A 49122-nucleotide genomic window follows, 5' to 3' on the forward strand; every position below is an offset into this window, starting at 1 on the left:
AAACCCGGCAGTAAATAATGTATTGAATATTACGTGGTCCGTGCTCAGAATATCCGTTCAACCTTATTGTGACAATGGTTAATTGTGACATTGACCTGAATTACGCTTTCATAAAAACATATTAACCAAATAAATATTTTTAATGGATATTTAAATTAAAGGATATATTCATGCAGTCAATAACACCTCCATTAATTGCCGTTATTGGTAGCGATGGTTCAGGCAAGTCAACGGTGTGTGAACATCTTATTACCGTTGTCGAAAAATATGGTGCTGCCGAAAGAGTTCATTTAGGAAAACAGGCCGGAAATGTCGGTCGTGCAGTGACAAAATTACCTTTGATGGGAAAATCCTTACATAAAACAATTGAACGAAATCAGGTGAAAACAGCAAAAAAATTGCCTGGACCAGTTCCGGCGCTGGTAATTACAGCGTTTGTCGCCCGTCGCTTACTGCGCTTTCGTCATATGCTTGCCTGTCGTCGTCGCGGGTTAATTGTTCTAACCGACCGTTATCCTCAGGACCAAATTCCTGGCGCTTACGATGGTACGGTGTTCCCACCTAACGTTGAAGGTGGTCGTTTTGTCTCATGGCTGGCAAGCCAGGAACGTAAAGCGTTTCACTGGATGGCGAGCCATAAGCCTGATCTGGTCATCAAACTCAATGTTGATCTTGAAGTTGCCTGTGCACGTAAACCCGACCATAAACGGGAATCGCTGGCGAGGAAGATTGCCATAACGCCACAGTTAACCTTTGGTGGTGCACAACTGGTTGATATCGATGCCAATCAGCCACTGGAACAGGTGTTGGTTGATGCAGAAAAAGCGATTACGGATTTTATGACCGCACGTGGTTATCACTAGTCAAAAATGGAAATGCCCGATCGCCAGGACCGGGCATTTTCAGGAAGGTTAAATCAACTGCAATGCTATCCAGTACAGCCCACCAGAAAGAAAAATTGCCGCCGGTAAAGTAAACACCCACGCCATCAGGATGCTGGTTACCGTTTTACGCTGTAACCCACCGCCGTCCACCACCATCGTCCCTGCTACCGCAGACGAGAGGACGTGTGTTGTGGAGACAGGCATCCCAATATAACTGGCAAGGCCGATAGACACTGCCGCCGTCATTTGTGCCGCCATGCCTTGCGCATACGTCATGCCGCGCTTACCAATCTTCTCACCGATGGTCATCGCTACACGACGCCAGCCAATCATGGTGCCAATGCCGAGCGCCAGTGCTACCGCCATGATGATCCACACCGGAGCGTACTCAATGGTGCTTAACATATCGCTGCGCAGTTTTTTCAGCAGGTTCTGGTCTTCTTTACTGACGCCTGGCAGTTTCGCCAGCTTCGCGGAGGTATCAGAGATGCACAGCATAATGCGGCGCAGCTGGCTGCGCTGACTCACGCTTAACGGCTCGTAACTTTCCATATTGCCTGGCAGCATCGTTTTAACGCGCGCAATCGCATCAAAGGTATTTGCCGGATGACAGTGAAACTCTGTTACTTGCGTGCCATCAGTCGATGCTGCAGGCAATGGAGGTTCCATCGCAATCAACTTCTGCGGCAGTTCAGGATGCTGTTGCAGGTAGTGTTCGAAGTTGGTAACGGCATCGCGGGTACGGGTAATTTCATAGCCGGACGCATTCATATTGACGACGAAGCCAGCAGGGGCAATCCCCACCAGTACCAGCATTACCAGGCCGATCCCTTTCTGCCCGTCGTTCGCGCCGTGCGAAAACGCCACGCCCGCAGCGGAAACAATCAGCGCAATACGCGTCCAGAATGGCGGTTTACGTTTGCCCTTTTTCTTTTTGCGATCTTCCGGAATGCGGTGAATACGGTCACGCTTTTTCGTCCCACTCCAGAAACGGCGCAGCAGGAAAATCAGACTACCCGCAATGACCAGGCCGACGATAGGGGAAACAATCAGCGAGGAGAAAATTTTGGTTACTTCACGCAGGTTTAACGCATCCATCACCGATGAGCCGGTTAACAGCGCGTTGGTTAAACCGATGCCGATAATCGCACCAATCAAGGTGTGCGAACTGAAGGCCGGTAAACCAAAGAACCACGTTCCCAGGTTCCAGATAATCGCCGCCAGCAGCATGGAAAAGACCATCGCCAGACCGTGAGTTGACCCCATATTCAGCAACAAATCGGTTGGTAACATATGGACAATGGCATAGGCAACGCTAAGTCCGCCCAATAACACGCCAAAAAAGTTAAAAAATGCCGCCATCACCACAGCAAGTTGTGGCTGCATGGCACGAGTATAAATAACGGTTGCCACCGCATTCGCCGTGTCATGAAAACCATTGATTGCTTCGTAGAACAACACAAATGCCAGAGCAAGTAATAACAAAAGCCCCGTATATATATCAAGGCCAACAAATAAATTTAGCATATATTAGATTACGCCATTTTGAATTTACGAACGGACGCATTATCAGTGACTTTAACGGCATGGGCAAAGTGAAATATCATTTTTTAACGATAAAAAGAGTGTTATTTCTTGTGTATCAGACAATAAGCATTCATTCAAAACCTTTAGAAATAATCAAAACACAGGTATTCCACTGGTTAATATATTCACATATGAAATGAATAAATATTGGAATATATAAATATTGGAATATATAAATATTGAATATTTTGATTAATCCCCGTACTAATTATTCTTCATAATCAGTACGGGGTTGCTACAACATGTATTACTTTTTCACCACAATTAACGGTTCAATATCACTCTCTTTTTTGATGACCAGTGATTCATCACCGCGCAAACACGTCCCACCGTAGTTGCCGCCAACGGTGAAGGTACATACCTGAATGTATTTACCGTCCACTTTCGGCAAACACCACAGTTGCTGATAGATGTTTTTCTGCTCGGCAAATTTACCGCTGGTTTTGTCCAGCACCTCTTCATGATGGCTGACCAGGTCGATATTGCTACCACAGCGACCGGCGATCGGTTTCACTGCGTAACCTGTTTTCACCAATTCATCATTAACAGTGAAATCGGTATCCAGCAGGTAACGATGGTGCGGGAACAGCGACCAGAGGATCGGCAGAATCGCTTTGTTGCCGGGGATCACCGTCCACAGCGGCTCAAAGACCAGCACTTCCGGGCGCAGCAATACGTCGATAAGACGCACTTCGTTTTGCGGATGACCGGTACGGATTGGCACCGCAGCAAACTCACGGTCGCTAACTTCACGAATCTGATCAAACGCGGTTTCCCACGCCCAGGTTTTCCACACGCAGTTAACCAGTCGCCCTTCCCCATCAATCAGTTGCCCGGCAGCATCCCAGCCCAGTTCATCCAGCCCGCGCAAGATACGCGTTTCAAAGCCCGCCTGGTGCAGCGCCTGCTCCATAAACTGCGCGTGATAGTTTTCCTCGATATCTTTGTCCTGCATGATATGGACAAACGGACGTGCACGACTGTGTTTCCAGGCACCAGCCAGTTCGTTAATCAGCCCTTCCGCCGGATTGAAGCCGTTGCCTTTATAGCCCTGCTCCGCCCAACGTTCGAGGATCAAGCCCGCTTCGGTATGACAGGAGGCGGAGTCGGCGTTGTATTCGTAAACCTTCAGGCCACGCTCATCCATGCAGAAATCCATACGACCAGTGATCATATGGTGACGGCGACGCTGCCAGGAGAGACGCAAACGTGGCCAGAGGATTTTCGGAATGTCGAACAGCGCCAGCAGGTTGTCATCTTTCAGCACCTTGTCGGTTGCGTGAAGATACATCAGATGCAGCTCGTTGGTGGCTTTAATTAGCTCCTGCTCGGCACTCTCGGTAATGGTGTAGTAATGATACGGATCCTGATTGATCACCTGACCGTTGGCCTGCACATAGGCGTTTTGTAGCGGATCTTTTTCATCCAGCCATTTACCGTCAAACTGGCCTTTGTTTTCCAGACGCGCTCCACTGATTTTCAGCAGCTCGCCTGCAATTTCCGGCTGCGGTAAGCTGTATTCAGTATCTTCCGTCTGGATCATCCAGCCCAGAATGGTGGTGTCATCAAAAGTGTCTTTAAGGGTATAGCAGCCGTTTTCGACCACCATCTCCAGCTCGCGCGTCCACTGTTGCCCTTGCGGCAACGGGGAATGAATCACGTTCTGTTCCGCAATACGGACTTTGTTGCCATGCAATTGGGTAATGATGGCGACATGGCCAGTGTCTTTAAATTCACCGCCTTTATCCCAGATAAGAAGCGCACCCGCGACCGGCGCACGCGGCGAGCCGTTAGGAAATGCCTGCAATGGCAGGATGTTGTCATTAACCACTTCTCGCAGGAAGCGCAGCGAGAAAATCTCCCACGCCATACCCACGTCAGTAAAGACCACACCGTAATTCAGAAAGAGAAAACGGCGAGCAAATTCAACGCATTGCCACTTGTGGCCCATATATTCGTCGTCGATATAGCTACGGAATACGGCGTCATCTTCGTATTCCTGCGGATCGAGAGAACTGTAATCTGAAGAGTAGATTGCTACCCCACCTGGGGCGTAGCCCAATAATGTCCCGAACGGGGCATCCTGGCTGGTCGTTCCTTTGCTCATCACTTTACCTTTAACAATACAACCTAAGCAGTTGGCGTAATTGTTGTGCTCTGATTACCTGCTCAGCGACATTAACCGGACAGAGGTCAGACTAATCATACACCTCATCGCAGCGGCTGGCGCAAAGGGTTAAAAAATTCACATTCTGTACAGCAAGTGACCTGCTACACTGCTTCAACACTACCACTCAGAAGGCAACTCACTATGACAGACAATACTTATCAGCCCGCGAAAGTCTGGACGTGGGATAAATCCGCTGGCGGCGCGTTCGCCAATATCAATCGCCCGTTTTCTGGTCCGACGCATGAAAAAACGCTGCCCGTTGGCAAACATCCATTGCAACTTTATTCGCTGGGAACGCCGAACGGTCAGAAAGTAACGATTATGCTTGAGGAGCTACTGGCGCTGGGCGTTACTGGTGCAGAATACGACGCCTGGCTGATTCGTATTGGCGATGGCGATCAATTCTCCAGCGGCTTTGTCGAAGTGAACCCAAACTCGAAGATCCCGGCGCTGCGCGATCATACGCATAATCCGCCGATCTGCGTGTTTGAATCTGGTTCGATCCTGCTTTATCTGGCGGAGAAATTTGGCTACTTCCTGCCGCAGGATCTGGCAAAACGGACTGAAACGTTGAACTGGCTGTTCTGGTTACAGGGTGCCGCGCCGTTCCTCGGCGGTGGTTTTGGTCACTTTTACCATTACGCGCCGGTGAAAATTGAGTACGCCATCAACCGCTTTACCATGGAAGCCAAGCGCCTGCTCGACGTGCTGGATAAGCAACTGGCGCAGCATAAGTTTGTTGTGGGCGATGAGTACACCATTGCGGATATGGCGATTTGGCCGTGGTTTGGCAACGTGGTGCTCGGCGGCGTGTATGATGCCGCAGAGTTTCTGGATGCGGGAAGTTATAAACATGTGCAACGCTGGACGAAAGAAGTGGGCGAACGTCCGGCAGTGAAACGTGGGCGTATTGTTAACCGCACCAACGGGCCGCTGAACGAGCAGTTGCATGAGCGCCATGACGCCAGTGATTTTGAGACAAATACAGAAGATAAGCGTCAGGGGTAAGGGTTGGTGTTCGTCGCAGCAAGCCATCCAGGCCGGATAAGGCGTTCACGCCGCATCCGGCAATCGTGCACAATGCCTGATGCGACGCTGCCGCGTCTTATCAGGCCTACAAAAGCTAATCATCACGCGCTGGTAATGTCGTAATCCATTTGGCGCAGTGCGTCTAATGTGGCTTTGGCTTCATCTTCGTCGATGATGCTCATGGCAAATCCGACGTGTACCAGCACCCACTGGCCCAGCAGATCGGCAGGGTTACCTTCGCAAATCAGGGCGATATTCACGTCGCGCTTGATACCACATACTTCAACCTGCGCAAGCTGGTGAATATCTTCACCGACAGCCAGCACCTGGCCTGGAACGCCAATACACATTGTTAACTCCGGTTATTTCGATTGCCGGACAAACGCGAAAAAGAACCTTTAGCGGGTGTTCCCTCTCACCCTAACCCTCTCCCCGGAGGGGCCAGGGGACCGTCCGTGCGCTTTTTAGGCGTTGTCCTCAGTCTTATTCAACTTCAATACTTTTGACGATCAGCGAATCGCCGGTATCGACACGCAACCGCTCGCCGTGACAGAGCGGACACTGCGCATCGTGCTGATGAATCTCCACCACCTGGCTGCAATCCCAGCACCAGGCTTGGGCGGGTTTATAGACGATATGTAAATCGCACCCTTGCGCCACCGTTCCGTGGCAGACAATTTCAAAACTAAAACGGACGGCGCTCTCCTCAACGCAGGAGAGCGCGCCAATTTCCAGCCACACGGCGGTGACGCGCTTAACATCGTGCTGCTCCGCCTGCCGTTGGATAATTTCAACGGCGCTCTGGCAAAGCGACAACTCATGCATTTTCGCCCCTCCTGCGGCCAAACAGCAGGGCGCGACGCCCTGCGTGTGGTACATCCGGATTGGTGACTGGCAACGAAAGGATCATTCGTGCGCAGTCATCCGTCAGGCGTTGGCCTTCTTCAATCGACATGCTGTGTGAAAGCGGCGACATCAGCGAACAGGAGAGGTATTGCGAAACACCGTCCAGTTCGCCAACGGTAAAGGTCATGGTGCCATACGGCAGTTGCAGACCAATTTTTTCACTCACTTTGCGCAGCGGCCAGAGTTGATCCGGGCCGGGGAAGATAACTGCACTCAGCATCCACGGGGTGATCACACACCCCGTCCACTGACCTTCGAACAGCGTAAAATCAGAAACATACACCGGCATTGAAGGATGCAGAAAAGAGAGATCGTGCATCGAACGCCGGGCAATTTCTTCAAACGCTGCCTGTACTTGCGCCTTCGGGGAGGTCTGGAAACCTGCTATCTCTTCAGTCATGAATCGCCTCCCGTGGGATGGCTTCCACGCCTGATTCGCGCAGCGCAGCCAGAACCTGCTCAAGCGCAGGTTCAATCATTGCTTCAACCGTCGGCGTTAAGCCGATGTGTGGCTCCAGCGATTCCGGGATCACGCCGACCAGGGTCAGCTTTTTCGGAAACTCACCGGTGAAGCGCAGGGCCGACAATACGTCGGCCAGGCCAAGCTGATGCGGAGAGATTTTGTTGGTAAACAACGCCGGAACTTCTTCATCCCGCAGGATCATCATCGTTCCCGGCGTGTTCTTTTTCGACACAATGGCATCCGCAATAATCAGATGATCGCGATTTGCCATGTCGCCAAGCAGCTCCATTCCCGCCGTGCCGCCATCGAGGATCTCAACATAATCCGGCAGAATGTATCGTTGCTCTAACGCTTCGACAATCCGCACGCCGATGGCTTCATCGGTCAGCAAAATATTGCCGACCCCTAAGACTAAAATACGCATTACAGAACCTTCACTGAAACCACTTCGTTGCCGTCGGCATCCACTACGTGTACCGCACAGGCCATGCACGGGTCGAAGGAGTGAATGGTACGCACCACTTCCAGCGGTTTATTCGGATCGGCAACCGGTGTACCCACCAGCGACTGCTCGTAAGGACCGACGTCATCATTGAAGTTACGCGGACCAGAGTTCCAGGTTGATGGAACAACCGCCTGGTAGTTGCTGATGATACCGTCTTTAATAACCATCCAGTGAGAGAGCATACCGCGCGGCGCTTCGAGGAAGCCAACACCTTTGAACTCACCCGTTGCCGGAATGTTCGGCTTCACAAAGGTGGTGTGATCGCCTTTGCCGATATTGGTGATCAGTGCACTGTATTGGTTTTGCAGGATATCCTGCAATTCACAGCAGTGAACGGTACGACCAATAATACGGCCCAGCGTGGAGTGCAGCTGTGCCACTTCCAGCGTGTTGCCAGTCAGTTTCTGATAAATCGCAACGATTTCATTCAGTTTGTTCTGGGTAGATTCGCGACCTGCCGCCAGTTTCACCAGCATATTAGCCAGCGGACCCACTTCTACCGTTTTGCCGTAGAAAGTCGGTGATTTCACCCAGGAATATTTCCCGTCGTCAGACCAACCATCATAAGCCGGAATGGTGGTACCTTCCCACGGCGCCTGTGGCGCTTCGTCTTTATACCAGGAGTGCTTCGCGCTTTCCTGAATGCCTTTGATCAGGTATTCATCGGAATGAGAAGTGATCGGACGATACGAGGACAGATCCGCATTCTCAATGTAGCCGCCCGGGAACAGGAAGCTGCCGTTTTTGCTGTCGGTCGGGAATTCCGGCACGCTCAGGTAGTTCACCGCACCTTTACCGCGCGTCAGCCATTCCGGGTAGAACGCGGCGATAACCGCGGTATCAACCTTATAAACCTGCTCAACAAAGTCGCTCAGTTTGTCGATGAAAGACTTGATGTACATCAGGCGCTCAAGGTTCAACACGCCCAACCCGTCGAGGTTGATTGGGTTCGCGACACCACCCACTGCCAGGTTCTGAATGTGCGGCGTTTTACCGCCCAGCAGCGCCACGACGCGGTTAGCGTCACGCTGGCACTCCAGCGCCTGCAGGTAGTGCGCTACCGCAATCAGGTTCACTTCCGGCGGCAGTTTCATCGCCGGGTGACCCCAGTAGCCATTGGCGAAAATACCCAACTGACCGCTGGCAACCAGATCTTTGATCTTGTTCTGAACTTTAGTGAACTCTTCCGGACTGTTCAGATGCCAGGTCGAAACGCCTTTCAGCATTTCGGAGGCTTTGGTTGGGTCAGCTTGCAGTGCAGAAGTGATGTCCACCCAGTCCAGCGCCGAAAGCTGATAGAAATGAACGATATGGTCATGCGTGGTGTGCGCAGCCAGAATGATGTTACGGATGTATTGCGCGTTAACCGGAACGTCGATATTCAGCGCACTTTCTGCCGCACGAACGGAAGACAGCGCGTGAGTGGTAGTACATACGCCACAGATACGTTGCACAATCATCCATGCATCGCGCGGATCGCGGTTTTTCACGATCTCTTCCATGCCGCGCCACATGGTACCGGAAGCCCATGCTTTCGAAACGACGCCATTTTCGATTTCGCAATCGATGCGTAAATGCCCCTCAATACGGGTTACCGGATCAATAGTAATTCTCTGGCTCATGCTTTGCTCGCCTCATGACGATTATGATCGTTTTGTTTTAAAGGAGGAAGTATCGGCAGTAGACGAATGAGTACGATGTAAGCGCAAATCTCAATAGCCACAAAACCAATAGAAATCAACAGTTCTTCCCAGGTCGGGAAGTAGGCGTAACCGCCGCCCGGGTTGAATGCCACCAACGAATAGGTCAGACGCCAGGTTGCACAACCTAACAGTGCGCTCAGTGCTGACAGGAACAGCATGCGGGAATCATTACGCAGCTTCGCCACACGCAGAACGACCAGCGGGAAGAGCATCAGCAGGACTTCAATCCAGAACATCAAGGAGTAGAAGTCACCGGCAAACGCTAACGACAGCTTGTCGCGATAGATAAGCTCGCCAAAGCGCAGCCCGATGAAAATCGCCAGCAACACACTGATGGTGTTGGTCAGCTTGACGAACAGGCTCTTTTCATCCGGACCGTTGCCACGCAGACCCGCCTGCACCAGTGAACCTTCAAAGATGACAATCGAGAAGCCCATGATGAACGCCGTCAGCAGCGAGAACAGCGGCAACATTTCATAGCTCTGCCAGAGCGGATGCACCTTGTAGCCCGCCGAGATCATCAGCGACCCCATTGAAGACTGGTGCATGGTCGGCAGCAGCGCACCGAGCGCGATGATGAAGAACATCACCTTGTTCAGACGTTGTAGCGACACCTTCCAGCTCAGACGTTCAAACAGTGCCGGAGCAAACTCCAGAGCCATCACGCCGATGTAGATAGTCATACAGACCGCCGTCTCGAACAGTACCGAGTTCACGTTGAAGTGACCCGGAATGTAGAAGTACGGCAGGTTCCAGTAGCGACCCACGTCGATAGTGATCGACAAGCCACCCAGTGAGTAACCAAACAGACTCGCCAACAGCGCCGGACGCACCAGCGGATGGTATTGCCCACGGTTAAAGACGTATACCGCCCACGCCAGCGCCCAGCCGCCACAGGCAAAGCCGGTGCCAATCAGCAGGTCAAACGCGATCCACACGCCCCACGGGAAGCCGCCGTTCAGGTCAGAGACAGAGCCCAGACCGAACACCAGACGCTTCACAATCAGGAGCATACAGATGACGATTAACGGTCCAAAAATCATGACCGGTTTACTGATGATTTTGCCGCCCAGCGGTTGTGGATCATGACTCATGATCGTCTCCTCCGTCGTGATGGTCGTTTTTGGTGTTGCGACGAACCAGCACGGTTAAGCCCGCCAGCACAGCCAGTGGTAGCATCATGCCTTTATACAGGGTGTGTTGAATATTTTCGGAACGCGCACCGGTAGAAAGATCGTCCAGTTTCGGCAGGTCGAGATTTTCATAAGGCACACCCGTCAGTACCAGAACCTGAGTACCGCCGCCCTCTTTCTCGCCGTACAGATGCGGATAATATTTCGGCACCGTATGCAGGTAAGTGTCGCCAGATTTCAGCGTCTGACGCGGATAGTGGTATTCGCTGCCAGGCTTCAGCGCCAGACGTTTTTTCGCCTCCGCCATCAGCTCTTCACGCGTACCGAAAATCACCGCGCCCGCCGGGCACACTTCTACGCAGCCAGGCAGACCGCCTTTATCGAGACGTTCCACACCTTTCTGGTTGCACAGCTCGCACTTATGCAGCGCACCAAACGGGTTGTTGTAGTCGTACTTCGGCACGTTGTACGGACAGGCGACCATGCAGTAACGGCAACCGGTGCACACGTCTTTGTCGTAATGGACAATGCCGGTTTTCGGATCTTTTTTCAGTGCAGAGACCGGGCACACAGAGACACAGTTCGGATCGACGCAGTGCATACACTGTTTCTTAATGTACGCGTAGCCGTTCTCCTCCTGGTCTTTGTTGACCCCTGTGCCGCTGGTCCACACCTGAATGATGTTATTGGTATACGGCGACAGTTTGTCGTTGTTCGACCAGGTCTGTTCCCCTTGCGGGTTACGTTCAGGGAAGTTGATATCCTGACACTTGGTGACGCAAGCCTGGCAGCCTACGCACAAGGTCGAGTCGTACAACATCCCCAGCGATCCCGGAATTGGCGGGCGGTTTTCAGCAGCCGCATGACTGACAGACGGCAGCGCGCCCGTCAGCAATGCCCCGCAGGAGGCTGCTTTAATAAAATTACGTCTGTTCACGGTTATTCTCCCCGTGAGTCAGAGTTATCTTTCTTTTGCTGACGACCCAGTTCACGCACCGCCATCACGCTGACACCGGCAACCAGCCCAACCACACCGCCGAGCAAACCAATAGCGCCTGCAGAGACGTTGCCGCCCTCTTTAGCGTTAACATCCGGTTTCTGTGAACGCGGAGTCTGATTTTCGACGTTGGCAAGCTGATGGATGCCTTTATGGAAGCCGATACCTTTTTCGTTACAGCCATAGCACGGGTGACCAATCGCCACCGGCCACACACCGCCAACATCGCAGAATTGCAGCGTTGAGCAGTTGCCGTAAGTTTCTGGCCCTTTACAGCCGAGGTGGTACAGGCACCAGCCTTCGCGGTGGCCTTCATCACCGAACTCTTTGGCAAAACGACCAGCATCGAAGTGCGGGCGACGTTCGCAGTGTTCGTGAATCAGACGGCCATAGGCGAAGGTCGGACGGTTTTTGTCATCCAGTTTCGGCGGTTTGCCGTAAGTGATGATGTGCGCAACGGTCGCGAGGAAGTTGTGCGGGTTCGGCGGGCAGCCCGGAATATTGATAACGGTTTTGCCTGGCAGAACTTCTTGCAAGCTGACTGCGCCAGTTGGGTTAACTCCAGCTGCGGCAACACCGCCCCACGCGGAGCAGGAACCAATAGCGATAATGGCTGCTGCGCCTTCCGCCGCTTTGCGGATGTGATCCACAATCGGCTCACCGGCAACCATGCAATAAATACCGTTATCTTTTAATGGGATGGAACCATCCACCACTAACACATACTGCCCTTTGTACTTCTCGAGAGCGTTATGTTTGTTCTCTTCGACCTGATGACCGAAGGCGGCGGAAAGCACTTCGTGATATTCCAGAGAGATAGTCTCCAGCACGAGGTTTTCTACCGTTGGATGCGTTGCACGAAGCAGAGATTCCGTACAACCGGTGCACTCCTGCGCGCCAATCCAGATAACTGGCGGACGCTGCGGGTTAGTAACCGATTCGGCCATCTCTGCAGCGGCTTTGCTACTTAACCCCATGGTGGCGGCTAATGCTGCACAAAGCTTCATGAAATCACGACGGTTAATGCCGTGAGAATGGATGAGGGTGTTATCTCCAGTCATTTATAGTTATTCCGTTGCGAAGACCTGGCATATATTTTGCCTCAATCGCAAAATCAATAATGCGATCGATGCGCCATTTACCACACATTCATTATGGTTATCGATATCATGATACTGCGGCGGGGCGCTAAAACGAAGGGAAGAAGCATTAGTGTAATTAATTAAAGCAAGATAATACGTATGTTTGATCAATTTTCGAGGCGATAACCGGCCATAAAAAAGCGCAACGTAGAACAGGAATTATTCTCACGAAAGAAATCCATTACCATCTCTTTATCCAGTCCATAGCGGCGCGTCAGAATACCCGCTTCCCAGGCGCTAAGCTGGCGATCTCCGGTCTTTTCGTACATCCGGTGTGAGTAGCCTAATACAAAACCGCGTTTATAATCGGCACAGAATTTTGTCACATTAACCGCACTGTCGGCATGCGTTGCTTTTAATCCCGCCATTAAGCCTTTACCAAAATGGTTATTCATCGTTCACCTCATTCGCTATATATCGCCATATATAACGATATTTTAGGCAAAGAACGACTTTTGCGCACGCTATTTTTTCATACTTGTTTAAGACGTAATCCCGTAAGAGATAAACCTATCAGGAGAGATATTTATCGAACCATTTCAGTGTCCTTTGCCAGGCAAGATCGGCGGCAGATTTGTCATAACGGGGCGTGGAATCATTATGGAATCCGTGATTAACCCCCGGATAGATATAAGCCTCATAAACCTTATTATTGTCTTTCAACGCCGCCTCGTAAGGAGGCCAGCCCTCATTGATTCGGGTGTCCAGTTCCGCGAAGTGGAGTAGTAAAGGCGCTTCAATCTTCGCCACATCGGCAGTGGGTGCCTGACGACCATAAAACGGCACCGCGCAGGCCAGTTCCGGATACGCGACAGCCGCCGCGTTCGATACGCCACCGCCATAGCAAAATCCGGTAATACCCACTTTACCTGTCGCTTGCGGATAGCGTTGCATAAACTCAATTGCGGCAAAGAAATCATTCATCAGTTTGGTTGGATCAACCTGCTGTTGCAGCTCACGACCTTTATCATCATTTCCCGGATAACCTCCAACGGAACTTAATCCGTCAGGTGCCAGGGCGATATACCCCGCCTTCGCCACTCGCCGTGCCACATCTTCGATATACGGATTCAGTCCACGATTCTCATGCACCACCCCCACGGCTGGCGTTTTGCCGCTCATTTTTGCGGGTTTCACCAGATAACCCCGTACCTCGCCGTGACCATTTGGCGAAGGATACGTGATGTACTCAGCAACAATCTCCGGGTCGGTAAACTCTACCTGAGTCGCCAGCGCATAATTTGGCTTGAGCAAATCAAACAACGCTAATGCCGTCATCCCGCCCACCGCATACTTCGCCGCAAGGTTGAGGAACTCACGTTTCGAAATTTTCCCGTGAGCGTAATAGTCGTAGTAATCCAACAACTCTTGTGGGAAATCTTTGGCGGTTAAACGCGGCATCGTTGCATTCCTCAACTGGTGTTTTTTTAAGCAAAGCATAAGCGCGTGTTTTTGCCCAGTTTTTCGTCACTCTGTGAGCCAGACTACGGGATACGCGCTGGCGAATCGCTAAACTAGAAACATTGTTTCGAAATTGAACGGTGGAAAGGAGAGGTCATGGTCTGGTTAGCGAATCCCGAACGTTACGGGCAGATGCAGTACCGCTATTGCGGAAAAAGTGGTTTACGCCTGCCCGCGTTATCGCTCGGTTTATGGCACAATTTCGGTCACGTTAACGCGCTGGAATCACAGCGTGCAATCCTGCGTAAAGCGTTTGATTTAGGCATTACGCACTTTGATTTAGCCAACAATTACGGGCCGCCTCCAGGAAGCGCAGAAGAGAACTTTGGTCGCCTGCTGCGCGAGGATTTTGCTGCTTATCGCGATGAACTGATTATCTCTACCAAGGCTGGCTACGATATGTGGCCCGGCCCGTACGGCTCTGGCGGTTCACGTAAATACCTGCTCGCCAGCCTCGACCAAAGCCTGAAGCGTATGGGGCTTGAGTATGTCGATATCTTTTACTCTCATCGCGTCGATGAAAATACGCCGATGGAAGAAACCGCCTCTGCGCTGGCTCATGCGGTACAAAGCAGTAAGGCGCTGTATGTCGGGATCTCCTCTTACTCGCCAGAGCGGACGCAAAAAATGGTCGAGTTGCTGCACGAGTGGAAAATTCCGCTTTTAATTCATCAACCTTCGTACAATTTACTGAACCGCTGGGTGGATAAAAGCGGCCTGCTGGATACCCTGCAAAATAACGGCGTGGGCTGTATTGCCTTTACTCCTCTGGCTCAGGGATTGCTGACCGGAAAATATCTCAACGGCATTCCGCAAGATTCACGGATGCATCGTGAAGGGAATAAAGTTCGTGGTCTGACGCCGAAAATGCTTACCGAAGCCAACCTCAACAGCCTGCGCTTATTGAATGAAATGGCACAGCAGCGTGGACAATCAATGGCACAAATGGCGTTAAGCTGGTTGCTGAAAGATGATCGCGTGACGTCGGTATTGATTGGTGCCAGCCGCGCGGAGCAACTAGAGGAGAACGTGCAGGCGCTGAATAATCTGACATTTAGCACCGAGGAGCTGGCGCAGATTGATCAGCATATCGCCGATGGCGAGCTGAATCTGTGGCAGGCGTCGTCCGATAAATGACCTGTTAATAACGGGCGCGCGAACCGCGCCCGAATCAGATCAGTGATTATGACGAGTCAGTCGGTCAAGATAGCCCATCACAAATGCAGAAAGCACAAACGTCAGATGGATAATGACGTACCACATCAGTTTGTTATCCGGGACATTTTTCGCATCCATAAAGACGCGCAGTAAGTGAATGGAAGAAATTGCCACAATCGACGCTGCTACTTTGTTTTTCAGCGACGTTGCGTCCATTTTCCCCAGCCAGTTCAGCTTCTCTTTGTTCTCGGAGATATCCAGCTGTGAGACGAAATTCTCATAACCGGAAAACATCACCATCACCAGCAAACCGCCAACCAGCGTCATATCCACCAGCGACAGCAACACGAGGATCAAATCTGATTCCGCCATCGAGAAGATATTCGGCAGTACGTGAATAATCTCCTGGAAGAACTTCAGCGCCAGGGCAACTAACGCCAGCGAAAGGCCAAAGTACACGGGGGCAAGCAACCAGCGAGAAGCATACATTGCATTTTCAAGAAAACGTTCCATACATTCCTGTCGTGTAGTTAAAACGGGCAACAGTATATCGCAATTGAGTAAACAGCACGCAACAGCAAATCAACATATACGTTAAACCTTTGTCGCATAATTCTGAGGTTTAGGGATCTTCCTGGTTCCCTTATCAACGCATCGAGAGCGTCTACCCTTAAAGGACGTTGAACCTGAAGGGAGAAAAACGATGTCTCATTTAAAATGACCCGACCACGCAGTATTACACTGGTGAATATCCCAAACAGAAACAACCGACGCCAGGCATCCAGGCGAAGATGACACCGATACCGGATTGCGGCGAGAAAACCTATGTTGGTAGCGGTCGCCTGAAAGATCGTAAAGCACTGGTGACAGGGGGCGATTCCGGAATAGGTCGCGCTGCCGCCATCGCTTACGCGCGTGAAGGGGCTGACGTGGCGATCAGTTATCTTCCCGTGGAAGAAGAAGACGCTCAGGATGTGAAAAAGATCATTGAAGAATGCGGACGCAAAGCCGTTCTGCTGCCAGGCGATTTAAGCGATGAGAAATTCGCCCGTTCGCTGGTTCACGAAGCGCACAAGGCGTTAGGCGGGCTGGATATTATGGCGCTGGTCGCCGGGAAACAGGTTGCCATTCCGGATATTGCAGACCTCACCAGCGAACAGTTTCAAAAGACCTTTGCCATTAACGTTTTCGCGCTGTTCTGGCTAACCCAGGAAGCGATCCCCCTGCTACCGAAAGGTGCAAGTATCATCACCACTTCGTCAATCCAGGCATACCAGCCAAGTCCGCATTTACTGGACTATGCGGCTACGAAGGCGGCGATTCTGAACTACAGCCGTGGCCTGGCAAAACAGGTCGCGGAGAAAGGTATTCGGGTGAATATTGTCGCGCCAGGCCCTATCTGGACGGCACTGCAAATTTCCGGCGGACAAACGCAGGATAAGATCCCGCAGTTTGGTCAGAAAACGCCGATGAAGCGTGCGGGGCAACCGGCGGAACTGGCCCCTGTATATGTTTATCTGGCAAGTCAGGAGTCGAGCTACGTCACCGCAGAAGTGCACGGCGTGTGCGGCGGCGAGCATTTAGGTTAAAAAAATGCCCGGTTGTGAAAAGCAACCGGGCATCATTGTGAATTCACTCTTACCTGATGTGGCGAAAACGCCTTATCCGCCTACAAACGCATGAAGATTCAACATGTTGCAATAGATTTTGTAGGCCTGATGAGCGTAGCGCATCAGGCAATTCTACTTTACTTCGCTTTGGCGGTTTCTTCGCCGACCAGACCTATCTTCAGGTAACCCGCCTGATGCAGCGTATCCATTACCTTCATCAACGTCTCGTAATCGACGGTTTTGTCCGCTCGGAAGAAGATGGTGGTGTCTTTCTTGCCTTCGGTTAACGCATTCAACGCCGTAATCATTATTTCATCGGTGACCGGATCGTTACCGATAAACATCGAGTTGTCTGCCTTCACCGACAGATAAACCGGTTTTTCCGGGCGCGGCTGCGGCGTGCTGGTAGAAGCAGGCAAGTTCACCTTCACATCTACCGTCGCTAACGGTGCCGCCACCATAAAGATAATCAGCAGAACCAACATCACGTCGATAAACGGCGTCACGTTGATATCATGCATTTCGCCGTTATCGTCGAGGTTTTCGTTAAGATGCATTGCCATCGGACATTATCCTGCGCGTAATTTTTGTGCGACACGAACCGGATGCGCAGCGGCGCTGGCTTCCAGATCCAGGTCACGGCTTTGCAGCAACAATACCTGCGCTGCAACATCACCCAGCATCGCTTTAAAGCCGCCAATCTGGCGTGCAAATACGTTATAGATAACGACCGCAGGAATCGCTGCCACGAGGCCGATTGCCGTTGCTAACAGAGCTTCTGCGATACCCGGCGCAACGACTGCCAGGTTAGTGGTCTGCGTTTGCGCGATACCAATAAAGCTGTTCATGATGCCCCAGACCGTACCAAACAGACCAACGAACGGAGAAATCGCGCCGATGGTTGCCAGATAGCCGTTACCGCGGCCCATTTGACGACCCACTGCGGCGACCCGACGCTCCAGACGGAAGCTGGTACGTTCTTTAATACCTTCGTTATCGTCGCTGCCTTCTGACAGTTCCAGCTCATTCTGCGCTTCATTGAGCAAATGCAGGCTTAAGCTTTTGCTACCAAAATCAGCGGCGATATCGTTGGCTTGGTTTAAGGAACGTGCTTCAGCCAGCAGTTGCTGCTCGCGCTTAAGGCGACGCTTCTGATTGAAGAACTCTACGCTCTTACTGAAGAAGATTGCCCAGGTGACTACGGAGGCCAAAATAAGCCCAATCATCACGCACTTAACGACAATATCGGCGTGCTGATACATACCCCAGACGGAAAGGTCCGTCTGCATTAAATTATTACCCACTGTGTATCTCCAGGACGCAAGTCACAAAATCTGCGCATAATAATATCAAAACGACGTCGAATTGATAGTCGTTCTCATTACTATTTGCATACTGCCGTACCTTTGCTTTCTTTTCCTTGCGTTTACGCAGTAAAAAAGTCACCAGCACGCCATTTGCGAAAATTTTCTGCTTTATGCCAATTCTTCAGGATGCGCCCGCGAATATTCATGCTAGTTTAGACATCCAGACGTATAAAAACAGGAATCCCGACATGGCGGACAAAAAGCTTGATACTCAACTGGTGAATGCAGGACGCAGCAAAAAATACACTCTTGGCGCGGTAAATAGCGTGATTCAGCGCGCTTCTTCGCTGGTATTTGAGAGTATGGAAGCCAAAAAGCACGCGACGCGCAATCGCGCCAATGGCGAGTTGTTCTATGGACGGCGCGGAACGTTAACCCATTTTTCCTTACAACAAGCGATGTGTGAACTGGAAGGTGGCGCAGGCTGCGCGCTATTTCCCTGCGGGGCGGCAGCGGTTGCTAATTCGATTCTTGCTTTTGTCGAACAGGGCGATCATGTGTTGATGACCAACACCGCCTATGAACCGAGTCAGGATTTCTGTAGCAAAATCCTCAGCAAACTGGGCGTAACGACATCGTGGTTTGATCCGCTGATTGGTGCCGATATCGTTAAGCATCTGCAGCCAAACACTAAAATCGTGTTTCTGGAATCGCCGGGTTCCATCACTATGGAAGTCCACGACGTTCCGGCGATTGTTGCCGCCGTGCGCAGTGTGGTGCCGGATGCCATCATTATGATCGACAACACCTGGGCAGCCGGTGTGCTGTTTAAGGCGCTGGATTTTGGCATCGATGTTTCTATTCAGGCCGCCACCAAATATCTGGTTGGGCATTCAGATGCGATGATTGGCACTGCCGTGTGCAATGCCCGTTGCTGGGAGCAGCTACGGGAAAATGCCTATCTGATGGGCCAGATGGTCGATGCCGATACCGCCTATATAACCAGCCGTGGCCTGCGCACATTAGGTGTGCGTTTGCGTCAACATCATGAAAGCAGTCTGAAAGTGGCCGAATGGCTGGCAGAACATCCGCAAGTTGCGCGAGTTAACCACCCTGCCCTGCCTGGCAGTAAAGGACACGAATTCTGGAAACGAGACTTTACAGGCAGCAGCGGGCTATTTTCCTTTGTGCTTAAGAAAAAACTCAATGATGAAGAGCTGGCGAACTATCTGGATAACTTCAGTTTATTCAGCATGGCCTACTCGTGGGGCGGGTATGAATCGTTGATCCTGGCAAATCAACCAGAACATATCGCCGCCATTCGCCCACAAGGCGAGATCGATTTTAGCGGGACCTTGATTCGCCTGCATATTGGTCTGGAAGATGTCGACGATCTGATTGCCGATCTGGACGCCGGTTTTGCACGGATTGTATAACATTGCCACTTTTGGACAATTTTGCAGACATTTTATTGTGAAAAGTCTTAAATTGTTGCGTCCGGGATCAAGGCGTCCCGGACGATTCAGGAGTACAATAGGCAGATAAAGGCTTAAACGCTGTTCCACAGGAAAGTCCATGGCTGTTATTCAAGATATCATCGCTGCGCTCTGGCAACACGACTTTGCCGCGCTGGCGGATCCTCATATTGTTAGCGTTGTTTACTTTGTCATGTTTGCCACGCTGTTTTTAGAAAACGGCCTGCTGCCCGCCTCATTTTTGCCAGGCGACAGCTTGTTGATACTGGCAGGCGCATTGATTGCCCAAGGGGTTATGGATTTTCTGCCTACGATTGCGATTCTGACCGCCGCAGCAAGTCTGGGCTGCTGGCTAAGTTATATTCAGGGGCGCTGGTTAGGGAATACCAAAACGGTGAAAGGCTGGCTGGCACAGCTTCCTGCTAAATATCACCAGCGCGCCACCTGCATGTTTGACCGCCATGGTCTGCTGGCGCTGCTGGCTGGACGTTTTCTTGCATTTGTCCGTACGCTGCTGCCAACCATGGCGGGAATTTCCGGTCTGCCAAACCGCCGTTTCCAGTTTTTCAACTGGTTAAGTGGATTGCTGTGGGTCAGCGTGGTAACCAGTTTTGGCTATGCCTTAAGTATGATTCCGTTCGTTAAACGCCATGAAGATCAGGTAATGACGTTCCTGATGATCCTGCCAATTGCCTTGTTAACCGCTGGCTTGTTAGGCACGCTGTTTGTGGTGATTAAAAAAAAATACTGTAACGCCTGACGATTTTCCCCGTTCCCGGCAGCTGTACCGGGAACGTATTTAATTCCCCTGCATCGCCCGCATTCTTGCCGCATCTTCCCCCGGCGTCACACCGAAGTAACGTTTAAACTCACGGCTAAATTGCGATGCGCTTTCATAGCCGACGCGCATCGCTGCTGCGCTGGCCTTCATGCCGTCATGGATGATCATCATCCGCGCCTTATGCAGACGGTAATTCTTCAAATACTGCAACGGCGAGGTGCTGGTGACAGACTTAAAATTATGGTGGAACGCCGATACGCTCATGTTGGCTTCTGCCGCCAGTTGCTCGACGCTCAGGTTTTCGGTGTATTTATTCTCAATTCGTTTCAGCACGCGGCTAATCAGACTGAAGTGAGTCTGGCGACTGACCAGCGCCAGTAACGCGCCGCCGCAAGGTCCGGTCAGCACGTAGTACAGAATTTCGCGGATGATCTGTTTGCCGAGAATACGCGCATCCAGTGGTCGCTCCATCACGTCGAGTAACCGCTCCGCCGCGCATAAAATCTCTTCTGATAACGTGGCGGAGTTAATCCCGCTGGCTGCCATCGACGGCTGGAAATGCTCATCTTCGCCAATGTCCATCAACAGTTCCTGTAACTGCAAAATATCGACATTGAGACGCAACCCTGCCAGCGGCACCTCTGACGTGGCATAGGTTTCGCACTCAAACGGCAACGGCACCGTCAGCAGCAGGTATTCATTGGCATCATAACGAAACACGCGTTCATTGATATAACCGATTTTATGCCCGGAAAAGAGAATTATGATGCCAGGCTCGTACATCACCGGTGTACGTGCGAAAGGCGTCTCGCCATACAACAAACGCACATCGGGCAACAGTTCTGACAAACTATTTTCTTTATTTTTCAGTTTATTAACTTTATCCGCCAGCAAGCGACAAATCTCTTCACGTTTCATATCGCGTAATTTCTTAGGAATAATGCGGCAATTTGATTGTGCGCAATTTTGTAGCATTTCTCCAGCACTCTGGAGAAATAGGCAAGACATTGGCAGAAATGAGCATTGAGAGCCAGGGCGCTGGCGATCACAATGAAAAACATCAGGCAGATCGTTCTCTGCCCTCATATTGGCCCAGCAAAGGGAGCAAGTAATGAACAACTTTAATCTGCACACCCCAACCCGCATTCTGTTTGGTAAAGGCGCAATCGCTGGTTTACGCGAACAAATTCCTCACGATGCTCGCGTATTGATTACCTACGGTGGCGGCAGCGTGAAAAAAACCGGCGTTCTCGATCAAGTTCTGGATGCCCTGAAAGGCATGGACGTGCTGGAATTTGGCGGTATTGAGCCAAACCCGGCTTATGAAACGCTGATGAACGCCGTGAAACTGGTTCGCGAACAGAAAGTGACTTTCCTGCTGGCGGTTGGCGGCGGTTCTGTACTGGACGGCACCAAATTTATCGCCGCAGCGGCTAACTATCCGGAAAATATCGATCCGTGGCACATTCTGCAAACGGGCGGTAAAGAGATTAAAAGCGCCATCCCGATGGGCTGTGTGCTGACGCTGCCAGCAACCGGTTCAGAATCCAACGCAGGCGCGGTGATCTCCCGTAAAACCACAGGCGACAAGCAGGCGTTCCATTCTGCACATGTTCAGCCGGTATTTGCCGTGCTCGATCCGGTTTATACCTACACCCTGCCGCCGCGTCAGGTGGCTAACGGCGTAGTGGACGCCTTTGTACACACCGTGGAACAGTATGTTACCAAACCGGTTGATGCCAAAATTCAGGACCGTTTCGCAGAAGGCATTTTGCTGACGCTAATCGAAGATGGTCCGAAAGCCCTGAAAGAGCCAGAAAACTACGATGTGCGCGCCAACGTCATGTGGGCGGCGACTCAGGCGCTGAACGGTTTGATTGGCGCTGGCGTACCGCAGGACTGGGCAACGCATATGCTGGGCCACGAACTGACTGCGATGCACGGTCTGGATCACGCGCAAACACTGGCTATCGTCCTGCCTGCACTGTGGAATGAAAAACGCGAGACCAAGCGCGCTAAGCTGCTGCAATATGCTGAACGCGTCTGGAACATCACTGAAGGTTTCGACGATGAGCGTATTGACGCCGCGATTGCCGCAACCCGCAATTTCTTTGAGCAATTAGGCGTGCCGACCCACCTCTCCGACTACGGTCTGGACGGTAGCTCCATCCCGGCTTTGCTGAAAAAACTGGAAGAGCACGGCATGACCCAACTGGGCGAAAATCATGACATTACGTTGGATGTCAGCCGCCGTATATACGAAGCCGCCCGCTAAGCTTTTTACGCCTCAAACTTTCGTTTTCGGGCATTTCGTCCAGACTTAAGTTCACAACACCTCACCGGAGCCTGCTCCGGTGAGTTCATATAAAGGAGGAACGTATGGCTAATCCAACCGTTATTAAGCTACAGGATGGCAATGTCATGCCCCAGCTGGGACTGGGCGTCTGGCAAGCAAGTAATGAGGAAGTAATCACCGCCATTCAAAAAGCGTTAGAAGTGGGTTATCGCTCGATTGATACCGCCGCGGCCTACAAGAACGAAGAAGGTGTCGGCAAAGCCCTGAAAAATGCCTCAGTCAACAGAGAAGAACTGTTCATCACCACTAAGCTGTGGAACGACGACCACAAGCGCCCCCGCGAAGCCCTGCTCGACAGCCTGAAAAAACTCCAGCTTGATTATATCGACCTCTACTTAATGCACTGGCCCGTTCCCGCTATCGACCATTATGTCGAAGCATGGAAAGGCATGATCGAATTGCAAAAAGAGGGATTAATCAAAAGCATCGGCGTGTGCAACTTCCAGATCCATCACCTGCAACGCCTGATTGATGAAACTGGCGTGACGCCTGTGATAAACCAGATCGAACTTCATCCGCTGATGCAACAACGCCAGCTACACGCCTGGAACGCGACACACAAAATCCAGACCGAATCCTGGAGCCCATTAGCGCAAGGAGGGAAAGGCGTTTTCGATCAGAAAGTCATTCGCGATCTGGCAGATAAATACGGCAAAACCCCGGCGCAGATTGTTATCCGCTGGCATCTGGATAGCGGCCTGGTGGTGATCCCGAAATCGGTCACACCTTCACGTATTGCCGAAAACTTTGATGTCTGGGATTTCCGTCTCGACAAAGACGAACTCGGCAAAATTGCAAAACTCGATCAGGGCAAGCGTCTCGGTCCCGATCCTGACCAGTTCGGCGGCTAACGTGCAAATTCTCCCGGTGGCGGTAATGTTCCGCTACCGGACTTTTCAGAAATCATTTATTCCCCTCGCGTCCCGCCCGTTGTTACTCTTCCTTGTTCAGGAATGCCAAATATAAGGACATCATCATGCAGAGCCGGAAGCTCTTAAAAGAACAACTCATCTATATCCGGGATAAACGCAACGGAGAGGTGAAAAACAGATGAAAATAATACTTCTGTTTTTAGCAGCCCTGGCAAGTTTTACCGTACACGCGCAGCCTCCTTCACAGACCGTAGAACAAACAGTCCGGCAGATTTATCAGAACTATAAATCAGATGCCAGTACGCCTTATTTCGGTGAAACCGGAGAGCGGGCGATAACTTCAGCGCGTATTCAACAGGCGCTTACCCTGAACGACAATCTTACACTACCGGGCAATATTGGCTGGCTGGATTATGATCCGGTTTGTGATTGTCAGGATTTTGGCGATCTGGTGTTAGAAAGCGTAGCGATAACCCAAACTGACGTCGATCATGCCGATGCCGTTGTGCGCTTTCGTATCTTTAAAGATGATAAAGAAAAGACCACACAGACACTGAAAATGGTGGCGGAAAATGGTCGTTGGGTCATTGATGATATTGTCAGCAATCATGGCAGCGTCTTACAAGCAGTTAATAGCGAGAATGAAAAAACGCTGGCCGCTTTAGCTTCGTTGCAGAAAGAACAGCCAGAATCCTTTGTTGCTGAACTCTTTGAACATATTGCTGATTATAGCTGGCCGTGGACGTGGGTGGTTTCCGACTCTTACCGCCAGGCGGTTAATGCCTTCTATAAAACCACCTTCAAGACGGCCAATAATCCCGATGAAGATATGCAAATAGAACGGCAATTTATTTACGACAATCCGATCTGTTTTGGCGAAGAGTCGCTATTTTCACGCGTTGATGAAATTCGAGTCCTGGAGAAAACCGCCGATTCCGCCCGCATTCATGTTCGTTTTACGCTGACCAATGGCAACAATGAAGAGCAAGAGCTGGTTTTACAGCGGCGCGAAGGTAAGTGGGAAATCGCTGATTTTATCCGCCCGAACAGCAGCAGCCTACTTAAGCAGATTGAGGCAAAAACCGCCGCCAGATTAAAGCAATGAGCTGAATTAAATAACAATTAGCCGGAACAATAAATAAAAGGGAACACTATATGAAAACGATTTTCACCGTGGGAGCTGTTGTTCTGGCAACCTGCTTGCTCAGTGGCTGCGTCAATGAGCAAAAGGTCAATCAACTGGCGAGCAATGTACAAACATTAAATGCCAAAATCGCCCGGCTTGAGCAGGATATGAAAGCACTACGCCCACAAATCTATGCTGCCAAATCCGAAGCTAACAGAGCCAATACGCGTCTTGATGCACAGGACTATTTTGATTGCCTGCGCTGCTTGCGTATGTACGCAGAATGATAAAAAAATCCCCGGCAGCATGTCAGTTGCCGGGGATTTTTTTTAACGTCCAACCGCCGCTTTAGGGCGTTTCTTCGCACCAGCATTCACCGGACGAGATTGCGTAGACGACGCTTTTTTTGCCGTAGCAGGCGTCTGACGCTGAGTCGCCATCGGCGTATGTTTAGTCAACGCCGGACGGGTATTGCGGTTCTGGCGACGAGCTTCACGCATCTCTTCAATGGTTGGCGCAGGCACTAAGCAATCGCGACGGCTGCCAATCAGATGCTTTTTGCCCATCGCTTCCAGCGCCTAGCGGATTAACGGCCAGTTTGCCGGATCGTGGTAACGCAACAACGCTTTATGCAAACGACGCTGTTTGTCGCCCTTCGGTACGAAGACGTCTTCGCTCTTATAACCAATCTTCGCCAGCGGGTTTTTCCCGGTGTAATACATGGTGGTTGAGTTCGCCAGCGGCGATGGGTAGAAGTTCTGTACCTGGTCGAGACGGAAACGATGCTTTTTCAGCCACAGCGCCAAATTCACCATATCTTCATCACGCGTACCGGGGTGCGCAGAGATGAAATACGGGATCAGATACTGCTCTTTACCTGCCTGTTTCGAGTAGGTATCGAACAGCTCTTTAAAGCGGTCATAGCTGCCCATGCCCGGCTTCATCATCTTCGACAACGGCCCTTCTTCGGTATGTTCCGGAGCAATCTTCAGATAACCGCCGACGTGATGGGTCGCCAACTCTTTGATATAGCGCGGATCTTCCACGGCGATGTCATAACGTACGCCTGAGGCGATGAGGATTTTTTTAATGCCTTTCAGATCACGCGCACGGCGATAGAGGTTGATCGTCGGTTTGTGGTTAGTGTCCATGTGCGGACAAATATCCGGATAAACGCACGACAAACGGCGACAAGTTTGTTCAGCGCGTGGCGATTTGCAGCGCAACATATACATGTTGGCAGTTGGCCCACCGAGATCGGAAATCACGCCCGTAAAACCTGGAACGGTGTCGCGGATCGCTTCGATCTCATTAATGATCGAATCTTCCGAACGGCTCTGAATAATGCGCCCTTCGTGCTCGGTAATAGAACAGAAAGAACAGCCGCCAAAGCAGCCGCGCATAATGTTGACCGAAAAACGGATCATTTCGTAAGCCGGAATACGGGCATTGCCATAGGCCGGATGTGGCACGCGCTTGTACGGCAGCGCAAAAACGCTGTCCATCTCTTCGGTAGAAAGCGGGATAGCAGGCGGGTTGATCCACACATAGCGGTCACCGTGTTTTTGCATCAATGCGCGGGCGCAGCCTGGGTTGGTTTCGTGGTGCAGAATGCGCGAAGCATGGGCGTACAGCACTTTATCGCCCTTCACTTTCTCGAAAGAAGGCAGTAATACGTAGGTTTTTTCCCACGGTTTCTGGCGCGGTGGCTGCACGATTACAGCTTTCGCTTCCTGCTTTTTCGGCGCAACAGGTTTGTTATCCGCACACGGCAAATCTTCGCCATACGGATGCGGGATTGGGTCGATTTTCCCTGGGGTATCAAGACGGGTGGAATCCACACCGCTCCAGCCAGGCAGCGCCTCTTTTACGATAATTGCGGTATTACGCACATCGCGGATTTCACTAATCGGCTCGCCCATCGCCAGACGATGCGCTACTTCCACCAGCGGACGTTCACCGTTACCAAACATCAGCATGTCGGCTTTCGAATCTACCAGAACGGAACGGCGCACGGTATCGGACCAGTAATCATAATGCGCGGTACGGCGCAGGCTAGCCTCAATACCGCCGAGGATCACCGGCACATCTTTCCACGCCTCTTTACAACGCTGGGTATAAACCAGCGTGGCGCGATCCGGTCGCTTACCCGCGACATTATCTGGCGTGTAGGCATCATCATGACGTAAACGGCGATCGGCGGTATAGCGGTTGATCATCGAATCCATGTTGCCAGCAGTAACACCAAAAAACAGATTCGGTTTACCCAGACGCATAAAGTCGTCTTTGCTGCTCCAGTCCGGCTGGGCGATGATCCCGACGCGAAAGCCCTGCGCTTCCAGCATACGACCGCAAATCGCCATCCCGAAGCTTGGGTGATCGACATACGCGTCGCCAGTAACCAAAATGATGTCGCAGCTATCCCAGCCAAGTTGATCCATCTCTTCACGAGACATCGGCAAAAACGGTGCCGGTCCAAAACAGGCGGCCCAGTACTGCGGCCAGGAGAACAGGTCGCGATCCGGTTGGATCAGGGAGATAGAGCTCATTTTGCTTCCAGAAATGATAAAAAAATAATCAAAGGCCGGGGATTATAAGCCGGAACGAAAGAGAAATCGAAAGGTATTCCATACTCGCCCTCCTCGGGCGAGTATGAAGATTACGGTACCGGATTGACCAACAGTTGCCCAATCGAGCCACGGTCCGCCATTTCCAGCGTCTGACTGTTGAAGTAGAACGGGAAGTGCGCCCAGGAAGGCTGACCGAAATAAACAAGCAGCTCCACTTGTCCGTCAACCCAAACGGTATCTTTCCAGCCTCTGTCTTCCGGGAACGGCATCGCGCCATTCACGTTACGGATCTGGAACATTACGCCTTCAATATGGAACGCTTGCGGCTCGTCCGCGCGTACCGTCCAGCGTTCCCACGTTCCTTGCTGCGCGGTGACATCAATACGGTTGACGTCCCACAGCTGTCCATTAATACCCGGGTCATCCCCCAGACTGATATCGCGACTGCGAATTGGCGAACCAGCCATGATTTCAGTTGGCAGCAAGCGCATCGGAAGACTGTCTGTGACCAGCGGCAGAAGGCCGGTTGGGCGCAGCGTTAGCACCAAGGTAGAAACCAGAATACTGGATGGCTCAAAGAAGCCGCGAATACGATCAACAATGCTCGCCGCTTCGCCACAGGTGATCGACACTTCATCGCCGTTGCTCATATCCACCAGAATCTCGCGGCGCTCGCCCGGTGCCAGCGAAAGTTGCTTCACCGATACAGGAGCAGGCAGGAATCCCTGATCGCCAGAAATCACATGTAACGGGCGACCATCGCTCATCTGTAGTTGATAGCGACGAGAGTTCGACGCGTTCAGCAGTCGCAAGCGCACCCAGCCACGCGAGACTTCAACGTACGGGCTTTGTACACCGTTAACCAGCAGCGTATCACCAACAAAGCCGCCGCTTCCCGGTTCGTTGTATTCTGGCGTACCAAAGTTATCCAGCCGTTTATCCTGGATAATGACCGGAAAATCATCCACACCATAATGGTTGGGGATAGGCAGCGACTTGCTGACTTCATCTTCCACCAGCCACATTCCGGCAAGGCCGTTATAGACCTGCTGAGCCGTGCGGTTGGGAGTATTGGCGTGATACCACAGAGTAGCTGCGTTCTGGCGAATAGGCAGTACGGGTGCCCAGTCAGCGTTTGGCGACATCATCCGTGCCGGACCGCCCATCAGCGGGCCTGGTACCTGTAGCCCGGCCACCGTCATTGAGACATTTTCTGTCAGGCGGTTGCTGTAAATAAGCTTAACATCGTCGCCCTTCCAGACGCGGATAGTCGGCCCCAGGTAACGACCATTGATTCCCCAGACCGACGCGCGTGTCCCTGGCGTAAATGACCAGTGCGCACGTTGTACAGTCATAAACAGCGGTTGCCCACGGCGAGATTCAAGTAGCGGCGGAACGGGTAGCGGTTGCTGTTGCCCGGCTGCGCTGGCCTTCAGGGGAACAGCGCCTGCACAAAGTGCAATCCCCGATGCCTGAATGAACTGACGCCGACTGAGTGACATATTTGCTCCATGTAAAACTGGCTAAAGTAATACCGTGCAGGAAAGTGTTCCCCGCAAAAATACAGATTGCCGACTTAAACTTTTCCGGCGGCTTCGCGTTCTGCGACTTCTTTATCGAGCTCGGCGATTTTTTGTTCCATTATCGAACGACAATGGGCAGCCAGCTCACGAACCTGATCTTTGCCATACTGACTGACGTCAATTGGCGGCAGCATTTCGACAATCACCAGACCGTTGTGCAGTCGATTAAGATTAATCTTATTCGAAGTTGTAGAGACGCACACGGGAATAATCGGGACGCCCGCCGCAATTGCCGCGTGAAATGCTCCAGTCTTGAACGGTAGCAGGCCGCGACCACGGCTGCGGGTTCCTTCCGGGAACATCCAGATGGAAATACGGCGTTTTTTGAAATGATTCACGACTTCCGCAATGGTGCCGTGAGCTTTAGTGCGATTGTTTCTGTCGATCAATAAGTTGCCGGTTAACCAGTACAACTGCCCGAAGAAGGGGATCCACAGCAAGCTCTTTTTACCTACCGTCACCGTCGGCGGTTGCACAATGTTCGATGCTGTCACCATGTCATAGTTGTTCTGGTGGTTAGCGATATAGATAGCATTGCCGTAGCTTTCAGCATCTGCAGGTTTGCGGCACTCAACTTTCAGGCCGAACAGTGGCGCAAGACGGCCAAACATATGCCCAAAGGTGGCCACATGTTTCGGGTTACGCGGGCTGAAAAGGCAGTAAATGGAGCCGAATACACAGACTAAGATGCTGTAAATCACGGTAATAATAAGACGAAAGATATATAGCATAACACCCTCTGAAGGTCTGAGAGACTGGCATTGTACGTCACCTGAAATCAGGTTAGGGCATTGTTAAAAGCCGCTCTCTGGAAAAGCGTATTGTTAATCGCAACGCATGAATAAACAACGGTTTCAAGGGAATTTTTATCGTTTCCGGGGGTTGAATACGCTGCCGGATGACGACTTAACGTTTCATCCGGCGTTCCTTGCTAGCGGGAGGAAACAGCGCCCTCCCCGGCATATTACTCTTCGCTATCACCGCTGCTGGCACGGCGAGGAGAGTCGATCTCAACACGATCGATACGCTGCAAACCGCGCATCAACGTACCGCGGCGTCCACGTTCGCCAGTGACTTTCTGTAGCTCTTCCGGACGCAGTTTAATTTTGCGTTTCCCAACATGAATGGTCAGCGTGCTTTGCGGCGGCAGAACGTACAGTTGCGCCAGACCATCCTCGCCACGCGCGGCTTCTGCCGATGGAATGTTGATAATCTTATTGCCTTTGCCCTTCGACAGCTGCGGCAGATCGCTTACCGGGAACATCAACATACGGCCTGCCTGAGTGATTGCCAGCAGCATATCGGAAGCATCTTCAATCACCACCGGCGGCATAACATGGGCATTTTCCGGTAAGGTGATCAAAGCCTTACCCGCACGGTTACGCGCCACCAGATCGTTAAAGGTGCAGACGAAACCGTAACCCGCATCGGAAGCCATCAGCAGTTTCTGATCGTCGCTTTCCATCAGCATATGGTCAACGGTCGCCCCAGGCGGCAACGTTAATTTGCCGGTGAGTGGTTCGCCCTGACCACGCGCCGACGGCAGCGTAATCGGGTCGATGGCATAGCTACGACCGGTGGAATCAACAAACACTACCGGTTGGTTACTCTTACCTTTCACCGCCGCTTTGAAGCTATCACCCGCTTTATAATTCAGGCCCGGCGCGTCGATATCATGGCCTTTAGCGCTGCGTACCCAGCCCATCTGCGACAGCACAATGGTGACAGGTTCAGACGGCAGCATGTCGTGCTCGCTCATCGCTTTCGCTTCTTCGCGTTCCTGCAACGGCGAACGACGATCGTCACCGTAGGCTTGCGCGTCTGCCTGCAGTTCTTTCTTCAGCAGGTTATTCATTTTACGCTCGGAAGCCAAAATGCCCTGCAACTGGTCGCGCTCTTTTTCCAGCTCACTCTGCTCACCGCGAATCTTCATCTCTTCCAGTTTGGCAAGATGACGCAGTTTCAGTTCGAGGATCGCTTCCGCCTGGGTTTCCGTAAGGCCAAACCGCGACATCAGCGCCGGTTTCGGTTCATCTTCGTTACGAATGATCTCAATCACTTCGTCGATGTTGAGAAACGCCACCAGCAAACCTTCCAGGATATGCAGGCGCTTGAGGACTTTCTCCAGACGATAGTTCAGTCGGCGGCGCACGGTATCGCGACGGAACACCAGCCATTCGGAGAGGATTTCCAACAGGTTTTTCACCGCCGGACGACCATCCAGACCGATCATATTGAGGTTAATGCGATAGCTCTTTTCCAGATCGGTGGTAGCGAAGAGGTGGTTCATCACCTGATCCATATCCACGCGGTTGGAACGCGGCACAATCACCAGACGGGTCGGGTTCTCGTGGTCAGATTCATCGCGCAGATCGTCAACCATCGGCAGCTTTTTGTTGCGCATTTGCGCAGCAATTTGCTCCAGTACGCGCGCACCTGAAACCTGATGCGGTAATGCGCTGATAACCACCGCGCCATCTTCTTTCTTCCACACCGCGCGCATACGCACTGAACCACGTCCGTTCTCGTAGATTTTACGAATCTCGGCGCGCGAAGTGATAATTTCCGCTTCAGTCGGATAATCCGGCCCCTGCACGATATCCAGCAGCTGATCGAGCGTGGTTTTCGGCTGGTCGATTAATGCGATTGCCGCCTGAGCTACTTCACGCAGGTTATGCGGTGGAATATCGGTCGCCATGCCGACGGCAATACCGGTGGTGCCGTTAAGCAAAATGTTTGGCAGACGGGCAGGTAGCATTTTCGGCTCCTGCAAAGTGCCGTCGAAGTTTGGCACCCAGTCAGCCGTCCCCTGCCCCAGCTCGCTCAATAGCAGCTCGGAATATTTCGACAACCGGGATTCGGTGTAACGCATTGCCGCGAACGATTTCGGATCGTCCGGCGCGCCCCAGTTCCCCTGACCATCAACCAGCGGATAACGGTAAGAGAACGGCTGCGCCATCAGGACCATCGCTTCATAACAGGCGATATCGCCGTGCGGATGGTATTTACCCAGTACGTCACCGACGGTACGGGCCGATTTTTTAAATTTGGCGCTGGCATTCAGGCCCAGTTCAGACATCGCATACACAATGCGGCGCTGAACAGGTTTCAGACCATCACCAATAAACGGCAACGCACGGTCCATGATCACGTACATGGAGTAGTTTAAGTAGGCGTTTTCCGTAAATTCATGTAGCGCAAGGCGCTCTGCCATATCGCTCATTAATTCTGATTCCTCAACTTATTCGCCAGCCTTCAAAGGGGCAATATTGCCGGAGATACTACATTATCTGCCGCGTCGAGTCACAGGAGATCAGCGTGAATAGCGCCGCCGGACGTGCTCCGACGGCGATAAAGGCATCAATGTGCCTTGATATACAACTCTTTGCTGTAGACTTGATCGGCATAGAGGGCAGCACAAGGTTGCGCCCATGCCACACCACTCGGCATGGGGGTCCGCTCCGGGCGATTCGAGAAGTTGAGGTTATGCGAGTCCAGGGAAGCCTAAAGCATCAAAGTAGTCGACTGTAAGTATACGGTTCAGCCCAGTTTAGCTGTGTCTCCACCAGTGCCCCGCGCCTCCTGCCATAAGTGCGGCTTGCTCATGGATACCCCCGAGACGGCTTACGGCGCACCGGATAATAAATTTCGCGTATACATGGTATTCCTTACCGGAGAAATTATAAGCCCAACAACAATACGCCTGTGACATTGTTCGCTCAAACTTATCGCGAGTGATTTGGCTCACACTCCGGTAAAGATTCCCCATCACGCCAACGGCACATAAACATCCGTTTCCAGTCGCTGCTCTGTCACCCCTTCGGCAAGATTGGTGTAGTGAAACAGAATCGGTGCTTTACGCATTTTCTCGCCGCTTGCAGGCAGCCAGTGGCGAATAATGCCCCATATCGTGTGTGAAATATCGTCCAGCTCGCCAACGTGGCGGGCCACGGCATAACGTCCACCGGTAAGTTCACCATTGCTCACACCATAACGATTATCGGGAATCGGTTCGCTAACGCTGCCGCAGATATCAAAGCGAAACGCTTCCGGTGCGGTGGTGGCAGGGTCGTCCCAGGCGACGCCAAAAGTCTGGCTTTGGTTAACAGGAGAAAGCCCCGTCTCTTTACGCCACATGATAAATTTCGCCACACTGTAGTTGAGCAACTCAGGGCTACAGCGGTGCGGCAACATCGCCACAGGGATTGATGGGAAATCGATAATGTTTACATCCAGTGTCAGGTTTGTCATTTTGCCTCCCTGCGAAATTATTCCCGGGAACGCGTCCCGGGAGCGGTAACAATTACGGATTTACTTTGCGGATCTGTTTGACGTCAATTTCAACAGAATTCCAGTCTTTATCGACTTCACCCTGAATCTCAACCGTATCTTTCGGCGTCACCGTCACACCGTTCCAGCGTTTGTGATCGATATCAACATTGATAGTACCGCTGGCATCTTTAAACACGTAGAGATCGTCAGAGATGCGTTCAACGATATTGCCGCGCAGGGTTACCCAGGTGTCGTCACGCAGGGATTTTGCGCTTTCTACAGTCGTTACGCTGTCGTTCGGCCCCTGGAATCCTCCGGCCTGACTTTGCGTTGCCGATGGGCCAGAAAAACCGCCCTGCTCTGCTGCCATCACCGGTGCACTGCACAGGGCCATTACTGCGATTACTGCTGCGAATTTTTTCATGTTTATTACTCCCTTTAATGTCTGTTTCCGAGCATTTAACAAGATAGTCCTTAACAACTTCTTAAGGGAAAAAAATAAAATTTAATGCTGTACAGAGCGCGTTACAACACGGTTTACTGGCAGCAAATACGGTTATCGCAGGGATGAAAAAATGCGAATTTTACTGATAGAAGATGACATGCTGATTGGCGACGGCATCAAAACTGGCCTTAGTAAAATGGGTTTTAGTGTCGACTGGTTTACACAAGGTCGTCAGGGAAAAGAGGCGCTTTATAGCGCACCTTATGATGCGGTGATCCTGGATTTAACCTTACCAGGCATGGATGGTCGCGATATTTTGCGCGAATGGCGAGAGAAAGGTCAGCGTGAGCCGGTACTGAACCTGACCGCGCGTGATGCGTTAGCGGAACGTGTAGAAGGGCTGCGTCTGGGAGCTGACGATTATCTGTGTAAACCTTTTGCGTTGATAGAAGTCGCCGCTAGGCTGGAGGCTCTGATGCGCCGAACCAACGGCCAGGCCAGCAACGAGCTGCGCCACGGTAACGTCATGCTCGACCCCGGCAAACGTATCGCCACGCTGGCTGGCGAACCCTTAACACTGAAACCAAAAGAATTTGCCCTGCTGGAATTACTGATGCGTAACGCTGGTCGGGTACTGCCGCGCAAACTGATTGAAGAGAAACTGTATACCTGGGACGAAGAGGTCACCAGTAATGCCGTTGAAGTGCATGTGCATCATCTGCGACGCAAACTCGGTAGTGATTTTATTCGTACCGTGCATGGTATTGGCTACACATTAGGTGAGAAATGAAATTTACCCAACGTCTTAGTCTGCGCGTCAGGCTGACGCTAATCTTTTTAATTCTGGCCTCGGTGACCTGGCAGCTTTCCAGCTTTGTCGCCTGGAAACAAACAACGGATAACGTCGATGAATTGTTCGACACCCAACTGATGCTGTTTGCCAAACGGTTAAGTACGCTCGATCTCAACGAAATCAACGCGGCGGATCGCATGGCACAGACGCCAAATAAATTAAAACACGGTCATGTTGTTGATGACGATGCGCTGACCTTTGCCATCTTTACCCACGACGGCAGAATGGTCCTTAATGATGGCGATAACGGAGAAGATATTCCCTATAGCTATCAACGGGAAGGTTTTGCTGACGGGCAACTGGTCGGTGAAGACGATCCTTGGCGTTTTGTCTGGATGACCTCACCTGATGGCAAATATCGCATCGTTGTTGGCCAGGAATGGGAATACCGTGAAGACATGGCGCTGGCGATTGTTGCCGGGCAATTGATCCCGTGGCTGGTCGCACTGCCGATTATGTTAATCATCATGATGGTACTACTGGGTCGTGAACTCGCGCCGCTGAACAAACTGGCGCTGGCACTACGTATGCGTGACCCTGACTCGGAAAAACCACTAAACGCGACTGGCGTACCCAGCGAAGTGCGGCCACTGGTTGAGTCGCTAAATCAACTGTTCGCCCGCACACATGCGATGATGGTTCGAGAACGACGCTTTACCTCCGATGCAGCTCACGAACTACGTAGCCCGTTAACAGCGCTGAAAGTGCAAACCGAAGTTGCGCAGCTCTCTGACGATGATCCGCAGGCGCGGAAAAAAGCACTGCTCCAATTACATTCCGGGATCGATCGCGCTACTCGTCTGGTTGATCAACTGCTCACGCTATCGCGGCTGGACTCACTGGATAACCTTCAGGACGTCGCGGAGATCCCGCTTGAAGATCTCCTACAATCGTCGGTGATGGATATTTACCACACGGCGCAGCAGGCGAAAATTGACGTGCGACTGACACTCAATGCCCACGGCATCAAACGCACCGGACAACCGCTATTGCTAAGTTTGTTGGTGCGAAATTTGCTGGATAACGCCGTGCGCTACAGTCCACAGGGCAGCGTGATAGACGTCACGCTGAATGCTGATAATTTCATCGTGAGGGATAACGGCCCCGGTGTGACACCAGAGGCACTGGCGCGAATTGGCGAACGCTTCTATCGCCCACCCGGACAAACCGCTACCGGCAGTGGACTTGGGCTATCGATTGTCCAGCGAATCGCCAAGCTGCATGACATGAATGTTGAGTTTGGGAATGCGGAACAAGGTGGATTTGAGGCGAAGGTAAGCTGGTAACTTCTCTGTCTATGAGAGCCGTTAAAACGACTCTCATAGATTTTACTAATAGCAAAATATAAACCGTCCCCAAAAAAGCCACCAACCACAAACCAGACAAATAACGAGCGAGAATACATATAGCCAAAACTCGAACATTTCCCGCATAAAGAGTTTTCTTAAGATAAGAATAATAAGTGGAGTAAGAAGAAAAAATGCTGCAATCATTGCTTGCAATATACGATCTTCGCCTGAAACGGAAGGTATACTGCAAATATTGCCTCCCGACTCAAGCATCCAGTCATACTTATTGAAAGCAAAAAAAGAATCTATTAACCAATAAGTAAGCATTATATATAGCAATGCTTCAAATATTGTTTTAATTTTCTGCTTTAACATATATCAGTACGCTCATAAAAATCCATTTATAATTATCAACATGACACGTTGATATTTTCATCTTTTACTTATTCAAAGCCATATTTTCAATCCCCAAAAAAACCGAACCAAACGTGTAAATTATTCCGGTGCGAGTAAGAATTATGAGGAATGGCTATCAGTATTGTCATTTTCAGAAAATATTTATCCTGCATCGGTGAGTCAGAGCTAGATCAGACTTTTGCTAAATTCGCAAAAGACTTTGCACATTTTGCTAATTTCACCGTACCGCTCTGTGACGTACTATAGTCGACAAACGTCTCACCTTGAGGTTAAAAAATGAGCAACATCCTGATTATCAACGGCGCGAAAAAATTCGCCCACTCCAATGGTCAACTGAACGACACCCTGACCGAAGTCGCGGATGGCACACTGCGCGACCTCGGGCATGATGTCCGCATCGTTCGCGCCGACAGCGACTACAATGTCAAAGCGGAAGTACAAAACTTTCTCTGGGCTGATGTGGTGATCTGGCAGATGCCAGGCTGGTGGATGGGCGCGCCGTGGACAGTGAAAAAATATATTGATGATGTATTCACCGAAGGTCACGGGACTCTGTATGCCAGCGATGGTCGTACCCGCAAAGATCCGTCGAAAAAATACGGTTCCGGCGGCCTGGTACAGGGCAAAAAATATATGCTTTCTCTAACCTGGAACGCACCAATGGAAGCCTTCACCGAAAAAGATCAGTTCTTCCACGGCGTTGGCGTTGACGGTGTGTATCTGCCGTTCCATAAAGCAAACCAATTCCTCGGTATGGAACCGCTGCCGACATTTATCGCTAATGACGTGATAAAAATGCCTGATGTTCCCCGCTATACTGAAGAATATCGCAAGCATCTTGTGGAAATTTTTGGTTAACTAGAGCTCAGGCTTTAGAAGGAGTTAACCATGCTTACCGTAATCGCAGAAATCCGTACTCGTCCTGGTCAACATCACCGTCAGGCGGTATTGGATCAGTTTGCTAAAATCGTTCCAACCGTACTGAAAGAAGAAGGTTGCCACGGCTATGCGCCAATGGTGGATTGCGCTGCTGGCGTGAGTTTCCAGTCTATGGCACCGGATTCTATCGTGATGATTGAGCAGTGGGAAAGCATCGCGCACCTTGAAGCGCATCTGCAAACCCCGCACATGAAGGCGTACAGCGAAGCCGTAAAAGGCGACGTGCTGGAGATGAATATCCGTATTCTGCAGCCAGGGATTTAATCCTGCCTTGTTTGCCCGGCCATCCTGACCGGGCAATGTTCTTTCCTTTAAACCTCAATCTCCGCCATGTCGCCTTTCTCTTGCAACCAGTTGCGGCGATCTTCCGAGCGTTTCTTCGCCAGCAGCATATCCATCATCGCGTCAGTACGCTGATCGTCTTCATCATCGATAGTCAACTGCACCAGACGGCGAGTGTTCGGATCAAGCGTGGTTTCACGCAATTGCATCGGGTTCATTTCCCCCAGACCTTTAAAACGCTGGACGTTCGGCTTGCCTTTCTTGCGTTTTAATTGCTCAAGTACGCCCTCTTTCTCTTCTTCCGTCAGCGCGTAATAAACCTCTTTCCCGAGATCAATACGGTAGAGCGGTGGCAGTGCGACGTAAACGTGACCGTGTTTCACCAACGCGCGGAAGTGTTTTACGAACAAAGCGCAGAGCAGCGTGGCAATGTGCAGACCATCAGAGTCCGCATCCGCGAGGATACAGATTTTGCCATAACGAAGCTGGCTCAGATCGTCGCTGTCAGGATCGATACCGATCGCTACCGAAATATCATGCACTTCCTGCGAGGCCAGCACTTCGTCGGAAGAAACTTCCCAGGTGTTAAGGATCTTACCTTTCAGCGGCATGATCGCCTGATATTCACGATCGCGCGCCTGCTTGGCAGATCCGCCTGCGGAGTCACCTTCCACGAGGAACAGTTCGGTACGGTTAAGGTCCTGTGCGGTACAATCAGCCAGTTTGCCTGGCAGCGCCGGGCCGCTGGTCAGCTTTTTACGCACCACTTTTTTAGCCGCACGCATACGACGCTGGGCGCTGGAAATCGCCATCTCTGCCAGCAACTCCGCCGCCTGAACGTTCTGGTTCAGCCACAGGATGAAGGCATCTTTCACCACGCCCGAAACGAATGCCGCACACTGACGCGAAGAGAGACGCTCTTTGGTCTGCCCGGCAAACTGCGGATCCTGCATTTTAACCGACAGAACATAGGCGCAGCGATCCCAGATATCTTCCGCCGACAGCTTCACGCCGCGCGGCAGAATGTTGCGGTATTCACAGAACTCACGCATCGCGTCCAACAGGCCCTGACGCAGACCATTAACATGGGTACCGCCCTGCATCGTTGGGATAAGGTTGACGTAGCTTTCGGTCAGCAGTTCACCGCCTTCCGGCAGCCACAGTAGCGCCCAGTCCACAGCTTCAGTATCGCCAGCGAAATTACCGATAAACGGTTTTTCTGGCAGCGTCGGTAAACCGTTTACCGCTTCCGCCAGGTAATCATTCAGACCGTCCTGATAGCACCAGCGCTGTTCGGTGTTGTTGATCTCATCTTTAAAGGTAATCTCAACGCCGGGGCACAGTACTGCTTTGGCCTTCAGCACATGCGTCAGGCGTGAAACAGAAAAACGCGGGCTGTCAAAGAAGGTTTCATCCGGCCAGAAGTGCACGCTGGTACCGGTATTGCGTTTACCGCAAGTGCCGACAACCTGTAAATCCTGCACCTTTTCGCCATTTTCAAAGGCGATGTTATAAACCTGACCATCGCGGCGCACGTTAACTTCTACGCGCTTCGACAAGGCGTTAACTACCGAAATCCCCACGCCATGCAGGCCGCCAGAGAACTGGTAATTTTTGTTAGAGAATTTACCGCCTGCATGCAGACGGCAAAGAATCAGTTCAACCGCCGGTACACCTTCTTCCGGGTGAATATCCACCGGCATCCCGCGCCCATCGTCAATCACTTCTAACGACTGGTCAACATGTAAGATTACATCCACGCGTTTTGCGTGACCCGCCAGTGCTTCATCGACACTGTTATCAATAACTTCTTGCCCCAAATGGTTAGGGCGAGTGGTATCGGTATACATCCCCGGACGGCGGCGAACCGGCTCAAGCCCGGTGAGTACCTCAATGGCATCAGCGTTATAAGTTTGCGTCATGGTTTAAGTTAGCAATTCGAGTTGATCGTCAGAGATGGTGCAGACCAAGAAAATCGACGATCGGGTTGAAATAATCTTCGAAGCCCGTGAATGCGTGGTTGCCGCCTTCTATGACAGTCTGGCGGCAGGAAGCGTAGTACGCCACCGCCTGGCGGTAATCCAGCACTTCATCTCCCGTCTGTTGCAGCAGCCAGATCAAATCCGGCGCTTCCAGCGGGTCAATCTGCATGACTTTGAGATCGTAAATATGGCGTGACTCTAGCACATATTGCTGCCCGGTGTAGGGGTTCTCGTTCTGACCGAGATAGTCCGTCAGCAATTCAAACGGGCGTACCGCCGGGTTTACCACCACTGCGGGCAGCATAAAACATTGCGACAACCAGGTGGCGTAATATCCCCCCAGTGACGAACCGACAATACCCAGCGAATCGCCGCCATGTTCCAGGACAATGGATTCCAGCAGTTCTGCCGCGTCGGAAGGATACGGCGGCAACTGCGGAATGATCATCTCAACGTCAGGGTGATGTTCCGCCAGCCAGTTTTTTAACAAGCTCGCTTTTGCAGAGCGCGGCGAGCTGTTGAAACCGTGTAAATAAAGAAGCGTAGACATCAGTAGCCTTCTGAAGCGGTATCAGGTTGGAAACGTGTGTCCGCCAGGCGATGCACCTCGGTGGTCAGCGTGCCATCAGCATGTAACTCGAGAGTACGCCAGCCGGGCGCGATAGTATCCAGTGTAAAGTTGGAACAGTGCGGCTTAAACTGCACACAGGTCGACGGCGTTGCCAGCAGGCGGCGACCGTTCCAGTCGAGATCCAGCTCCTGATGAATATGACCGCACAGCAAGTATTTGACGTGCGGAAACTTCGCCAGCACGGTATCCAGTTCGCCCGCGTTACGCAGACTGTGTTGATCGAGCCAACTACAACCCGCAGGTAGCGGATGATGATGCAGCAGCAGCAACGTATGGCGTTCTGGCGCATCGGCCAGTTTACGTTCCAGCCACTCAAGCTGAAACTCGCTCAGCTCACCGTGCGGCACGCCAAACACCTGGCTATCCAGCAACAGGATTTGCCATTGCTCACCAATAAACACCCGCTTCGCCGGGGAGATACCCGCATCCTGTAACGCGCTGTACATCGCGGGCTGGAAATCGTGGTTGCCCGGCAGCCAGACGCAGGGCGCACGAAAACTTGCGATGCCTTCAGCGAAATGCTGATAGGCCGCAGAGGATTGATCCTGCGCTAAATCACCTGTCGCGACAATCAGGTCGAATTCGTGCTGGTGTGGACGAATCGCCTCCAGCACCGCCTGGTAGCTTTCCCAGGTGTTTACCCCTAACAGGGCTTCGTGCTTTTGTGCAAACAGGTGAGTATCGGTAATTTGTAAAATCCTTCCTCTGGCCTCACCAGCCAGAGGAAGGGTTAACAGGCTTTCCAAATGGTGTCCTTAGGTTTCACGACGCTAGTAAACCGGAATCGCCATCGCTCCATGTGCTAAACAGTATCGCAACCAGTCCGCTAAAAACTGGTTAATTTGATGCTTTTCGTCGCGTTGATGCAACTTTTTATTAGGATAATCATACCGCGCTTTGAAGCGAAAAATCTGCTGGCTTGAACACACTTCAGCCACCATCGCGTCATGATACAGACGCACCGTCATTGACGGAAGGCTCCAGTAACTGATCGCGGGCGCAGTCTGTTCTATTGTCACCAGGGTAGTGTATCGGGTCGATTCCACAATCGTCAGCCGATATTGTGCGTTTGCCACCTGATAGCTTACAGTTTCGCCGGGTGCGTCATTGCGCGGTAACAAACGGCGCAATTGTGAAAAGTTCATCTCGCACAGGCGCATCATTTCAGGAAAGTCAGGTGTGTAACGCTTCATTTATGCCCACTCATTTTTTAACGCTTGATGATGCAGCTGCAGCCATTGCAAAGCGATGACCGACGCTGCGTTGTCGATTTTCCCCTCTTCTACCCACTGGTATGCCTGTTCCCGGCTTACCACATGAACGCGAATATCTTCGTTTTCATCAGCCAGACCATGAATACCGATTGCGGTCGTGGCGTCCACTTCGCCCACCATAATTGACGAACGCTCACTGGTGCCCCCCGGGCTTGCCAGGAAACTTAACACCGGTTTGGTCCGTTTGACTATCAGTCCCGCCTCTTCAATCGCTTCGCGACGGGCAACATCTTCCACACTTTCACCCTCTTCAATCATCCCGGCAACCATCTCCAGTAGCCAGGGGGTTTCGCTGGTGTCGTACGCGGCAATCCGAATCTGCTCAATCAGCACAACTTCATCACGCACTGGGTCAAAGGGTAGCAAGACTGCGGCGTGACCGCGCTCAAAAATTTCCCGCCGTACCTCATGACTCATTTGCCCGTTGAATAGACGATGACGAAATCTATAAAGATCTAATGAAAAAAAGCCGCGATAAAGTGTTTCTCGTGCAATAATTTCTACATCGTTTTTGCCAAATGTCACGGGCAGGTTGTCTGGCTTAAGCATTGTTAATGTCCTGGCACTAATAGTGAATTAAATGTGAATTTCAGCGACGTTTGACTGCCGTTTGAGCAGTCATATGTTAAATTGAGGCACATTAACGCCCTATGGCACGTAACGCCAACCTTTTGCGGTAGCGGCTTCTGCTAGAATCCGCAATAATTTTACAGTTTGATCGCGCTAAATACTGCTTCACCACAAGGAATGCAAATGAAGAAATTGCTCCCCATTCTTATCGGCCTGAGCCTTTCTGGGTTCAGTTCGTTGAGCCAGGCCGAGAACCTGATGCAAGTTTATCAGCAAGCACGCCTTAGTAACCCGGAATTGCGTAAGTCTGCCGCCGATCGTGATGCTGCCTTTGAAAAAATTAATGAAGCGCGCAGTCCATTACTGCCACAGCTAGGTTTAGGTGCAGATTACACCTATAGCAACGGCTACCGCGACGCGAACGGCATCAACTCGAACGCGACCAGTGCGTCCCTGCAGTTAACTCAATCCATTTTTGATATGTCGAAATGGCGTGCGTTAACGCTGCAGGAAAAAGCAGCAGGGATTCAGGACGTCACATATCAGACCGATCAGCAAACCTTGATCCTCAACACCGCGACCGCTTATTTCAACGTGTTGAATGCTATTGACGTTCTTTCCTATACACAGGCACAAAAAGAAGCGATCTACCGTCAATTAGATCAAACCACCCAACGTTTTAACGTGGGCCTGGTAGCGATCACCGACGTGCAGAACGCCCGCGCGCAGTACGATACCGTGCTGGCGAACGAAGTGACCGCACGTAATAACCTTGATAACGCGGTAGAGCAGCTGCGCCAGATCACCGGTAACTACTATCCGGAACTGGCGGCGCTGAATGTCGAAAACTTTAAAACCGACAAACCACAGCCGGTTAACGCGCTGCTGAAAGAAGCCGAAAAACGCAACCTGTCGCTGTTACAGGCACGCTTGAGCCAAGACTTGGCGCGCGAGCAAATTCGCCAGGCGCAGGATGGTCACTTACCGACTCTGGATTTAACGGCTTCTACCGGGATTTCTGACACCTCTTATAGCGGTTCGAAAACCCGTGGTGCCGCTGGTACCCAGTATGACGATAGCAATATGGGCCAGAACAAAGTTGGCCTGAGCTTCTCGCTGCCGATTTATCAGGGCGGAATGGTTAACTCGCAGGTGAAACAGGCACAGTACAACTTTGTTGGTGCCAGTGAGCAACTGGAAAGCGCACATCGTAGCGTCGTGCAAACCGTACGTTCCTCCTTCAACAACATTAATGCTTCTATCAGTAGTATTAACGCCTACAAACAAGCCGTAGTTTCCGCGCAAAGCTCATTAGACGCGATGGAAGCGGGCTACTCGGTCGGTACGCGTACCATTGTTGATGTGTTGGATGCGACCACCACGCTGTACAACGCCAAGCAAGAGCTGGCGAATGCGCGTTATAACTACCTGATTAATCAGCTGAATATTAAGTCAGCCCTGGGTACGTTGAACGAGCAGGATTTGCTGGCACTGAACAATGCGCTGAGCAAACCGGTTTCCACTAATCCGGAAAACGTTGCCCCGCAAACGCCGGAACAGAATGCTATTGCTGATGGTTATGCGCCTGATAGCCCGGCACCCGTCGTTCAGCAAACATCCGCACGCACTACCACCAGTAACGGTCATAACCCTTTCCGTAACTGATGACGACGACGGGGCTTCGGCCCCGTCTGAACGTAAGGCAACGTAAAGATACGGGTTATCTGCCGCATTCTTCCCCCTTCTCGCTTCAATTTCGACCAGCCATCCTCTATTCTGATGGGTATTTACCACTGGTCCCGGAAGACAAAAATGAAACGGACAAAATCCATACGCCACGCATCGTTCCGCAAAAACTGGAGCGCACGCCATCTGACACCAGTCGCTCTCGCGGTTGCCACTGTTTTTATGCTGGCTGGCTGTGAAAAGAGTGATGAAACAGTGTCTCTCTATCAAAATGCTGACGACTGTTCAGCTGCAAACCCAGGCAAAAGCGCCGAATGTACCACCGCGTACAACAATGCGCTGAAAGAAGCCGAACGTACTGCGCCGAAATACGCCACCCGTGAAGACTGTGTTGCTGAATTTGGTGAAGGTCAGTGTCAGCAAGCACCAGCCCAGGCTGGCATGGCACCAGAAAACCAGGCGCAGGCTCAGCAATCCAGCGGGAGTTTCTGGATGCCGCTGATGGCCGGTTACATGATGGGGCGTCTGATGGGCGGCGGCGCGGGATTTGCACAGCAGCCGCTGTTCTCCTCGAAAAACCCGGCCAGTCCGGCTTACGGTAAATATACCGACGCGACGGGTAAAAACTATGGCGCAGTCCAGCCAGGCCGCACCATGACCGTACCGAAGACGGCAATGGCACCAAAACCGGCGACCACCACTACCGTTACCCGTGGCGGTTTTGGTGAATCTGTTGCCAAACAAAGCACTATGCAGCGTAGCGCAACCGGCACCTCTTCTCGTTCAATGGGTGGCTGATACCGATGGAAAGAGTCAGTATTACCGAGCGCCCGGACTGGCGTGAGAAAGCCCACGAATACGGTTTCAATTTTCACACCATGTACGGCGAGCCGTACTGGTGTGAAGATGCTTACTACAAGTTGACCCTCGCCCAGGTTGAAAAGCTGGAAGAAGTCACCGCCGAACTGCACCAGATGTGCCTGAAAGTGGTGGAAAAAGTGATCGCCAGCGATGAGCTGATGACCAAATTCCGCATACCAAAACACACCTGGAGTTTTGTGCGTCAATCATGGCTGACTCACCAGCCATCGCTTTATTCGCGTCTTGATCTGGCGTGGGATGGCACTGGCGAACCTAAACTTCTGGAAAATAACGCCGATACGCCAACGTCACTATACGAGGCGGCGTTCTTTCAGTGGATCTGGCTGGAAGATCAGCTTAACGCCGGTAACTTGCCGGAGGGCAGCGACCAGTTTAACAGTCTGCAAGAAAAACTGATCGATCGCTTCGTTGAGCTGCGTGAACAGTATGGCTTCCAGTTGCTGCATCTCACCTGCTGTCGCGACACGGTGGAAGATCGCGGAACCATTCAGTATTTGCAGGACTGCGCAACCGAAGCTGAAATCGCCACCGAGTTCCTCTACATCGACGAGATAGGTTTAGGCGAAAAAGGCCAGTTCACGGATTTACAGGATCAGGTGATTTCTAACCTGTTCAAGCTTTATCCGTGGGAATTTATGCTGCGCGAAATGTTCTCCACCAAGCTGGAAGATGCTGGCGTACGCTGGCTGGAACCGGCGTGGAAGAGCATTATCTCCAACAAGGCACTTCTACCGCTACTGTGGGAGATGTTCCCGAATCACCCGAACCTGCTGCCCGCTTATTTTGCGGAAGATGATCATCCGCAAATGGAAAAATATGTGGTTAAACCGATCTTCTCCCGTGAAGGCGCAAACGTGTCGATCATTGAGAACGGCAAAACCATTGAAGCAGCGGAAGGTCCGTATGGCGAAGAAGGGATGATTGTTCAGCAATTCCACCCGTTACCGAAATTCGGCGACAGCTATATGCTGATTGGTAGCTGGCTGGTGAACGATCAACCTGCCGGAATTGGCATTCGTGAAGACCGTGCGTTGATCACCCAAGATATGTCTCGGTTTTATCCACATATTTTTGTTGAATAAGCCACGATACCGGATGGCACTCGCCATCCGGTAATTGTTAGCCTATCTGCACCGACAGCATACTTAAACTGCCCATTTCTATACCATCGACCGGAATGGTAATTGGCTCCTGCCCATCCCACACACCTAACACATACAACAACGGCAGATAGTGCTCTGGCGTTGGGTTCGATAACGCGCCACCTTCATGGTCGAGATAATTCACCAGAGGATGCTGCTCTACCGGCCCTTGCCACGTCAGATTCGCTTTCACATACTCATTAAACGACGTCGCCCACGGATACGGTGAACTATCACCGTGCCACTTCACTGTGCGCAGGTTATGCACCACGTTACCGCTGGCGACCAACATTATTCCTTCATCACGCAGCGCCGCGAGTTTGCGCCCCATTTCGAAATGCCAAGCGGCAGGTTTGCTACTGTCGATACTCAACTGCACCATAGGGATATCGGCGTCAGGATACATCTTAATCAGCACGCCCCACGAGCCGTGGTCAAAGCCCCAGGCTTCTTTATCCAGCGTCACCGGGATCGGCGCTAACAGCTCAACCAGACGCTGTGCCAGCGCAGGCGAACCCGGAGCAGGATAATGCGTATCGTACAGCGCCTGCGGGAAGCCACCAAAGTCATGAATCGTGGGCGGCGTCTCCATCGCGGTCACTCCTGTTCCACGGGTAAACCAGTGAGCCGAAACCACCACAATCGCTTGCGGGCGTGGCAATGTCATCCCCAACTTCTGCCAGCTGCGGGTATACAAATTATCTTCCAGCACGTTCATCGGACTACCGTGACCTAAAAACAATGCTGGCATACGTGTTGAAGACATGATGATATCCTTAACTAAAGGTGTCATTTTGATATCCTCACAATACGCTTGTTCGGCGGAGTAAGAACCCGGATAACAATGATGATGATCATCAGTTATTTTGACGATCTGCCTGAAGGTGAAGATTTATAAGGAGTTGTCGATGTCAGTACCTCTCATTCTGACCATACTGGCGGGGGCAGCCACGTTTATTGGCGCGTTTCTCGGCGTTCTCGGACAAAAACCCTCGAACCGCTTACTGGCGTTTTCGCTAGGTTTTGCGGCGGGGATCATGTTGCTCATCTCATTAATGGAAATGCTTCCTGCCGCACTAGCAGCTGAAGGAATGTCGCCGGTGTTGGGTTATGGAATGTTTATCTTCGGTCTGCTTGGCTACTTTGGCCTGGACCGCATGTTGCCGCATGCGCATCCGCAGGATTTAATGCAAAAATCGGTGCAGCTGTTGCCAAAATCGATCAAGCGCACAGCCATTCTGCTCACTCTCGGCATCAGTCTGCATAACTTCCCGGAAGGGATTGCCACCTTTGTCACGGCGAGCAGCAACCTGGAGCTGGGATTTGGCATCGCACTGGCCGTCGCGTTGCACAATATCCCTGAAGGTCTGGCAGTGGCAGGCCCGGTTTATGCGGCAACGGGGTCTAAACGCACCGCGATTCTGTGGGCGGGGATTTCTGGACTAGCAGAAATTCTTGGTGGTGTGCTGGCGTGGTTAATCCTCGGTAGCATGATTTCCCCGGTGGTCATGGCGGCGGTTGCAGGAATTATGGTGGCGCTCTCGGTTGATGAATTAATGCCGCTCGCCAAAGAGATTGACCCTAATAATAACCCCAGCTATGGCGTACTATGTGGAATGTCAGTGATGGGATTCAGTTTAGTGCTGCTACAAACGGCGGGAATTGGTTAAAAACAACATCAGAAGTTGTCCAGCACATGGACAACTTCTGCCAGCTTCACGAAAGCCTTATTCTACCTTTTCGGCTGTCTCTTCTCTCGTACTGTTTAAGTATTTGTTCCGCGCTTCAAGCAGTGCGTCTCTGTCCTGGCGAAACGCCCGACAATAACGTTTCAAATGCAGAAAATAACCCACCACAACCAGAGCAATCAATACAATCCAGTACCAGGCGATAAACATCCTTTTACCCTTAATATTTAACAATACTAAACATTTAGCGCATAAATTTCACATATCCTTTTTCGGATATATTCATATGGTCGCATAATAACGGAACAATTATATGATTTTGATCATAATGAAAAAGAATACCTGATATTAATGAAATTTTCTCATAGAAAGAGAAGCGGAATTAACATCTTGCATAGCAGGGCAAAATAAAAACCGAAGCCAGCTACAACTTCGGTTTCTTGATTAAGGCAGTAATTAAGCAGCGGTTTTCAGCTGGCTTTACGCTCATGTGCCTGACGGTATGCCACCAGGTCTTCAATAGTCACGAGCGCCATATTGTGTTTATTGGCAAACTCAATGCACTCTGGTGCACGCGCCATCGTGCCATCGTCATTAGTCAGCTCACACAGCACACCAGCCGGTTTAAAGCCTGCCAGCGTCATCAAATCAATAGTCGCTTCAGTATGACCGCCACGCGTCAGTACACCACCTGCCTGCGCGCGAAGTGGGAAAACGTGGCCCGGGCGATTCAGATCAGAAGGTTTTGCGCCATCGGCAATCGCTGCGCGAACGGTCGTAATACGATCAGCGGCAGAAACACCGGTAGTCACACCTTCAGCCGCTTCAATGGTCACGGTAAAACCGGTGCCATAGGCGCTGGTGTTATTTTCTACCATCATTGGCAGATCAAGTTGTTTACGGCAATCTTCAGTGATGCACAGGCAAACAATACCGCTACCGTGGCGAATGGTCAGCGCCATCTGCTCAACGGTCATGGTTTCTGCCGGGAAGATCATATCGCCTTCGTTTTCACGGTCTTCATCATCAAGCACCATTACACCGCGTCCTTCACGCAGCGCAGCCAGTGCATTTTCAACACGTTCGAAAGGCGTACCAAAAGAGGAAAGTAGCGTCTGATTCATGGTAAAAAAAACTCACTAAAATTATGGTTACCAGAATCAGGGCAGTCTTAGGAGTGGCGGCATATAGCCAAAATAACGTGAGCGGGTCCATGCCCGACAGAATCGTTACTCTCTCCCATCCGGACTCTAACCGTCGGCCCCGGAATTACACCGGATCTGCTGTCCTTTGAGTTCGCACCCAAAGCGCTCGCGGGCTTTCAACTGAGTTGATTTACCGCCGGTGGGGAATTTCGCCCCGCCCTGAGAATAAGCGGATTCACTATAACGCTAATGATTAGCGGCAGCAACGCATAGCTTCACATAATTCTGGTTTATGACTTACCCTTATCGCACTACAATGGTACTCAACACCTATCAGTACAGGGAAACTACAATGATTGACCCGAAAAAAATTGAGCAAATCGCTCGCCAGGTTCACGAATCAATGCCTAAAGGAATCAGGGAGTTCGGGGAAGATGTGGAGAAAAAAATCCGCCAAACCCTACAAGCTCAGCTGACGCGCCTCGACCTTGTAAGCCGTGAAGAGTTCGACGTCCAAACGCAAGTCCTGTTACGGACTCGTGAGAAACTGGCGCTGCTTGAACAAAGAATCAGCGAACTGGAAAATCGCAGTACTGAGATCAAAAAGCAGCCAGATCCAGAGACTCTCCCCCCAACGCTGTAAACATTTGTCTTTAATGCACTGTAAATTATGAATTAATCCTCTAATTTACAGTGTTTTCTATTACATTATCGCTTAATCCCATTCAGAGTATCATCACAAAAATGAATGATTGCAATTGAAAATATAATTGTTATGTATTCTTTAAGTTTTACTTAATCGATATT

Annotated in this window: 48 protein-coding genes, 2 pseudogenes and 1 riboswitch; of the genes and pseudogenes, 19 read left to right on the forward strand and 31 right to left on the reverse strand. The window is 51.3% G+C overall.

Translation table 11 applies throughout. The features are described from left to right. The first annotated feature begins 170 nt into the window (after positions 1-170). Positions 171-863, forward strand: coding sequence for a dTMP kinase (locus ACUU1M_RS04135; RefSeq protein WP_001190781.1), 693 nt, complete (start codon positions 171-173; stop codon positions 861-863). A 48-nt stretch (positions 864-911) separates the two neighbouring features. Here ACUU1M_RS04135 and pitB read toward each other — a convergent pair whose 3' ends face one another. Together pitB and gss are read right to left on the reverse strand one after the other, a co-directional pair. Beyond that, positions 912-2411 carry an inorganic phosphate transporter PitB gene (gene pitB, locus ACUU1M_RS04140; RefSeq protein WP_000933264.1) on the reverse strand — a complete coding sequence of 500 codons (1500 nt, stop codon included), beginning with the start codon at positions 2409-2411 and terminating at the stop codon, positions 912-914. Positions 2412-2718: 307 nt separating this feature from the next. Beyond that, positions 2719-4578: a bifunctional glutathionylspermidine amidase/synthase gene (gss, locus tag ACUU1M_RS04145; protein ID WP_001297309.1), complete on the reverse strand. Its 1860-nt coding sequence runs from the start codon at positions 4576-4578 to the stop codon at positions 2719-2721. A gap of 204 nt (positions 4579-4782) precedes the next feature. On the opposite strand from gss, the gene yghU reads away from it, so the two are divergent. Further along, positions 4783-5649, forward strand: a complete 867-nt coding sequence (gene yghU / locus ACUU1M_RS04150) for a glutathione-dependent disulfide-bond oxidoreductase (RefSeq protein ID WP_005076962.1) — start codon at positions 4783-4785, stop codon at positions 5647-5649. A 122-nt stretch (positions 5650-5771) separates the two neighbouring features. Here yghU and hybG read toward each other — a convergent pair whose 3' ends face one another. From hybG to yghX, 10 genes are all read right to left on the reverse strand, one after another. Further along, entirely contained in the window at positions 5772-6020 is a 249-nt protein-coding gene (hybG, locus tag ACUU1M_RS04155) for a hydrogenase maturation factor HybG (RefSeq protein ID WP_000334896.1), read from the reverse strand. Between the two features lie 133 nt (positions 6021-6153). Beyond that, a complete protein-coding gene (gene hypA / locus ACUU1M_RS04160) occupies positions 6154-6495 on the reverse strand; it encodes a hydrogenase maturation nickel metallochaperone HypA (RefSeq protein ID WP_000544953.1) in 342 nt (113 codons plus the stop codon). Beyond that, positions 6488-6976: a hydrogenase-2 assembly chaperone gene (hybE, locus tag ACUU1M_RS04165; protein WP_000134012.1), complete on the reverse strand. Its 489-nt coding sequence runs from the start codon at positions 6974-6976 to the stop codon at positions 6488-6490. Before hybE ends, hypA begins: the two co-directional genes overlap by 8 nt. Further along, entirely contained in the window at positions 6969-7463 is a 495-nt protein-coding gene (locus ACUU1M_RS04170; RefSeq protein WP_001221946.1) for a HyaD/HybD family hydrogenase maturation endopeptidase, read from the reverse strand. The genes hybE and ACUU1M_RS04170 overlap by 8 nt, the downstream gene beginning before the upstream one ends. Further along, the gene (gene hybC / locus ACUU1M_RS04175; RefSeq protein WP_000083065.1) at positions 7463-9166 is read right to left on the reverse strand and encodes a hydrogenase 2 large subunit; all 1704 of its coding nucleotides are present in this window, start codon (positions 9164-9166) and stop codon (positions 7463-7465) included. The genes ACUU1M_RS04170 and hybC overlap by 1 nt, the downstream gene beginning before the upstream one ends. Further along, positions 9163-10341 carry a Ni/Fe-hydrogenase cytochrome b subunit gene (gene hybB, locus ACUU1M_RS04180; RefSeq protein ID WP_000017709.1) on the reverse strand — a complete coding sequence of 393 codons (1179 nt, stop codon included), beginning with the start codon at positions 10339-10341 and terminating at the stop codon, positions 9163-9165. The genes hybC and hybB overlap by 4 nt, the downstream gene beginning before the upstream one ends. Next, a complete protein-coding gene (hybA, locus tag ACUU1M_RS04185) occupies positions 10331-11317 on the reverse strand; it encodes a hydrogenase 2 operon protein HybA (RefSeq protein WP_001081870.1) in 987 nt (328 codons plus the stop codon). The genes hybB and hybA overlap by 11 nt, the downstream gene beginning before the upstream one ends. Before the next feature lie 2 nt (positions 11318-11319). Further along, positions 11320-12438 (reverse strand): hydrogenase 2 small subunit, encoded by a 1119-nt coding sequence (gene hybO / locus ACUU1M_RS04190; protein WP_000145414.1) that lies wholly within the window; start codon positions 12436-12438, stop codon positions 11320-11322. A gap of 188 nt (positions 12439-12626) precedes the next feature. Next, positions 12627-12914 (reverse strand): DUF2623 family protein YghW, encoded by a 288-nt coding sequence (gene yghW / locus ACUU1M_RS04195; protein WP_001059136.1) that lies wholly within the window; start codon positions 12912-12914, stop codon positions 12627-12629. A gap of 118 nt (positions 12915-13032) precedes the next feature. Continuing rightward, positions 13033-13920 (reverse strand): YghX family hydrolase, encoded by an 888-nt coding sequence (gene yghX / locus ACUU1M_RS04200; protein WP_005076966.1) that lies wholly within the window; start codon positions 13918-13920, stop codon positions 13033-13035. Between the two features lie 156 nt (positions 13921-14076). Here yghX and gpr point away from each other — a divergent pair, with 156 nt between their 5' ends. Beyond that, on the forward strand, positions 14077-15117 hold the full coding sequence (gene gpr, locus ACUU1M_RS04205; protein ID WP_000262176.1) for an L-glyceraldehyde 3-phosphate reductase: 1041 nt from the start codon (positions 14077-14079) through the stop codon (positions 15115-15117). A 39-nt stretch (positions 15118-15156) separates the two neighbouring features. On the opposite strand, the gene ACUU1M_RS04210 is transcribed toward gpr, so the two are convergent. Then, entirely contained in the window at positions 15157-15651 is a 495-nt protein-coding gene (locus ACUU1M_RS04210) for a TIGR00645 family protein (RefSeq protein ID WP_000439331.1), read from the reverse strand. Positions 15652-15841: 190 nt separating this feature from the next. On the opposite strand from ACUU1M_RS04210, the pseudogene yghA reads away from it, so the two are divergent. Further along, positions 15842-16727 (forward strand): annotated as a pseudogene (gene yghA / locus ACUU1M_RS04215) (NADP(+)-dependent aldehyde reductase). A gap of 158 nt (positions 16728-16885) precedes the next feature. Here yghA and exbD read toward each other — a convergent pair. Then, positions 16886-17311: a TonB system transport protein ExbD gene (gene exbD, locus ACUU1M_RS04220; RefSeq protein ID WP_001240709.1), complete on the reverse strand. Its 426-nt coding sequence runs from the start codon at positions 17309-17311 to the stop codon at positions 16886-16888. Positions 17312-17317: 6 nt separating this feature from the next. Beyond that, complete coding sequence (gene exbB, locus ACUU1M_RS04225) at positions 17318-18052, reverse strand: tol-pal system-associated acyl-CoA thioesterase (protein ID WP_000527844.1); 735 nt, start codon at positions 18050-18052, stop codon at positions 17318-17320. A 251-nt stretch (positions 18053-18303) separates the two neighbouring features. Here exbB and metC point away from each other — a divergent pair, with 251 nt between their 5' ends. Both metC and yghB read left to right on the forward strand, forming a co-directional pair. Next, positions 18304-19491, forward strand: coding sequence for a cystathionine beta-lyase (metC, locus tag ACUU1M_RS04230; protein WP_001302355.1), 1188 nt, complete (start codon positions 18304-18306; stop codon positions 19489-19491). Between the two features lie 139 nt (positions 19492-19630). Further along, positions 19631-20290, forward strand: coding sequence for a DedA family general envelope maintenance protein YghB (gene yghB, locus ACUU1M_RS04235; RefSeq protein WP_000268419.1), 660 nt, complete (start codon positions 19631-19633; stop codon positions 20288-20290). Positions 20291-20329: 39 nt separating this feature from the next. Here the strand turns inward: yghB and yqhC are convergent, their stop codons facing one another. Beyond that, positions 20330-21229: a DNA-binding transcriptional regulator YqhC gene (gene yqhC, locus ACUU1M_RS04240; RefSeq protein WP_001298382.1), complete on the reverse strand. Its 900-nt coding sequence runs from the start codon at positions 21227-21229 to the stop codon at positions 20330-20332. A gap of 193 nt (positions 21230-21422) precedes the next feature. Here yqhC and yqhD point away from each other — a divergent pair, with 193 nt between their 5' ends. The 4 genes from yqhD to yqhH all read left to right on the forward strand — a co-directional run bounded on the left by yqhD (position 21423) and on the right by yqhH (position 24952). Further along, positions 21423-22586 carry an alcohol dehydrogenase gene (gene yqhD / locus ACUU1M_RS04245; protein ID WP_001058804.1) on the forward strand — a complete coding sequence of 388 codons (1164 nt, stop codon included), beginning with the start codon at positions 21423-21425 and terminating at the stop codon, positions 22584-22586. A gap of 104 nt (positions 22587-22690) precedes the next feature. After that, the gene (dkgA, locus tag ACUU1M_RS04250) at positions 22691-23518 is read left to right on the forward strand and encodes a 2,5-didehydrogluconate reductase DkgA (protein ID WP_000013151.1); all 828 of its coding nucleotides are present in this window, start codon (positions 22691-22693) and stop codon (positions 23516-23518) included. Between the two features lie 199 nt (positions 23519-23717). After that, positions 23718-24644 (forward strand): YbjP/YqhG family protein, encoded by a 927-nt coding sequence (locus tag ACUU1M_RS04255; RefSeq protein WP_000691641.1) that lies wholly within the window; start codon positions 23718-23720, stop codon positions 24642-24644. 50 nt (positions 24645-24694) lie between these two features. Then, complete coding sequence (gene yqhH, locus ACUU1M_RS04260; RefSeq protein ID WP_000848528.1) at positions 24695-24952, forward strand: lipoprotein YqhH; 258 nt, start codon at positions 24695-24697, stop codon at positions 24950-24952. A 42-nt stretch (positions 24953-24994) separates the two neighbouring features. Here the strand turns inward: yqhH and ACUU1M_RS04265 are convergent. The 6 genes and pseudogenes from ACUU1M_RS04265 to ygiW form a co-directional block, all read right to left on the reverse strand. After that, positions 24995-27214 (reverse strand): annotated as a pseudogene (locus ACUU1M_RS04265) (YgiQ family radical SAM protein). A 110-nt stretch (positions 27215-27324) separates the two neighbouring features. Continuing rightward, positions 27325-28737: a cell division protein FtsP gene (gene ftsP, locus ACUU1M_RS04270; protein WP_000059395.1), complete on the reverse strand. Its 1413-nt coding sequence runs from the start codon at positions 28735-28737 to the stop codon at positions 27325-27327. 74 nt (positions 28738-28811) lie between these two features. Then, positions 28812-29549 (reverse strand): 1-acylglycerol-3-phosphate O-acyltransferase, encoded by a 738-nt coding sequence (plsC, locus tag ACUU1M_RS04275; protein WP_000965712.1) that lies wholly within the window; start codon positions 29547-29549, stop codon positions 28812-28814. A gap of 233 nt (positions 29550-29782) precedes the next feature. Then, the gene (gene parC, locus ACUU1M_RS04280) at positions 29783-32041 is read right to left on the reverse strand and encodes a DNA topoisomerase IV subunit A (RefSeq protein ID WP_001281841.1); all 2259 of its coding nucleotides are present in this window, start codon (positions 32039-32041) and stop codon (positions 29783-29785) included. 545 nt (positions 32042-32586) lie between these two features. Next, a complete protein-coding gene (locus ACUU1M_RS04285; RefSeq protein WP_000183494.1) occupies positions 32587-33069 on the reverse strand; it encodes an AraC family transcriptional regulator in 483 nt (160 codons plus the stop codon). Positions 33070-33121: 52 nt separating this feature from the next. Continuing rightward, the gene (gene ygiW / locus ACUU1M_RS04290; RefSeq protein WP_000712657.1) at positions 33122-33514 is read right to left on the reverse strand and encodes an OB fold stress tolerance protein YgiW; all 393 of its coding nucleotides are present in this window, start codon (positions 33512-33514) and stop codon (positions 33122-33124) included. A gap of 151 nt (positions 33515-33665) precedes the next feature. Here ygiW and qseB point away from each other — a divergent pair, with 151 nt between their 5' ends. Together qseB and qseC are read left to right on the forward strand one after the other, a co-directional pair. After that, entirely contained in the window at positions 33666-34325 is a 660-nt protein-coding gene (qseB, locus tag ACUU1M_RS04295) for a quorum sensing response regulator transcription factor QseB (RefSeq protein WP_001221509.1), read from the forward strand. After that, entirely contained in the window at positions 34322-35674 is a 1353-nt protein-coding gene (qseC, locus tag ACUU1M_RS04300; RefSeq protein ID WP_000673413.1) for a quorum sensing histidine kinase QseC, read from the forward strand. The genes qseB and qseC overlap by 4 nt, the downstream gene beginning before the upstream one ends. Before the next feature lie 45 nt (positions 35675-35719). Here the strand turns inward: qseC and ACUU1M_RS04305 are convergent, their stop codons facing one another. After that, positions 35720-36052 (reverse strand): DUF2645 family protein, encoded by a 333-nt coding sequence (locus tag ACUU1M_RS04305; protein ID WP_000917682.1) that lies wholly within the window; start codon positions 36050-36052, stop codon positions 35720-35722. 318 nt (positions 36053-36370) lie between these two features. On the opposite strand from ACUU1M_RS04305, the gene mdaB reads away from it, so the two are divergent. Together mdaB and ACUU1M_RS04315 are read left to right on the forward strand one after the other, a co-directional pair. After that, positions 36371-36952 carry an NADPH:quinone oxidoreductase MdaB gene (gene mdaB / locus ACUU1M_RS04310; RefSeq protein ID WP_000065435.1) on the forward strand — a complete coding sequence of 194 codons (582 nt, stop codon included), beginning with the start codon at positions 36371-36373 and terminating at the stop codon, positions 36950-36952. A gap of 30 nt (positions 36953-36982) precedes the next feature. Next, positions 36983-37297, forward strand: a complete 315-nt coding sequence (locus ACUU1M_RS04315; protein WP_000958598.1) for a putative quinol monooxygenase — start codon at positions 36983-36985, stop codon at positions 37295-37297. A gap of 47 nt (positions 37298-37344) precedes the next feature. Here the strand turns inward: ACUU1M_RS04315 and parE are convergent, their stop codons facing one another. From parE to nudF, 5 genes are read right to left on the reverse strand one after another with little or no spacing between them, the layout of a single operon-like run. Further along, positions 37345-39237 (reverse strand): DNA topoisomerase IV subunit B, encoded by a 1893-nt coding sequence (gene parE / locus ACUU1M_RS04320; protein ID WP_000195323.1) that lies wholly within the window; start codon positions 39235-39237, stop codon positions 37345-37347. Between the two features lie 28 nt (positions 39238-39265). Continuing rightward, positions 39266-39847: an esterase YqiA gene (gene yqiA, locus ACUU1M_RS04325; RefSeq protein ID WP_000105733.1), complete on the reverse strand. Its 582-nt coding sequence runs from the start codon at positions 39845-39847 to the stop codon at positions 39266-39268. Then, entirely contained in the window at positions 39847-40674 is an 828-nt protein-coding gene (gene cpdA, locus ACUU1M_RS04330; protein WP_000444728.1) for a 3',5'-cyclic-AMP phosphodiesterase, read from the reverse strand. Before cpdA ends, yqiA begins: the two co-directional genes overlap by 1 nt. 24 nt (positions 40675-40698) lie before the next feature. Then, positions 40699-41121, reverse strand: coding sequence for a DUF1249 family protein (locus ACUU1M_RS04335; RefSeq protein WP_000833393.1), 423 nt, complete (start codon positions 41119-41121; stop codon positions 40699-40701). After that, positions 41122-41751: an ADP-ribose diphosphatase gene (gene nudF / locus ACUU1M_RS04340; protein ID WP_000917114.1), complete on the reverse strand. Its 630-nt coding sequence runs from the start codon at positions 41749-41751 to the stop codon at positions 41122-41124. Between the two features lie 204 nt (positions 41752-41955). On the opposite strand from nudF, the gene tolC reads away from it, so the two are divergent. The 3 genes from tolC (at position 41956) to ACUU1M_RS04355 (ending at position 45422) form a co-directional block, all read left to right on the forward strand. Continuing rightward, positions 41956-43437 carry an outer membrane channel protein TolC gene (gene tolC, locus ACUU1M_RS04345; RefSeq protein ID WP_000735278.1) on the forward strand — a complete coding sequence of 494 codons (1482 nt, stop codon included), beginning with the start codon at positions 41956-41958 and terminating at the stop codon, positions 43435-43437. 147 nt (positions 43438-43584) lie between these two features. Then, positions 43585-44256, forward strand: coding sequence for a DUF1190 family protein (locus ACUU1M_RS04350; RefSeq protein WP_000831546.1), 672 nt, complete (start codon positions 43585-43587; stop codon positions 44254-44256). A gap of 5 nt (positions 44257-44261) precedes the next feature. After that, positions 44262-45422 (forward strand): glutathionylspermidine synthase family protein, encoded by a 1161-nt coding sequence (locus ACUU1M_RS04355; protein ID WP_000442868.1) that lies wholly within the window; start codon positions 44262-44264, stop codon positions 45420-45422. A 37-nt stretch (positions 45423-45459) separates the two neighbouring features. On the opposite strand, the gene ygiD is transcribed toward ACUU1M_RS04355, so the two are convergent. Further along, a complete protein-coding gene (gene ygiD / locus ACUU1M_RS04360) occupies positions 45460-46248 on the reverse strand; it encodes a 4,5-DOPA-extradiol-dioxygenase (protein WP_005051905.1) in 789 nt (262 codons plus the stop codon). A 142-nt stretch (positions 46249-46390) separates the two neighbouring features. Here ygiD and zupT point away from each other — a divergent pair, with 142 nt between their 5' ends. Further along, positions 46391-47152, forward strand: coding sequence for a zinc transporter ZupT (gene zupT, locus ACUU1M_RS04365; protein ID WP_005077000.1), 762 nt, complete (start codon positions 46391-46393; stop codon positions 47150-47152). A gap of 57 nt (positions 47153-47209) precedes the next feature. Here the strand turns inward: zupT and yqiD are convergent, their stop codons facing one another. Next, positions 47210-47380: a protein YqiD gene (gene yqiD, locus ACUU1M_RS04370; RefSeq protein WP_000469266.1), complete on the reverse strand. Its 171-nt coding sequence runs from the start codon at positions 47378-47380 to the stop codon at positions 47210-47212. Positions 47381-47640: 260 nt separating this feature from the next. Then, on the reverse strand, positions 47641-48294 hold the full coding sequence (gene ribB, locus ACUU1M_RS04375) for a 3,4-dihydroxy-2-butanone-4-phosphate synthase (protein WP_001076991.1): 654 nt from the start codon (positions 48292-48294) through the stop codon (positions 47641-47643). Between the two features lie 103 nt (positions 48295-48397). Further along, positions 48398-48546, reverse strand: a riboswitch (FMN riboswitch). Between the two features lie 121 nt (positions 48547-48667). Here ribB and ubiK point away from each other — a divergent pair. Further along, positions 48668-48958 carry a ubiquinone biosynthesis accessory factor UbiK gene (gene ubiK / locus ACUU1M_RS04380; RefSeq protein WP_001295626.1) on the forward strand — a complete coding sequence of 97 codons (291 nt, stop codon included), beginning with the start codon at positions 48668-48670 and terminating at the stop codon, positions 48956-48958. The last annotated feature ends 164 nt before the right edge of the window (positions 48959-49122 follow it).

This window comes from Shigella sp. SIG6, from assembly GCF_053555815.1.

Bases quoted from the DNA above. Each gene is read 5' to 3' on its own strand.
- hybG (WP_000334896.1), bottom strand. From the start codon at position 6,020: ATGTGTATTGGCGTTCCAGGCCAGGTGCTGGCTGTCGGTGAAGATATT.
- parC (WP_001281841.1), bottom strand. From the start codon at position 32,041: ATGAGCGATATGGCAGAGCGCCTTGCGCTACATGAATTTACGGAAAAC.
- ACUU1M_RS04305 (WP_000917682.1), bottom strand. From the start codon at position 36,052: ATGTTAAAGCAGAAAATTAAAACAATATTTGAAGCATTGCTATATATA.
- mdaB (WP_000065435.1), top strand. From the start codon at position 36,371: ATGAGCAACATCCTGATTATCAACGGCGCGAAAAAATTCGCCCACTCC.
- yqhH (WP_000848528.1), top strand. From the start codon at position 24,695: ATGAAAACGATTTTCACCGTGGGAGCTGTTGTTCTGGCAACCTGCTTG.
- ygiW (WP_000712657.1), bottom strand. From the start codon at position 33,514: ATGAAAAAATTCGCAGCAGTAATCGCAGTAATGGCCCTGTGCAGTGCA.
- hybB (WP_000017709.1), bottom strand. From the start codon at position 10,341: ATGAGTCATGATCCACAACCGCTGGGCGGCAAAATCATCAGTAAACCG.
- ACUU1M_RS04170 (WP_001221946.1), bottom strand. From the start codon at position 7,463: ATGCGTATTTTAGTCTTAGGGGTCGGCAATATTTTGCTGACCGATGAA.
- qseC (WP_000673413.1), top strand. From the start codon at position 34,322: ATGAAATTTACCCAACGTCTTAGTCTGCGCGTCAGGCTGACGCTAATC.
- metC (WP_001302355.1), top strand. From the start codon at position 18,304: ATGGCGGACAAAAAGCTTGATACTCAACTGGTGAATGCAGGACGCAGC.
- hybE (WP_000134012.1), bottom strand. From the start codon at position 6,976: ATGACTGAAGAGATAGCAGGTTTCCAGACCTCCCCGAAGGCGCAAGTA.
- yghX (WP_005076966.1), bottom strand. From the start codon at position 13,920: ATGCCGCGTTTAACCGCCAAAGATTTCCCACAAGAGTTGTTGGATTAC.
- ubiK (WP_001295626.1), top strand. From the start codon at position 48,668: ATGATTGACCCGAAAAAAATTGAGCAAATCGCTCGCCAGGTTCACGAA.
- yghU (WP_005076962.1), top strand. From the start codon at position 4,783: ATGACAGACAATACTTATCAGCCCGCGAAAGTCTGGACGTGGGATAAA.
- gss (WP_001297309.1), bottom strand. From the start codon at position 4,578: ATGAGCAAAGGAACGACCAGCCAGGATGCCCCGTTCGGGACATTATTG.
- yqhD (WP_001058804.1), top strand. From the start codon at position 21,423: ATGAACAACTTTAATCTGCACACCCCAACCCGCATTCTGTTTGGTAAA.
- hypA (WP_000544953.1), bottom strand. From the start codon at position 6,495: ATGCATGAGTTGTCGCTTTGCCAGAGCGCCGTTGAAATTATCCAACGG.
- parE (WP_000195323.1), bottom strand. From the start codon at position 39,237: ATGACGCAAACTTATAACGCTGATGCCATTGAGGTACTCACCGGGCTT.
- ACUU1M_RS04335 (WP_000833393.1), bottom strand. From the start codon at position 41,121: ATGAAGCGTTACACACCTGACTTTCCTGAAATGATGCGCCTGTGCGAG.
- ACUU1M_RS04135 (WP_001190781.1), top strand. From the start codon at position 171: ATGCAGTCAATAACACCTCCATTAATTGCCGTTATTGGTAGCGATGGT.
- ACUU1M_RS04315 (WP_000958598.1), top strand. From the start codon at position 36,983: ATGCTTACCGTAATCGCAGAAATCCGTACTCGTCCTGGTCAACATCAC.
- tolC (WP_000735278.1), top strand. From the start codon at position 41,956: ATGAAGAAATTGCTCCCCATTCTTATCGGCCTGAGCCTTTCTGGGTTC.
- zupT (WP_005077000.1), top strand. From the start codon at position 46,391: ATGTCAGTACCTCTCATTCTGACCATACTGGCGGGGGCAGCCACGTTT.
- yqiD (WP_000469266.1), bottom strand. From the start codon at position 47,380: ATGTTTATCGCCTGGTACTGGATTGTATTGATTGCTCTGGTTGTGGTG.
- gpr (WP_000262176.1), top strand. From the start codon at position 14,077: ATGGTCTGGTTAGCGAATCCCGAACGTTACGGGCAGATGCAGTACCGC.
- ACUU1M_RS04255 (WP_000691641.1), top strand. From the start codon at position 23,718: ATGAAAATAATACTTCTGTTTTTAGCAGCCCTGGCAAGTTTTACCGTA.
- plsC (WP_000965712.1), bottom strand. From the start codon at position 29,549: ATGCTATATATCTTTCGTCTTATTATTACCGTGATTTACAGCATCTTA.
- yghB (WP_000268419.1), top strand. From the start codon at position 19,631: ATGGCTGTTATTCAAGATATCATCGCTGCGCTCTGGCAACACGACTTT.
- ygiD (WP_005051905.1), bottom strand. From the start codon at position 46,248: ATGTCTTCAACACGTATGCCAGCATTGTTTTTAGGTCACGGTAGTCCG.
- ACUU1M_RS04210 (WP_000439331.1), bottom strand. From the start codon at position 15,651: ATGGAACGTTTTCTTGAAAATGCAATGTATGCTTCTCGCTGGTTGCTT.
- ACUU1M_RS04350 (WP_000831546.1), top strand. From the start codon at position 43,585: ATGAAACGGACAAAATCCATACGCCACGCATCGTTCCGCAAAAACTGG.
- ribB (WP_001076991.1), bottom strand. From the start codon at position 48,294: ATGAATCAGACGCTACTTTCCTCTTTTGGTACGCCTTTCGAACGTGTT.
- hybC (WP_000083065.1), bottom strand. From the start codon at position 9,166: ATGAGCCAGAGAATTACTATTGATCCGGTAACCCGTATTGAGGGGCAT.
- pitB (WP_000933264.1), bottom strand. From the start codon at position 2,411: ATGCTAAATTTATTTGTTGGCCTTGATATATATACGGGGCTTTTGTTA.
- ACUU1M_RS04285 (WP_000183494.1), bottom strand. From the start codon at position 33,069: ATGACAAACCTGACACTGGATGTAAACATTATCGATTTCCCATCAATC.
- hybO (WP_000145414.1), bottom strand. From the start codon at position 12,438: ATGACTGGAGATAACACCCTCATCCATTCTCACGGCATTAACCGTCGT.
- yqhC (WP_001298382.1), bottom strand. From the start codon at position 21,229: ATGAAACGTGAAGAGATTTGTCGCTTGCTGGCGGATAAAGTTAATAAA.
- nudF (WP_000917114.1), bottom strand. From the start codon at position 41,751: ATGCTTAAGCCAGACAACCTGCCCGTGACATTTGGCAAAAACGATGTA.
- dkgA (WP_000013151.1), top strand. From the start codon at position 22,691: ATGGCTAATCCAACCGTTATTAAGCTACAGGATGGCAATGTCATGCCC.
- ACUU1M_RS04355 (WP_000442868.1), top strand. From the start codon at position 44,262: ATGGAAAGAGTCAGTATTACCGAGCGCCCGGACTGGCGTGAGAAAGCC.
- ftsP (WP_000059395.1), bottom strand. From the start codon at position 28,737: ATGTCACTCAGTCGGCGTCAGTTCATTCAGGCATCGGGGATTGCACTT.
- yqiA (WP_000105733.1), bottom strand. From the start codon at position 39,847: ATGTCTACGCTTCTTTATTTACACGGTTTCAACAGCTCGCCGCGCTCT.
- yghW (WP_001059136.1), bottom strand. From the start codon at position 12,914: ATGAATAACCATTTTGGTAAAGGCTTAATGGCGGGATTAAAAGCAACG.
- qseB (WP_001221509.1), top strand. From the start codon at position 33,666: ATGCGAATTTTACTGATAGAAGATGACATGCTGATTGGCGACGGCATC.
- exbD (WP_001240709.1), bottom strand. From the start codon at position 17,311: ATGGCAATGCATCTTAACGAAAACCTCGACGATAACGGCGAAATGCAT.